The 56,793-nt window shown below is 60.7% G+C and carries 54 protein-coding genes; 20 read left to right on the top strand and 34 right to left on the bottom strand.

The annotated features are described in order from the left end of the window. Positions 1-238: 238 nt before the first annotated feature. Positions 239-1,030 carry an aldo/keto reductase gene (locus MU846_RS13350; RefSeq protein ID WP_246953549.1) on the bottom strand — a complete coding sequence of 264 codons (792 nt, stop codon included), beginning with the start codon at positions 1,028-1,030 and terminating at the stop codon, positions 239-241. Next, positions 1,023-2,237: an FAD-dependent oxidoreductase gene (locus MU846_RS13345; protein WP_246953548.1), complete on the bottom strand. Its 1,215-nt coding sequence runs from the start codon at positions 2,235-2,237 to the stop codon at positions 1,023-1,025. The genes MU846_RS13350 and MU846_RS13345 overlap by 8 nt, the downstream gene beginning before the upstream one ends. Positions 2,238-2,351: 114 nt before the next feature. Here MU846_RS13345 and waaA point away from each other — a divergent pair, with 114 nt between their 5' ends. Further along, on the top strand, positions 2,352-3,635 hold the full coding sequence (waaA, locus tag MU846_RS13340; protein ID WP_246953546.1) for a lipid IV(A) 3-deoxy-D-manno-octulosonic acid transferase: 1,284 nt from the start codon (positions 2,352-2,354) through the stop codon (positions 3,633-3,635). 164 nt (positions 3,636-3,799) lie between these two features. On the opposite strand, the gene MU846_RS13335 is transcribed toward waaA, so the two are convergent. After that, positions 3,800-5,185 (bottom strand): TolC family outer membrane protein, encoded by a 1,386-nt coding sequence (locus MU846_RS13335; RefSeq protein WP_246953544.1) that lies wholly within the window; start codon positions 5,183-5,185, stop codon positions 3,800-3,802. 332 nt (positions 5,186-5,517) lie between these two features. Between MU846_RS13335 and thiC the strand changes: the two genes are divergently transcribed. The 7 genes from thiC to parC all read left to right on the top strand — a co-directional run bounded on the left by thiC (position 5,518) and on the right by parC (position 14,504). After that, the gene (gene thiC, locus MU846_RS13330) at positions 5,518-7,407 is read left to right on the top strand and encodes a phosphomethylpyrimidine synthase ThiC (protein WP_371739004.1); all 1,890 of its coding nucleotides are present in this window, start codon (positions 5,518-5,520) and stop codon (positions 7,405-7,407) included. Continuing rightward, positions 7,404-8,045 (top strand): NUDIX domain-containing protein, encoded by a 642-nt coding sequence (locus MU846_RS13325; protein WP_246953542.1) that lies wholly within the window; start codon positions 7,404-7,406, stop codon positions 8,043-8,045. Before thiC ends, MU846_RS13325 begins: the two co-directional genes overlap by 4 nt. Before the next feature lie 6 nt (positions 8,046-8,051). After that, positions 8,052-8,579 carry a DUF1249 domain-containing protein gene (locus MU846_RS13320; RefSeq protein WP_442780657.1) on the top strand — a complete coding sequence of 176 codons (528 nt, stop codon included), beginning with the start codon at positions 8,052-8,054 and terminating at the stop codon, positions 8,577-8,579. 273 nt (positions 8,580-8,852) lie between these two features. Continuing rightward, positions 8,853-9,656 (top strand): 3',5'-cyclic-AMP phosphodiesterase, encoded by an 804-nt coding sequence (gene cpdA / locus MU846_RS13315; RefSeq protein ID WP_246953556.1) that lies wholly within the window; start codon positions 8,853-8,855, stop codon positions 9,654-9,656. Positions 9,657-9,719: 63 nt separating this feature from the next. After that, positions 9,720-10,307: a YqiA/YcfP family alpha/beta fold hydrolase gene (locus tag MU846_RS13310; RefSeq protein ID WP_246953540.1), complete on the top strand. Its 588-nt coding sequence runs from the start codon at positions 9,720-9,722 to the stop codon at positions 10,305-10,307. A gap of 9 nt (positions 10,308-10,316) precedes the next feature. Further along, complete coding sequence (gene parE, locus MU846_RS13305; protein ID WP_246953538.1) at positions 10,317-12,203, top strand: DNA topoisomerase IV subunit B; 1,887 nt, start codon at positions 10,317-10,319, stop codon at positions 12,201-12,203. Positions 12,204-12,269: 66 nt separating this feature from the next. Continuing rightward, positions 12,270-14,504, top strand: a complete 2,235-nt coding sequence (parC, locus tag MU846_RS13300; RefSeq protein ID WP_246953536.1) for a DNA topoisomerase IV subunit A — start codon at positions 12,270-12,272, stop codon at positions 14,502-14,504. Between the two features lie 167 nt (positions 14,505-14,671). Here the strand turns inward: parC and MU846_RS13295 are convergent, their stop codons facing one another. Next, entirely contained in the window at positions 14,672-15,949 is a 1,278-nt protein-coding gene (locus MU846_RS13295; protein ID WP_246953535.1) for an OmpP1/FadL family transporter, read from the bottom strand. A gap of 521 nt (positions 15,950-16,470) precedes the next feature. Continuing rightward, positions 16,471-17,166, bottom strand: a complete 696-nt coding sequence (locus MU846_RS13290) for a pseudouridine synthase (RefSeq protein WP_246953533.1) — start codon at positions 17,164-17,166, stop codon at positions 16,471-16,473. A gap of 154 nt (positions 17,167-17,320) precedes the next feature. Here MU846_RS13290 and MU846_RS13285 point away from each other — a divergent pair, with 154 nt between their 5' ends. Then, positions 17,321-18,262, top strand: coding sequence for an alpha/beta fold hydrolase (locus tag MU846_RS13285; RefSeq protein ID WP_246953531.1), 942 nt, complete (start codon positions 17,321-17,323; stop codon positions 18,260-18,262). A gap of 415 nt (positions 18,263-18,677) precedes the next feature. On the opposite strand, the gene MU846_RS13280 is transcribed toward MU846_RS13285, so the two are convergent. From MU846_RS13280 to MU846_RS13215, 14 genes are all read right to left on the bottom strand, one after another. Then, positions 18,678-19,199, bottom strand: coding sequence for a JAB domain-containing protein (locus tag MU846_RS13280; RefSeq protein ID WP_246953529.1), 522 nt, complete (start codon positions 19,197-19,199; stop codon positions 18,678-18,680). 206 nt (positions 19,200-19,405) lie between these two features. After that, complete coding sequence (locus MU846_RS13275) at positions 19,406-20,389, bottom strand: serine/threonine protein kinase (protein WP_246953527.1); 984 nt, start codon at positions 20,387-20,389, stop codon at positions 19,406-19,408. Positions 20,390-20,439: 50 nt separating this feature from the next. Beyond that, on the bottom strand, positions 20,440-21,183 hold the full coding sequence (locus MU846_RS13270; RefSeq protein WP_246953525.1) for a sulfite exporter TauE/SafE family protein: 744 nt from the start codon (positions 21,181-21,183) through the stop codon (positions 20,440-20,442). Further along, complete coding sequence (gene ccoS / locus MU846_RS13265; protein ID WP_246953524.1) at positions 21,180-21,368, bottom strand: cbb3-type cytochrome oxidase assembly protein CcoS; 189 nt, start codon at positions 21,366-21,368, stop codon at positions 21,180-21,182. The genes MU846_RS13270 and ccoS overlap by 4 nt, the downstream gene beginning before the upstream one ends. Continuing rightward, positions 21,347-23,731 (bottom strand): heavy metal translocating P-type ATPase, encoded by a 2,385-nt coding sequence (locus MU846_RS13260; protein WP_246953522.1) that lies wholly within the window; start codon positions 23,729-23,731, stop codon positions 21,347-21,349. The genes ccoS and MU846_RS13260 overlap by 22 nt, the downstream gene beginning before the upstream one ends. Then, positions 23,728-24,243 carry a FixH family protein gene (locus tag MU846_RS13255; RefSeq protein WP_246953520.1) on the bottom strand — a complete coding sequence of 172 codons (516 nt, stop codon included), beginning with the start codon at positions 24,241-24,243 and terminating at the stop codon, positions 23,728-23,730. The genes MU846_RS13260 and MU846_RS13255 overlap by 4 nt, the downstream gene beginning before the upstream one ends. Beyond that, positions 24,215-25,618 carry a cytochrome c oxidase accessory protein CcoG gene (gene ccoG / locus MU846_RS13250; protein WP_246953518.1) on the bottom strand — a complete coding sequence of 468 codons (1,404 nt, stop codon included), beginning with the start codon at positions 25,616-25,618 and terminating at the stop codon, positions 24,215-24,217. Before ccoG ends, MU846_RS13255 begins: the two co-directional genes overlap by 29 nt. A 4-nt stretch (positions 25,619-25,622) precedes the next feature. Continuing rightward, positions 25,623-26,531 carry a cytochrome-c oxidase, cbb3-type subunit III gene (ccoP, locus tag MU846_RS13245; protein WP_246953516.1) on the bottom strand — a complete coding sequence of 303 codons (909 nt, stop codon included), beginning with the start codon at positions 26,529-26,531 and terminating at the stop codon, positions 25,623-25,625. Next, the gene (locus MU846_RS13240) at positions 26,528-26,680 is read right to left on the bottom strand and encodes a cbb3-type cytochrome oxidase subunit 3 (protein WP_246953514.1); all 153 of its coding nucleotides are present in this window, start codon (positions 26,678-26,680) and stop codon (positions 26,528-26,530) included. Before MU846_RS13240 ends, ccoP begins: the two co-directional genes overlap by 4 nt. Further along, the gene (gene ccoO / locus MU846_RS13235) at positions 26,677-27,321 is read right to left on the bottom strand and encodes a cytochrome-c oxidase, cbb3-type subunit II (RefSeq protein WP_246953512.1); all 645 of its coding nucleotides are present in this window, start codon (positions 27,319-27,321) and stop codon (positions 26,677-26,679) included. The genes MU846_RS13240 and ccoO overlap by 4 nt, the downstream gene beginning before the upstream one ends. 4 nt (positions 27,322-27,325) lie before the next feature. After that, positions 27,326-28,756, bottom strand: a complete 1,431-nt coding sequence (gene ccoN / locus MU846_RS13230; RefSeq protein WP_246953510.1) for a cytochrome-c oxidase, cbb3-type subunit I — start codon at positions 28,754-28,756, stop codon at positions 27,326-27,328. Positions 28,757-28,790: 34 nt separating this feature from the next. Beyond that, positions 28,791-28,967 (bottom strand): hypothetical protein, encoded by a 177-nt coding sequence (locus tag MU846_RS13225; protein WP_246953508.1) that lies wholly within the window; start codon positions 28,965-28,967, stop codon positions 28,791-28,793. A gap of 18 nt (positions 28,968-28,985) precedes the next feature. Then, positions 28,986-29,327 carry a Rieske (2Fe-2S) protein gene (locus MU846_RS13220; RefSeq protein WP_246953507.1) on the bottom strand — a complete coding sequence of 114 codons (342 nt, stop codon included), beginning with the start codon at positions 29,325-29,327 and terminating at the stop codon, positions 28,986-28,988. Positions 29,328-29,339: 12 nt separating this feature from the next. Continuing rightward, on the bottom strand, positions 29,340-30,344 hold the full coding sequence (locus MU846_RS13215; RefSeq protein WP_246953505.1) for an adenosine kinase: 1,005 nt from the start codon (positions 30,342-30,344) through the stop codon (positions 29,340-29,342). Positions 30,345-30,436: 92 nt separating this feature from the next. On the opposite strand from MU846_RS13215, the gene mrcB reads away from it, so the two are divergent. The 3 genes from mrcB (at position 30,437) to MU846_RS13200 (ending at position 33,699) form a co-directional block, all read left to right on the top strand. Further along, on the top strand, positions 30,437-32,722 hold the full coding sequence (gene mrcB / locus MU846_RS13210) for a penicillin-binding protein 1B (protein ID WP_246953503.1): 2,286 nt from the start codon (positions 30,437-30,439) through the stop codon (positions 32,720-32,722). After that, on the top strand, positions 32,698-33,165 hold the full coding sequence (locus tag MU846_RS13205; RefSeq protein ID WP_246953500.1) for a hypothetical protein: 468 nt from the start codon (positions 32,698-32,700) through the stop codon (positions 33,163-33,165). Before mrcB ends, MU846_RS13205 begins: the two co-directional genes overlap by 25 nt. 180 nt (positions 33,166-33,345) lie before the next feature. Then, positions 33,346-33,699: a glutaredoxin family protein gene (locus tag MU846_RS13200; RefSeq protein WP_246953498.1), complete on the top strand. Its 354-nt coding sequence runs from the start codon at positions 33,346-33,348 to the stop codon at positions 33,697-33,699. 8 nt (positions 33,700-33,707) lie between these two features. On the opposite strand, the gene MU846_RS13195 is transcribed toward MU846_RS13200, so the two are convergent. Continuing rightward, positions 33,708-33,923, bottom strand: a complete 216-nt coding sequence (locus tag MU846_RS13195; RefSeq protein ID WP_246953496.1) for a hypothetical protein — start codon at positions 33,921-33,923, stop codon at positions 33,708-33,710. A 1-nt stretch (position 33,924) separates the two neighbouring features. Next, positions 33,925-34,053: a hypothetical protein gene (locus MU846_RS14670; RefSeq protein WP_306799413.1), complete on the bottom strand. Its 129-nt coding sequence runs from the start codon at positions 34,051-34,053 to the stop codon at positions 33,925-33,927. 220 nt (positions 34,054-34,273) lie between these two features. Here MU846_RS14670 and MU846_RS13190 point away from each other — a divergent pair, with 220 nt between their 5' ends. Continuing rightward, entirely contained in the window at positions 34,274-34,933 is a 660-nt protein-coding gene (locus tag MU846_RS13190) for a HEPN domain-containing protein (RefSeq protein ID WP_246953494.1), read from the top strand. 92 nt (positions 34,934-35,025) lie between these two features. On the opposite strand, the gene MU846_RS13185 is transcribed toward MU846_RS13190, so the two are convergent. Further along, entirely contained in the window at positions 35,026-38,685 is a 3,660-nt protein-coding gene (locus tag MU846_RS13185) for a PKD domain-containing protein (RefSeq protein ID WP_246953492.1), read from the bottom strand. 404 nt (positions 38,686-39,089) lie between these two features. Between MU846_RS13185 and MU846_RS13180 the strand changes: the two genes are divergently transcribed. Further along, positions 39,090-40,301, top strand: coding sequence for an ATP-binding protein (locus MU846_RS13180; RefSeq protein WP_246953490.1), 1,212 nt, complete (start codon positions 39,090-39,092; stop codon positions 40,299-40,301). A 27-nt stretch (positions 40,302-40,328) separates the two neighbouring features. Here MU846_RS13180 and MU846_RS14790 read toward each other — a convergent pair whose 3' ends face one another. From MU846_RS14790 to hemJ, 9 genes are all read right to left on the bottom strand, one after another. Beyond that, positions 40,329-40,595, bottom strand: a complete 267-nt coding sequence (locus MU846_RS14790) for a YkgJ family cysteine cluster protein (RefSeq protein WP_371738995.1) — start codon at positions 40,593-40,595, stop codon at positions 40,329-40,331. Beyond that, on the bottom strand, positions 40,592-41,659 hold the full coding sequence (locus MU846_RS13175) for a lecithin retinol acyltransferase family protein (protein ID WP_246953488.1): 1,068 nt from the start codon (positions 41,657-41,659) through the stop codon (positions 40,592-40,594). Before MU846_RS13175 ends, MU846_RS14790 begins: the two co-directional genes overlap by 4 nt. Positions 41,660-41,674: 15 nt before the next feature. Continuing rightward, complete coding sequence (locus MU846_RS13170; protein WP_246953486.1) at positions 41,675-43,003, bottom strand: hypothetical protein; 1,329 nt, start codon at positions 43,001-43,003, stop codon at positions 41,675-41,677. 1 nt (position 43,004) lies between these two features. Continuing rightward, entirely contained in the window at positions 43,005-43,388 is a 384-nt protein-coding gene (locus tag MU846_RS13165; RefSeq protein ID WP_246953484.1) for a hypothetical protein, read from the bottom strand. A 47-nt stretch (positions 43,389-43,435) separates the two neighbouring features. Then, the gene (locus MU846_RS13160) at positions 43,436-44,464 is read right to left on the bottom strand and encodes a helix-turn-helix transcriptional regulator (RefSeq protein ID WP_246953482.1); all 1,029 of its coding nucleotides are present in this window, start codon (positions 44,462-44,464) and stop codon (positions 43,436-43,438) included. A 565-nt stretch (positions 44,465-45,029) separates the two neighbouring features. Then, positions 45,030-46,316 (bottom strand): glutamate-1-semialdehyde 2,1-aminomutase, encoded by a 1,287-nt coding sequence (hemL, locus tag MU846_RS13155; RefSeq protein ID WP_246953480.1) that lies wholly within the window; start codon positions 46,314-46,316, stop codon positions 45,030-45,032. Between the two features lie 64 nt (positions 46,317-46,380). Next, on the bottom strand, positions 46,381-46,998 hold the full coding sequence (thiE, locus tag MU846_RS13150) for a thiamine phosphate synthase (protein WP_246953478.1): 618 nt from the start codon (positions 46,996-46,998) through the stop codon (positions 46,381-46,383). Next, the gene (thiD, locus tag MU846_RS13145) at positions 46,995-47,786 is read right to left on the bottom strand and encodes a bifunctional hydroxymethylpyrimidine kinase/phosphomethylpyrimidine kinase (RefSeq protein WP_246953476.1); all 792 of its coding nucleotides are present in this window, start codon (positions 47,784-47,786) and stop codon (positions 46,995-46,997) included. Before thiD ends, thiE begins: the two co-directional genes overlap by 4 nt. 244 nt (positions 47,787-48,030) lie before the next feature. Beyond that, positions 48,031-48,450 carry a protoporphyrinogen oxidase HemJ gene (hemJ, locus tag MU846_RS13140; protein ID WP_246953554.1) on the bottom strand — a complete coding sequence of 140 codons (420 nt, stop codon included), beginning with the start codon at positions 48,448-48,450 and terminating at the stop codon, positions 48,031-48,033. 160 nt (positions 48,451-48,610) lie between these two features. On the opposite strand from hemJ, the gene argC reads away from it, so the two are divergent. The 5 genes from argC to MU846_RS13115 all read left to right on the top strand — a co-directional run bounded on the left by argC (position 48,611) and on the right by MU846_RS13115 (position 52,314). After that, on the top strand, positions 48,611-49,669 hold the full coding sequence (gene argC / locus MU846_RS13135; RefSeq protein ID WP_246953474.1) for an N-acetyl-gamma-glutamyl-phosphate reductase: 1,059 nt from the start codon (positions 48,611-48,613) through the stop codon (positions 49,667-49,669). Next, positions 49,669-50,424 (top strand): DUF6776 family protein, encoded by a 756-nt coding sequence (locus MU846_RS13130; RefSeq protein WP_246953472.1) that lies wholly within the window; start codon positions 49,669-49,671, stop codon positions 50,422-50,424. Before argC ends, MU846_RS13130 begins: the two co-directional genes overlap by 1 nt. After that, complete coding sequence (locus MU846_RS13125; protein WP_246953470.1) at positions 50,408-50,842, top strand: bactofilin family protein; 435 nt, start codon at positions 50,408-50,410, stop codon at positions 50,840-50,842. The genes MU846_RS13130 and MU846_RS13125 overlap by 17 nt, the downstream gene beginning before the upstream one ends. 57 nt (positions 50,843-50,899) lie before the next feature. After that, a complete protein-coding gene (gene erpA, locus MU846_RS13120; protein ID WP_246953468.1) occupies positions 50,900-51,238 on the top strand; it encodes an iron-sulfur cluster insertion protein ErpA in 339 nt (112 codons plus the stop codon). Positions 51,239-51,342: 104 nt separating this feature from the next. Beyond that, positions 51,343-52,314, top strand: coding sequence for an NADPH:quinone oxidoreductase family protein (locus MU846_RS13115; RefSeq protein ID WP_246953466.1), 972 nt, complete (start codon positions 51,343-51,345; stop codon positions 52,312-52,314). A gap of 54 nt (positions 52,315-52,368) precedes the next feature. Here MU846_RS13115 and MU846_RS13110 read toward each other — a convergent pair whose 3' ends face one another. From MU846_RS13110 to MU846_RS13100, 3 genes are read right to left on the bottom strand one after another with little or no spacing between them, the layout of a single operon-like run. Then, complete coding sequence (locus MU846_RS13110; protein WP_246953464.1) at positions 52,369-52,599, bottom strand: DUF3820 family protein; 231 nt, start codon at positions 52,597-52,599, stop codon at positions 52,369-52,371. Positions 52,600-52,630: 31 nt separating this feature from the next. Continuing rightward, positions 52,631-53,731 carry an anhydro-N-acetylmuramic acid kinase gene (locus tag MU846_RS13105; protein ID WP_306799411.1) on the bottom strand — a complete coding sequence of 367 codons (1,101 nt, stop codon included), beginning with the start codon at positions 53,729-53,731 and terminating at the stop codon, positions 52,631-52,633. Further along, entirely contained in the window at positions 53,712-55,040 is a 1,329-nt protein-coding gene (locus MU846_RS13100; protein ID WP_246953462.1) for a peptidoglycan DD-metalloendopeptidase family protein, read from the bottom strand. Before MU846_RS13100 ends, MU846_RS13105 begins: the two co-directional genes overlap by 20 nt. 325 nt (positions 55,041-55,365) lie before the next feature. Between MU846_RS13100 and tyrS the strand changes: the two genes are divergently transcribed. Next, positions 55,366-56,586: a tyrosine--tRNA ligase gene (gene tyrS / locus MU846_RS13095; protein WP_246953460.1), complete on the top strand. Its 1,221-nt coding sequence runs from the start codon at positions 55,366-55,368 to the stop codon at positions 56,584-56,586. Positions 56,587-56,793 lie beyond the last annotated feature (207 nt).

Raw genomic sequence — 56,793 nt, 5'->3', positions numbered from 1 at the left:
TGCAACATGTAGCTGGTATCGTGGCAGCTGCATGTTCGTCGCCCCCTCTCCCCCAACCCCTCTCCCACAAGGGGAGAGGGGAGTAAAAAACTGATTCGCTTACCCTTCGGGCCAGCCTGCGGCTGTTCTGCGCTTCGCTTGTCCCACGAGGGGAGAGGGTAGCAAGAAAAGCTTGGTGTTTTGAACAACCCATTGGTGCTTTCACGGCCATCGGAAGTGACCCACTGACTTCGTTGCCTCAGCGCCCGCCAAGGGCGTGCCTGGCCTTGCTGGCGTTTTCGCGCAGGTGAACGGGGTTGATGGTGCCGGCGATCACGCTGGTGACGCCAGGCGTGCCGAAGATGTGATTCAGGCTCGCCTGTATCGGGTCTTCAAGGGTCGGGTCGAGATGGCCGCTGGCGAAGGCTTTCTTCACCAGAATGCCCTTGTTATGAGCGGCGGCATATTCAATCACTGGCAACTCGTCGTCGTAGCCCAGCTGGTAGGTCACCATGGCCACATCGGCGCGCTCAAGGGTCGCCAGCCCACCCTCCACTGTTTTGGTCGACATGCCAATGGCGCGAATCAGCCCTTTGCGTTTCAGCTCGGCCAGCGCCTCAAGCGTGCCGGCCTGTTCGATGATGGCCATATCGTTGCCATCGGAATGCACCAGCACTATGTCCAGATAATCGGTGCGTAATCGGGCCAGGCTGCGCTCGATACTGAAGCGCACATGCTCCGGCGAGAAATCGAAATGGCTTTGCCCGTTCTCGAATTCCTCTCCTACCTTGGTGACGATAACCCAATCCTGCCGCTGCGTGAGCAGGCGGCCAAGGCGCTCCTCGCTGACGCCGTAGGCGGGCGCGGTGTCGATCAGATTGATGCGCAGATCGCGGGCTTCATCGAGCAGCCGGCGTGCGGCATGGTCGTCGGGAATAGTGAATCCCTGGGGATATTTCACTCCCTGATCGCGGCCAAGCTTCACGGTGCCCAGGCCAATGGCGCTGACGGTGAGGCCGGTATCGCCCAGTGGGCGAAGAAAATTAGGCATGGTGTGTCTCGAATATCGGGTGCCAGGCAGAGCGGCCCGGCTGGGCGCGTGGCAATGTTTCCGGCAGCGTGGGCTGCGGATGCCGTGGTTGCACTTGATCCAGTAGAGCCAGCACGCGATCACCGAGATCGGGTGTCAGCGTCAATTTGGTGGGCCAGGTGACGAGCAGCCGCTGGCGCATCGCTGCGTAAGCGTTATCGGGTTTGAGCAGTCCGGACTGGCGGGGCTCGGCGCGGTCGACACGCAGCGTGGCAAAATCGGCGGTGCTGAAGTCCAGCCAGGGGAACAGGTCTCTCAATTCTTCGCGAGTGCTGGCGATCAGCTCTGGCTCGGATTGCGCCACACCGCGTTCGGCCAGATCACCGCCGAGATACCACACCAGCGAGCCGTCGCCGAGATCGTGAGTGGTGACGGTCAGACGGGGTTTGTTGCTGGCGCCGATGCAGTGGGCGTAGAGCCGGTGCGGCATACGGTGCCGCACCATCGGCATATGCAACGGGCGGTTCTGCGCTTCGATATCGGTGGCCAGATGTTGCGCGTGCGCTTCGTTCAACAACGCCGCGTTGCCATTGCCCGCTGCCAGAATGGTATAGCGGGGCGCCAGCGATACTTCGGGCAGGTCGATGCGCTCAAGGCCCGTGGGGCTCCAGTGCAGGCGGGTCTGTGCAAGGTCTGCATGCAGGCAGCAGGTCTGAATTGGCGTGGCAAGCGTCTCCACCAGGCTCTCGGTGTCGACGACCAGATCATCCAGCCGATAAACGCTGCCGCGAAACGCTTTGTCGTGGAGTGCTGACGGGTAGGCATCGAATTTCAGTTTCTCGATGCGCCCGCGCAGCATCCGGCTGGCAAAAAAAGTGGTGAAGCGCGATGCCAGTGAGCCGGCCGACCATAGATGTTGTGTCGGGGACAGCACGCGCACGCCGGTCAGATCCAGATCGCCCTTTCCGGCCAGCGAGGCACGCCAGCGATCCGGCATGCCGGCAATGGCTTCCGACTCGCTGGAGAGCGTGCCGCCAAGTGCATATTTCAGGCCGCCGTGAAGAATGCCCTGGCTGAGCAGGGTTTGCCCGCCGCCCAGCGTGCCGGCCTCCAGCACGACGCAGGAAAAGCCGCGCTGGCGTAACAGATTTGCCAGCCAGAGGCCCGCAATGCCACCGCCGAAGATGGCTATGTCCAGCGGAATAATGGCCTCGGAGGCGTCGGTCATAGGGGGCAATCCTTCTTACCAGCGGTGGAGGACGCCGGCCGTGGGGCAGGCGGTATGTCGCGGGCGCTATGTTAGCATAGCGTGCTTTTCGAGACGCCGGAGGCGAGGCACAGGATGCGAATACTTTATAGCGGGTTATGGTATGCGCTGATGCCGGCGTTGTTCCTGCGTTTGTGGTGGCGCGGACGTCGCGCCCCTGCCTATCGTGCGCGCTGGCGGGAGCGGCTGGCATTGGGCCTGCCGCGCCAGCCCGGCCATACCGTCTGGGTGCACGCAGTGTCGGTTGGCGAGACGCTGGCGGCGGCACCGATGATCCGCGAGTTGCTGGCGCGCCATCCTGCTACGCCGCTGGTGGTGACCACCACCACCCCCACCGGCTCGGAGCAGGTGCAAAAGCTGTTTGGCGATCAGGTGCTGCATGTGTATTGCCCGTGGGATACGCCGGATGCTCTGGCGCGTTTTTTTCGCGCTTTCAATCCTGCCCTGGTACTGATTCTTGAAACCGAATTATGGCCGAATCTGGTGGCAGCGGCGGCGGCGCGTCATGTGCCGGTGTGGCTGGTCAATGGCCGCCTCTCCGAGCGCAGCTTCCGTGGTTACCACAGGTTTCGTGCGCTGGTGCGGCCAATGATGCAGCGTTTTGCCGGCCTGATGGTGCAGACCGAGGCAGAAGCCGAGCGGCTACAGCGGCTGGGAGCCCCGGCAGAGCGGATCGATGTGACCGGCAGCGTGAAATTCGATCTGCAACTGGATGACGATATACGAGCCGGCGCGCAGGCGCTGCGTAGCCAGTGGGGCGCCCGCCCGATCTGGATTGCCGCCAGCACCCACCCCGGTGAGGAGGCGCAGGTGTTGGCGGCCCATCGGCAAATCTGTGCCGAGCTGCCTGAAACCTTGCTGATTCTGGTGCCCCGCCATCCCGAGCGTTTTGACGAGATTGCCCGGCAAGTGACGCAGGCCGGCTTCACGTTGGCGCGCCGCAGCAGTGGGCAGCCGGTGGCGGCCGATGTGCAGGTTTATCTGGGCGATACCATGGGTGAGTTGCTGATGTTGTTCGGCACCTGCGATGTGGCATTTGTGGGCGGCTCGCTGGTCACGCTGGGCGGCCATAACCTGCTGGAGCCGGCAGCCTGGGGCAAGCCCGTGTTGAGCGGGCCGAACCGGTTCAATTTTGAGCGCATCGCGGAGCTGCTGGAAGGCAATAATGCGCTGATAACTGTCGATGATGCGAGTGCTCTGGCGGTGGCGGTGTCAGCGTTACTGGCGGATGCCGAGCGGTGCAGTCGCACGGGAGAGGCCGCGCAAGCGGTGGTGGCGGCACACAGTGGTGCGTTGGCGCGGGTGCTGGCAACGCTGGATCAGGTCTGGCCGCAACGGCCAGCCGGGCGGGAGAATTGATCAGAGCGCCCGCAACGCAGAGGCAAGGAAGAGGTAAGAAAGAAGCAGACGAGGTAGAAAACAGCGAGGCAAGGCGAGACAAGACAGCTTCAGGGTAGAGGCGAAGCATGCGCAAGGTGAGGCAACCGTGCTCACCTTGCGGCGCTGCTTGCTTGTTCGGCCTGTTAATCGTCCAGCGGATCACCGGCGCCGGCGACGGCATCCAGTTCCACCAGATCGGCCGGTGACAGCCAGGCGTTCACCTGCATCAGATCATCTTCTGCCAGCACCCCGGACAACGCCTTCAGGCCGAGGCTGTCGAGGATGTATTCGTAGCGGGCATTGGCGTAATCGCGCCGGGCCGCGAACAGGGTGCGCTGTGCGTTGAGCACGTCGACAATATTCCGTGTGCCCACTTCATAACCGGCCTGCGTGGCCTCCAGCGCAGATTCTGCAGAGCGGATGGCCTGAGCACGAGCGCTGATGCGCAGCGCGTTGGCACTGACCAGACGATAGGTGCCCAGCGTCTGCTGGCCCACATCGCGCCAGGCTTGCTGGTATCTGTCCTGGCTGGCTTCATGTTGCAGCGCCGCCTGTTTGCGACGGCTGTTGATGCCGCCACCCTGGAACAACGGCAGGTTCACTTCGATGCCGTAGGCGTTGGTGCGGGTATCAGGCTGGTTCAGCGTGCCGATCGGCCCGCTGGCGTCATTTTTGTAACGCTGATGCTGGGCTACCAGATCCACCGTCGGGCCATGATCCCAGGCACGCTGGCTGGCAAAATGGCGCGCCGTCTCTGCCTGGTACAGCGCGGCCAGCACGGTCGGGTTCTGCTGGCGTGCCATCTCTACCCACTGCTGCGGCTCGGCCGGCTGTGGGCCATCCAGCGGCAGATCTTCCTGCAAGGCCGCCAGGCTTTCCCAGGAGCGGCCTGTCAAAGCCTCCAGGCGGTCGCGGGCGATATCGAAATCCGCTTCGGCAAGGATGCGCTCAACGCGGGTCAGATCGTACACCGCCTCGGCTTCGTGCACGTCCGTCACAGCCACCAGACCGACATCGAAACGTTCACGCGTTTGCTCCAGCTGGCGGCCGATGGCGCGCTCTTCGGCACGGATCGACACCAGATTCTCCCAGCTTTGCAGCACACCGAAATACTGCTGCGCCACACGCAACAGGAAATCCTGGCGGGCCTGCTGGAAATTGGCGGCTGCCAGTGAAGTCGCGGCATCAGCCTGTTTGTAGGCATACCAGGCGCCGGGGCGGAATAGCGGCTGCACTAGCGATACCGTCAATGTTTCCGTCTCGAAATCGGTTTCCCCGCCGGGGCTGGAGGTGAGCTTGATGTCGTTGTCGAGCCAGGCATAACTGGCGTGTACGCTGGGCAACAAGCCGGAGCGGCCCTGCACGAGGGTTTCCTGCTCGGCTTCCCAGGTACGCAGGGCGCCGCTCCATTGCGAATCTGCCTGCCAGGCGGATTCCAGTACATCAGCCAGCGTGGCGGAGTGGGCCGTGCCGGTAACCGCAAGCGCCAGCGCGGCGGCTGCGGCAATGGATAAACCAGTGGTGCGCATGGTAAAGGTTCCCGTTATTCGCGGAGGCGGAAGGCCCAATGGTACCGGCAATCCGTCACCTTTTGTAATACTTCCCGTGCTCAGGTGTCACGGTTTGACAGGCTGTCAGTGCAGGGGTTCTGTCGCCCGGAGCGGGCTGTCGCGAGAGCAGGGTATCAGTTAATACGCCCGCTGTGGTTGGTTGAGGGGCTTTGGCGCGCTGGCGTATAGTGAGCGTTCGATGTTTCGCATTGGTGGGTGAGCCGCCCGCGCACTATCCACCCCGATTCCCCGTATTCGAACCTGCGGCCTGACTCTGCACCAGGCTGCGCCACTCTTGCTGGAGATTTACTGTGCCTTACGATCAGGTCAACGACGCCCCCGCCGATGCCATTCAGGAGGCGTGCCAGCCGATTTCCGGTTCGCGCAAGATCTATGTGACAGGCAGCCGCCCCGATGTGCGTGTGCCCATGCGTGAAATCAGCCAGCACCCCACGCTGCTGGCCGACGGCAGCCAGGAGCCGAACCCGCCGCTGGCGGTGTACGACACCTCTGGCCCCTACACTGATCCGGCGGCAAAAATCGATATTCGCGCAGGTTTGCCGGCCGTGCGTGCGGGCTGGATCAGCGAGCGCGAGGACACCGAGCAACTGCCCGCGCTGAGTTCCGAATACGGCCGTCGCCGCGAGCGTGATGTGGCAACGGCGGGGCTGCGTTTTCCCGGTGCTCGCACACCTTTGAAGGCCCGCGCCGGGCACAATGTGTCGCAAATGCATTATGCGCGCCGCGGCATTATCACGCCGGAGATGGAATTCATTGCCCTGCGCGAAAATCAGAAGCTGGCTGCTGCCCGTGCCGCCGGGTTACCGGTGGAGCAGCATCCGGGGCAGCCCTTTGGTGCCGCCATCCCCGCCGAGATCACGCCAGAGTTTGTGCGTGACGAAGTAGCCCGTGGCCGGGCGGTGATACCGGCCAACATCAACCACCCGGAAATCGAGCCGATGATCATCGGGCGGAATTTCCTCACCAAGATCAACGCCAATATCGGCAACTCGGCCGTTACCTCTTCTATCGAAGAAGAAGTGGCCAAGATGACCTGGGCCACGCGTTGGGGCGGCGATACGGTGATGGATCTCTCCACCGGCGCCAATATTCATGAAACCCGCGAGTGGATTTTGCGCAACTCGCCGGTGCCGATCGGCACGGTGCCGATTTACCAGGCGCTGGAGAAAGTCGGCGGCGTGGCCGAAGACCTGACGTGGGAAATCTTCCGCGACACCCTGATCGAGCAGGCCGAACAAGGTGTGGATTACTTCACCATCCACGCGGGCGTGCTGCTGCGCTATGTGCCGATGACGGCAAAACGGGTGACAGGCATCGTCTCTCGTGGCGGCTCGATCATGGCGAAATGGTGCCTGGCGCATCATCAGGAAAGCTTCCTCTACACCCATTTCGAAGACATCTGCGACATCATGAAGGCATACGACGTGACCTTCAGCCTGGGCGACGGCTTGCGCCCTGGCTGCGTCGCAGATGCCAACGACGAGGCACAATTTGCCGAGCTGCGCACCCTCGGCGAGCTGACCGAGATCGCCTGGAGGCACGATGTGCAGGTGATGATCGAAGGCCCCGGCCATGTGCCGATGCACATGATCAAGGCGAACATGGAAGAGCAATTGAAGTGGTGCCACGAAGCACCGTTCTACACGCTCGGGCCGCTGGTGACGGATATTTCACCGGGGTATGACCACCTCTCGAGTGCCATTGGCGCAGCCATGATCGGCTGGTATGGCACCGCCATGTTGTGCTACGTGACACCCAAAGAACATCTGGGCCTGCCCAATCGCGAGGACGTGAAAGAGGGCATCATCGCCTACAAGATCGCAGCGCATGCCGCCGACTTGGCCAAGGGGCATCCTGGCGCCCAGTTGCGTGACAACGCACTGTCGAAAGCACGTTTTGAATTTCGCTGGGAAGATCAGTTCAACCTCTCGCTGGACCCGGATCGCGCTCGCGCCTACCACGACGAAACAATGCCCAGGCAAGCGCATAAACAGGCGCATTTCTGCTCCATGTGCGGGCCGAAATTCTGCTCCATGAAGATCACCCAGGAAGTGCGCGATTACGCCGCTGCGCAGGAACAGGAGCAAGCGGCAGCCGCGGAAAGCGAAGCGGGCATGCAGCAGAAGGCAGCGGAGTTCCGGGCCACCGGCGCACGGCTTTATCACGAGGTGAAAGCGTGACGACGCAGCCGGGCTTTTCCCGCAAGGATGTGGAAATCATCGAGCGGGAAAGCCCGTACCGGGGCTTTTTTCGCCTGGATCGCCTGCGCCTTCGGCACCGGCTGTTCAACGGCGGCTGGAGCCGTGAGCTGACGCGAGAGCTGTTCGTGCGCACCGAAGCCGTAGCGGTATTGCCGTGGGACCCGGTGCGGGACGAAATCCTGCTGGTGGAGCAGTTTCGCGTCGGGGCGCTGGATTTTCGGCCCTCGCCATGGTGCCTGGAGCTGATTGCAGGCATTCGCGATGTGGCAGGCGAATCGCTGGAGCAACTGGTGCGGCGTGAAGCGCAGGAAGAGGCCGGCATCGCGCTGGGCGAGCTGGTACCACTGCCCAGCTATATGGCCAGCCCCGGCGGCAGCAACGAGCGCCTTCACCTCTTCTTTGCCGAAGCAGACCTCGGCAATGCCGGCGGCGTCCACGGGCACCCGGAGGAGGGCGAGGATATCCGCGTGCAGACGGTGCCGGTGGCACAAGTGCCGGCGCTGATCGAAAGCGGGCAGCTGGATAACGCGCCCTGCCTGATCGCACTGCACTGGCTGATGCTGCATCATCAGCGCTTGCTGCAACGCCACGAGCGCCAGATAGAGCACGGGGGATAGCCAGTTTTGAACGCGAATAAATCTGCAGGACAGCGCCCGCCAGGCGCGGATCGGGGCGATCGGGACGATCTTGCACGGCGCCAGCGCTACCGCGTCGATTTGCGGGAAATGATGGCGCACTGTGAGGCCAATTATGGCCGGTTGATGCGCCTGCTGCGCTGGCTGGGCGAGCGTGACGAAGCGCGGCTGTTGCTGCCTCAGGGTGACGCCGCGCCCGGCAGCCTGACGCTGCGTGTGCTGGAGCGCTGCCGCTACACCACCATGCTGGAGCTGGAGCAGCACAGCCCGCACAGCCTGCTGCCTGGCCCGGCGCTGACTGTACGGATGTACCATGATGCCCGCAGCGCCGAGGTGAGCGGAGCACGGCCCTATCGTCGAACCGTGCCGGCACGGCACGACTACCCCAACGCGGCCATGCACCAGCGCGATGAAAAGGTGCAGTGGAACCGTTTTCTGGCCGAATGGCTGCGCCATCTGCAAGAACATGGCGCGGCGGCGGGCACCCCATGGCGACCGCTGATCTCGGATGCCTGATAAGCATGTCTCACCCTGTGCGTGCGCTGCTAGAAATGTCAGTGGCCTTTGGTTTATAAGGAGGGCCTGACTTCAGAGAGCGCAGTGATGCCGGGAAAGTGCGGCAGTGCGGTTTCCGTCAGCGCGTACACTGGTGTAGCTGTGTGGTTTCGGGGGGAGGCGCACGGCAACGGTGGTTCGGAGGCACAGTCTGCGGGGTGATGTGCACCGCCTGCGGCCGGCCCGCCACGCCAGGTTTGTAGATATCGGGAGGGAGCGGGGATATTGAGCCAGGTGCCGGAAGAAAAGCCCCTGCGAGTGGTGCAGTTGTCGGATTGCCACCTGTTCGAGGATGAAAAGGGGCGCCTGCTCGGGCTGGAAACCCAGTTCAGCCTGGACAAGGTGCTGGAGCTGATCCAGCAAGAACAGCCCCGCATTGATCTGATACTGGCGACGGGCGACTTGTCTCAGGATGCGTCGCAAACCTCGTATGAGCGTTTGCGAGAGTCGCTATCGGTATTGCGCGCCCCGACCTACTGGCTGGAAGGCAATCACGACAAACCCGCGCCCATGCTTGCCGCACTTCAGGCAAAGCGGGAGCATGTCAGCCCCTGCGTAACAGAGTTCGGCGCCTGGACGTTCGTGCTGCTCGATTCCACCATCCCCGGCGAAGTGCCCGGCGAATTGTACGAGGCGGATCTGGCGTTCCTCGACCGCGCCCTGGGCAATGCTCGCACGGAACACGTCATGGTCTGTCTGCATCACCATCCGGTGCCCATGGGGTGTGCCTGGCTGGATGAGCAGGTGGTGGCCAGCGCTGATCGCTTCTTCGCTATCCTGGATCGCCACCCGAAAGTGCGTGCCGTCATCTGGGGGCACGTTCATCAGGAGTACAGCGGCGAGCGGCGCGGGGTGAAGCTGTATGCCGCGCCCTCGACCTGCGTGCAGTTCAAACCTGGCAGCGAGCATTTTGCCGTGGACAGCGCAGCACCCGGTTACCGCTGGTTCAATCTGTACGCGGACGGCACCATCGAAACCGCCGTCTCCCGGGTCGAAGAAGTGGAGTTCGAGGTGGATTTCAGCGTCAAGGGTTATTGAGTGCCCGCTACGGCCTGCCGGATGTCGTGATACCATCGGGCATCTCTGTGAGGGCCAGATATTATGATATCCGATCAGATTTCACTGGTTTATATCCACGGCTTCAACAGTTCGCCGCAATCCCACAAGGCGCAGCAGATGGTGCGCTGGTTTGCCGAGCGGGGAGCGGCGCACCGGCTGTTTGTGCCGGAGCTGCCACCGGAGCCGCGCCGTGCCATGGCAATTCTTGAAGGCACCTTGGCAGGTGCCGGGCCGGTTGCTTTTGTCGGGTCGTCGCTGGGTGGTTTCTACGCCACCTGGCTGGCCGCGCATCATGACGCCCGCGCCGTGCTGATCAATCCGGCGGTGCGCCCCTGGGATCTGCTGCAAGCCCATATCGGCGAGGTGGCCCATTACCATACCGGTGAGCGCTACCAGCTTCAGCCGGAGTGGGTGGAGCAGCTGCGGCATTATGGTGTTGACGATATCGCACGCCCCGAACAGATGCTGGTGTTGCTGCAAACTGGCGACGACACGCTGGACTGGCGCGACGCCTGGGAGTTGTATGCCGACTGCCACCTCTACCGGGGGCTGGGCGGCAGCCACAGCTTTGATGACTTCGATGCCTTCATTCCGTTAGTGTTGCGGTTTTGTGGTATTGAGCTGGACTGAAGGACAGCAATGAGCACCCATTACACAGCTGAGAATATTGAGGTCCTCAGTGGCCTCGACCCGGTGCGCAAGCGCCCGGGCATGTACACCGACACCACCCGCCCCAACCACCTTGCCCAGGAAGTGATCGACAACAGTGTCGATGAAGCACTGGCCGGTTTTGCCCGCAAGGTGCATGTGGTGCTGTACAAGGATGGTTCAGTATCGGTGGAAGATGACGGCCGCGGGATGCCCGTGGACATACATCCGCAGATGCAAATACCGGGTATCGAGGTGATCCTCTCGACGCTGCATTCCGGGGGCAAGTTCTCCAGCAAGAACTATCAGTTCTCCGGTGGCTTGCACGGTGTCGGGGTGTCGGTAGTGAACGCGCTCTCCAGCCAGCTTGAAGTGCGCGTGCGCCGTGACGGCCAGGTTTATCGCATGACATTTGCCGGCGGGCACAAGACCTCCGACCTGGAGGTCATCGATACCTGCGGCAAGCGCAACACAGGTACCCGGATCCGCTTCTGGCCCGACGAAAAGTATTTTGATTCAGCAAAGATTTCCGTGCCGCGCCTGCGTCATCTATTGCGCGCCAAGGCCGTGCTGTGCCCCGGCCTGGAAGTGGTGCTGGAAGATCAGAACAGTGGCGAGACAGAAACCTGGCAATACGCGGATGGCCTGGTGGAGTATCTCGACGACGCTACGCGTGGCTGGGAAAAACTGCCCGAGGCGCCCTTCACCGGAAGCATGAAGGGCGATATCGAAGCCGTCGATTGGGCGGTGCTGTGGATGCCGGAAGGCGGCGAGCTGGTGACCGAGCCGTACGTCAACCTGATCCCCACCCCGCAGGGCGGCACCCACGTCAACGGATTGCGCGCCGGCCTGCTGGATGCCATGCGTGAATACTGCGAATTTCGCAATCTGCTGCCGCGTGGTGTGAAGCTGGCGCCGGAAGATATCTGGGATCGCGCCAGCTACGTCCTCAGCGTCAAGATGCAAGACCCGCAATTTGCCGGGCAAACCAAGGAGCGCCTGAGCTCGCGTGCCACGGCCGCGTTTGTTTCGGGTGTGGTGAAAGATGCTTTCAGCCTCTGGCTGAACCAGCACACGGATGAAGCCGGCCAGCTCGCAGAGCTGTGTATCGGCAATGCCCAGAAGCGGCTGCGCGCCGCAAAAAAAGTGGCTCGCAAGAAGATTACCAGTGGCCCCGCGCTGCCCGGCAAGCTGGCAGATTGTGCGAGCGATGATCCTGCGCAAACGGAAATCTTTCTGGTGGAAGGGGATTCCGCCGGTGGCTCCGCCAAGCAGGCACGCAACCGCGAATTCCAGGCCATCATGCCGCTGCGCGGTAAAATCCTGAATGCCTGGGAAGTGGATTCCGGCGAAGTACTCGCTTCGCAGGAGATTCATGACATTGCCGTGGCGCTGGGCATCGAGCCGGGCGTGGATGATCTCGCCGGCCTGCGTTACGGGAAGGTCTGTATTCTCGCTGATGCCGATTCCGACGGGCTGCACATTGCCACGCTGCTGTGCGCGTTGTTCCTCCGTCATTTCCCCGAGTTGGTGCGGCAAGGGCATGTGTTTGTGGCCATGCCGCCCTTGTTCCGGGTTGATGTAGGCAAGGAGGTTTTTTATGCGCTGGATGATGACGAGCGTCAGGGTATTCTCGACCGCATCAGCGCGGAAAAGAAAAAGGCCAGGCCGCAGGTTACCCGCTTCAAGGGGTTGGGTGAAATGAATCCGCTACAGCTGCGCGAAACTACCATGGCGCCCGAGACACGCCGGCTGGTACAGCTCTCCATCGAGGATGCCGAAGATACTCATCAGCTGATGGACATGCTGCTTTCCAAAAAGCGCGCATCCGATCGCAAGGAATGGCTGGAAACGAAAGGCAATCTGGCCGAGGTTTAAGCGTACAGGTGTCTGGGCCGGCACTGGCCGGACAGATGCCGTGAAAAGCATTCAAGAGTAAAGAGAATGGCTGACGATTTTGAAAAAACGTCGCTGCGCGACTATACCGAGAAGGCATATCTGGATTATTCCATGTATGTGATTCTTGATCGCGCGCTGCCGCATATCGGTGATGGGCTGAAGCCCGTGCAGCGCCGCATTGTGTATGCAATGAGCGAGCTTGGCCTCAAGAACACTGCCAAGTACAAGAAATCAGCGCGTACCGTAGGGGATGTGCTGGGCAAGTATCACCCGCACGGTGATTCAGCTTGCTATGAGGCGATGGTGCTGATGGCACAGCCTTTCAGTTACCGGTATCCGCTGGTGGATGGCCAGGGTAACTGGGGCTCGCCGGATGATCCGAAATCCTTTGCCGCGATGCGCTATACCGAATCGCGGCTGGCGCCTTACGCTGAGGTGCTGTTGTCGGAGCTGGGGCAAGGTACGGTGGAATGGGTGCCCAACTTTGATGGCACCATGGATGAGCCCAAGCTGCTTCCGGCGCGTCTGCCGAACGTGTTGCTCAATGGCACCACCGGCATTGCCGTGGGCATGAGCACCGACATCCCGCCGCACAATCTACGTGAAGTCACCAATGCCTGCATTCATCTTCTGAAAGATCCCGGCGCATCGCTGGATGATCTGATGGAGTTTATCCAGGGGCCGGATTTTCCGACCGAAGCGGAAATCATCACGCCGCGAAATGATCTTATCCGGATGTATTCCGAAGGCCGGGGCAGTGTGCGCCAACGAGCGGTCTGGGAGCGGGAGGAGAGCGATATTGTCATCACTGCTCTGCCGCACCAGGTGTCGGGCGCGAAGGTGCTGGAGCAGATTGCGGATCAGATGCAGAAGAAAAAACTGCCGATGGTCACCGATCTGCGTGATGAATCGGATCATGAAAACCCGACCCGGCTGATTATCACACCACGCTCCGGTCGGGTGGATGTGGAACAGCTGATGGGCCACCTGTTCGCCACCACGGATCTGGAAAAAAACTACCGCATCAACCTGAACATGATCGGCCTGGATGGCCGGCCTCGGGTCAAGTCGCTGGATACCATTCTCAATGAATGGTTGCAGTACCGCATGATTACCGTGCGCCGACGGCTCCAGCATCGGCTCGACAAAGTGGAAGACCGGCTGCATATCCTGGATGGCCTGCTGGTTGCGTTTCTCAATATTGACGAAGTAATCCGCATCATCCGTTTCGAGGATGAACCCAAGCCGGTGCTGATGGAACGGTTCGGTATCAGCGACCGGCAGGCCGAGGCGATTCTGGAGCTGAAGCTGCGCCATCTCGCCAAGCTTGAGGAAATGAAAATCCGCGGCGAGCAGGATGAGCTGTCACAAGAGCGTGAATGGCTCACGGAAACGCTGGGCTCGATGGCCAAGATGAAAAGCCTGGTGGCGAAAGAACTGAAGGAAGATGCCGAGAAATACGGCGACGACCGCCGCTCGCCGCTGGTCAAGCGTGATGACGCAAAGGCACTGGATGAAACCGAGCTGATGACCGCGGATGCGATCACGGTAGTGTTGTCGGAAAAAGGCTGGGTGCGTGCAGCCAGAGGCCACGATGTGGATGCAAGCGGCCTGAGTTACAAAACGGGCGACAGCTTCCTTTCCGCCGCACAAGGGAAAACAAACCAGCAGGTTTGCTTTCTGGATAGCACCGGGCGTAGCTATTCGCTGCCTGCCCACACGCTGCCATCGGCCCGTGGCCAGGGAGAGCCGTTGTCGGGGCGCCTGGCGCCACCCAGCGGTGCCAGCTTTATCGCGGCATTGATGGGGCAGGACAAGGAAACCTGGTTACTGTCCACGGATGCCGGTTACGGCTTTATTGCCCGGCTGGGCGATTTGCAGGGGAACAAGAAGGCAGGCAAGGCAGTGCTCACGGTGCCGAATGGAGCGCAGGTGTTGGCGCCGCAGCGGATAAAAGATCCGGCAACGGCACTGATAGCGGTGCTCTCCAACGAAGGGCGCCTGCTGATATTTCCCGCCACGGAGTTGCCGGAAATGGCGCGCGGCAAAGGCAACAAGATGATGTCGATCCCTGCGGCGCGGGTGCAGGATCGGGTGGAGTTCGTGCAGGCAGTGCAGGTATTCGAGCGAGATGACACGCTGGTGGTTTATTCCGGCCGCCGGCATCTCAATCTCAAACCGAGCGATGTGGAGCATTATCTGGGCGAGCGCGGCCGACGTGGTGCCAAGCTGCCCCGTGGCTTCCAGAACGTGGACAGCATGGCGGTTGAGGAAAAGTAGAAACGGTTTTTTCTGCTTTTCCCGAGATTCGCCCCCTCTCCCGGCTTGCCCCGGAATATCTGCTCGCTCGCGAAGGGCGCCAGTGGGTTGGATGGGCGGCCGTGCCGCAAGAATGAATGAGGATTGGCGGGAAACGAGGCGCGAGCCATTGGCCCGCGCCGGTATCGTCAGTATTTATAGGTGAATTGCGCAGACAGGCCGTGGGCGTCGGTGTCGTAGGTGGCGGCGTAACCCGGCCGCAGTGGTTCGGCGGGCTGGTTGATGCTCGCTTTGCTCTCCCACAGGTAGGCGTAGGCGAGATCCACGGTCAGGTTCGCTGTCGGTGACCAGCCAGCGCCCAGCGATACCACCTTGCGGTTACCATAGGGGGTGCGCACGCTGCGAAAATCATTAGTGGCCGGGGATTCATCCAGCGCCGCGCCGGCTCGCAGCACCCAGCTGGGGTTGAGCTGATAGGAGGCGCCCAGTGCAAAGGCCCAGGTGTTGCGCCATTGCACTTCTTCTTCGAGCGTTTGCAACGAGCCTTGCGCGTTGTTGTCGATGACAATGCGCGACAGGCGATCCCAGCGTGTCCACATGGCGCCGCCATGCAATGTCCAGCGATCATCCAGCCGGTGCGTGACGGAGATTTCCGCCGCTTCCGGTGAAGTGAAATCGAGCTTGCCGCGATAATCGCCGTCAATCAGCCCGAGTGCTGCGCCCGTTGCTGGAAAATTCCGCGCCTTGGTTTCCCCGCGCAAGTTGTATTCCACCTTCGAGCGATAGGTCAGGCCGAGTGTGGTGGCATCGGTGAGATCGGCAATGAAGCCGATGTTGTAGCCGACGCCATAATCATGCCCGGTGCTCTTCACGCGGCCATCGCCGGCACCACCCAGCGCAGTGGTATCAAGGTTGAAGGCCAGGGTGCCGTCGATGCGACTGACCATCGCACCCACGCCCACCGACATGCGCTCGTTGAGCTTGTAGCTCAGCGTGGGTTGTACGGTGACGACCTGGATGGTGGTCTGGGTGCCTTTATAGCGGCCCTGGAAGTTGCGCTCGTAATCCGCATCGCCTCCGAAGGGCGCATAGAGGCCGATCCCGAAATGCCAGTCGTCGTTGATCGGATTGACGTAGTAGCCAAACGGGATCACAGAGAAGGGCACCATGTCGCCTCGGTTGGAGCCGGGGGCGTCGCCGCTGGCGCTGCGGATATCAATGTGCGCGTCAATCACGGCAAAACCGCCGCTGGCTTGCGCACCGAGACGCGACATGCCGGCGGGGTTGCCGAACACGGTACTGGCATCCAGCGCAGAGGAGGCACGGCCGGCGTAAGCTGTGCCCATGCCACTGGCACTTTGCTCATTGAGTGTCAGCCCACCAGCTGTTGCAGAGGTGCCGATCAGCATGGCCGAGACGGCAGTGGCCAGGGCAGTGAGGGCGGGTAGCGAAATCATTTTTTTCATCGGTTTTATCCTGATAGCTCCGAGTGCGGGCAATCCCGCGATGCATGGTTGGCCAACACCAAAAGGGTGCCGGCGAGCTGTTCCCTGACGAACCGGTCGCGCTGTCCTGCGTGCCATTGCCGGTATCAAAGCGGGCATGGCCGGGCCGAATGTCGTGTGCGCAAAACCCAGCGAGGTGTCCGATCAGCTCTGGCCGTTCGGCGGCATATATTTGCCGGCCTTTTTGGCAGTGCTGAACTCGCTGTTCTGGCGTTGTGCAGTAATTTGCACGACGAGCCTGAACGTGCCAGCAGATTGCAGGCACCTTTAGTTTTACAGGGCAGGGTGAGCCGGGCACAGGGTGAGGGGCAGGTTGAAGCCGTTTTTTTACTATCTTATAAGAAATGATGCGTGTGGTTGTTTCCTCCTGTGATGTCCGTTCAGAAAAGTTCGGCCAGCACCTTGCAGTTATGCCTGATGCGGCCATTTTTTTGGCGCGAGGAGTATATCAGAGGTGGGTCAAAACACTGGAAACTGAGCGGTCATACTGTGCTCAGGGAAATAATTTCCTGCGCATCCAGTTGGCGGAATTCGCCTGCCGCCAAGGCGGGATCAAGTGACACGGTGCCGATGGCTTCCCGGTGCAGGGCCAGCACGCGGTTGCCGGTTGCCGCGACCATGCGTTTCACCTGATGGTAACGGCCTTCGGTAATGGTCAGCGACAGCACGTTGGGAGCGAGCCGCTCGGCCAGTGCCGGCCGGGTGGGTGTCGGGTCGTCACGCAGTAGCACGCCTTCGCGCAATTGTTGCAAGGCGGTATCATCAAGTGGTTCGGCGAGGGTGGCGCGATAACGTTTCGGGCAGTGGCTGCGTGGTGAGGTGATGCGATGCAGCCACGGCCCGTCGGTGGTCAGCAACAGCAGCCCGGTGGTGTCGATGTCGAGGCGGCCGACGATGCGCAAGCTGTGCTGTTCGGCACGCGGCAAGAGTGCAAGTACCGATCTGTGACGAGGGTCAGCGGTGGAACAGACCACCCCGGGTGGTTTGTGCAACATCAGATAGCGTTCGCCGGGCAGTTGCAGGATTTCTCCATCAAGGCGCACGGTGTGCCCGGCGATAATATCGCCGGCTTTGGGGCGTGTCAGGCCATCGACGGTCACTGCGCCGCGGCTGATGAGTTGCTTTGCCTGTTTGCGGGTCAGGCCGGCGCTGTGAGCAAGAAAGTAATCGAGACGCATGGCGCTATTGTAGCGTGCTTTGTCGAGATGCGGCGCGGCAAAACAGCGGCACTGAACAGGCCGGAGCAGCGGCGGCCCGCCGTTCGGGCCAATCGCTTTCGAGCGCCGGGGGAGCTCTTGCCCGGTAGGGCACATTTGCCTACTGTTGCCTCCCATGACAACTGCACAGAACAATGTGGCGGCTGCCGCCACACCCTTGCGCAGCGGGCGCATCAAGACGCCGCAAGGGATCGAACTTTTTTATGACGAGCGCGGGCCGGAAGACGGCATACCGCTGCTTTTTATCATGGGCTTGTCGGCGCAGATGGTATTCTGGCCGGCGCCATTGCTGGATGCATTGGCCGCACGCGGTTTTCGTGTCATTCGCTTCGATAATCGTGATGTAGGCCTCTCGACGCTGCTGCGTGAACCGTTGCGGCATTCCGCGATCGCAGCAATTGTGCGGGCCACGCTGGGCTTGAAAGTGCATGCGCCTTATACGTTGCACGACATGGTCGGTGATGCGTGCGCGCTGCTGGATGCCCTGGGCATTGAGCGAGCACACCTGATCGGTGTGTCCATGGGCGGCATGATCAGCCAGTTGATGGCGGCTACGCGGCCGGAGCGGGTGTCGAGCCTGACCTCGATCATGTCCAGCACCAACAGCCGCTGGTTGCCACCACCGAAACCCGCCGCGCTGAAAGCGCTGGTCGGGCCGCGAGTGCGCATCACCAACGAAGAACAGTACATCGCTTTCGGGCGCCAGATGATGCGCACTATTGGCGGCCGTTTGCCGCCCGGCGAAGCGCTGCTTGAGCAAATGTTCGGCGAAAGCTGGGCGCGTGGGCTGCATCCGCGTGGGGTGCGGCAGCAGTTCATGGCTATTCTCGCCACTGGTGATCTGACGCCTTATGTAAAGAAGATTCGCTGCCCTGCGACGGTGATTCACGGCAGCGCCGATCCACTGGTGCGGCCAGCGGGTGGCCGCGCCTCGGCAAGGCATATTCCCGGAGCGGCGCTGCACATCATTGACGGGATGGGCCATGATCTGCCGGAGCAGGTGCTGCCACAAGTCGCCCGGCTGATCGAGCAGACTGTGAATAAAGCTGTCGGCTGACGCCCTGTATCGAAGTGCCGGGCGCTGAGCACGGCGCCCGCTTCGTTATTCTTCTTTGTAGCGCGCGTGGCTTCCGAGAGTGCCTTTTGTGCGTGGCCTTCATGAGTGACTTCATGAGCGGCTTTTGCGCATGGCTTTCTTGGGCGGTTTTCGTGCGAGGCTTTTTTGCACGGCGTGCACGATCTGCGTGACAGAGACGGGCGCGTGAGAGCCGGCAATCACTCAGGCAAGGCGCGGGGGTCTCGCCTGAGAGCGGACGGTCCCTGTCGGGCCTGATCTGACCGCCGGCTTCCTGCTTGTATCCTTTCTTCCCGGCTGCGAAATCCTGATCACGATAACGGTGTGCGGAGGTCGGCAGTCATGTTTGCTCAAGCTCCGCGTTGGGCGCCCCGGCTGGCGGGCCAGATGTGTGCGCTCAACGGGGCACGCTGTGCAGCTCGTCCATGCGCCAGTCCCGCTCGGAGAGGCTGATAAAGCTGTCGCGGCAGACCACCAGGTGATCAAGAACGCGAATCTCCACCAGCCGCAAGGCATCGCTGATGCGGCGAGTGATCTCGAAATCCTGCTTGCTGGGCTCTGGATCGCCGGAGGGGTGGTTGTGCGCAAGGATAATATTGACGGCGTTGACTTCCAGTGCGCGCCTGACCACCTCACGGGGGTAAACAATAGCGGCATTGATGGTGCCCATGAACATCACTTCGAATTTCAGCATCCGATGCTTGTGATCCAGGAAAATCACCGAGAACACTTCTCGCTTCTCATGGCCGAGCCGCAACCGCAGGAACTCGGCAACATCCGTGGAGCTTTTCAGCCCGGGGCGTTTACGCAAATCGGCTTCAAGCAACTCGCTTGCGTAGAGAAATAGCTCTTCTTCAGTGATCGGGCGCGTGGTCTGATAGCGGCCATCGCTCGTCTTGATGAACATGGGCTGCTGCATGTGTAAGCTCCAGAGAAATTGGGTGCTGGCGACAGGCTTCCCTGAATATCGTCACCGGGGAGGCGCCGGCCATTCGGCAGGCGCGAGCGGATAACGATCCTGTGCCGCAGGGCCTATTTTGCGCATTAGGCAAAATAACTCAATTACATTTTGGGGCTTATTCGCCATGAATGGGGCTTTTGGGGGCGATAGAGGGCAAAAAACGCCTAGTAACGGACCAACGGTACTTCATTCAGCTCCGCCATCTGCATGCGCAGGGCGAGAATTTGCTCGCCCCAGTAGCGAGGGCTGTCGAACCAGGGGAAGGCGCGGGGGAAGGCGGGGTCATCCCAGCGCCGTGCTATCCAGGCGGAAAAATGCAGCATCCGCAGGGTGCGCAGGGCGTCGATCAGGCGCAGCTCGGCATTGTGGAAATCGCGGAACTCGGTGTAGCCCTCCAGGATCTCTGCCAGCAGTCGAGCTTGCTGATTGCGTTCGCCGGAAAGCAGCATCCAGATATCCTGCACGGCCGGTGCCATGCGGGCGTCGTCGAGATCGACAAAATGCGGAGCATCATCGCGCCAGAGCAGGTTGCCCACATGGCAATCGCCGTGCACGCGCAGATAAGTGACCGCGCCAGCGCTGGCAATGGCGTCATCCACGGCCTGTAGCAGATCCCGGGCGAGCGAATCGTAGGCGGGCTTGAGATCGGCGGGCACGAAATGCTCGCTGACGTAAGCAGCAGCCTCATGACCAAACTGTTGGCTGGTGAGGGTCGGCCGGTGCTGGAACGGCCGGATAGCGCCAATGTTGTGCATACGCCCGAGCAGCCGCCCCAGCACCAGCAAGTGATCCGGGTTGGACAGCTCCGGTGCGTGCCCGCCTTTGCGTGGGTAGAGCGCAAAGCGAAAGTTGCCGTACTGGAACAGGCTTTGGCCTGCCTCGTTGCGCAGGGGGGCGACTACTGGCAGCTCGTGCTCCGCCAGCTCGAAGCAGAAGTCGTGCTCTTCCTGAATCTGAGCATCACTCCAGCGCGCGGGGCGATAGAACTTGGCAATGATCGGTGCTTGATCTTCAAGTCCTACCTGATAGACGCGATTCTCGTAGCTATTCAGCGCCAACATGCGCCCATCGCTGAGAAAGCCGCAGCTTTCCACGGCATCCAGCAGCAGGTCGGGAGTCAGATCATCAAACGGGTGGCGGCTGTTCATCGACTATCCTGGCGGCGGGCAACGAGTGCGCCGATGATACCCGATACTGCTCAGTGATGATGGTGGTGATGCTCAAGCTCCAGCCCCGGCACGTCGGGGATGGCCGGGTGCGGCGCCGCCAGCGCCTGCCATATGAACAGCATTGCCACGCCCAGGCTCAAAGTGGCGGCAGTGCGGCGCAGCGTCGGGCGTTGCAGTCGGCCGATCTGCCCGGCAAATACGCCGGTGCTGGCCACCGGCACAATGGTGATGAGCCCGAAGATGAACATGGTCACTGCGCCGCTGGCGGGGTGGCCGGTGGCCGCTGCCAGCAGCAATGCGGAATAGAGCAGGCCGCACGGCAGCAGCCCCCACAAGGTGCCCAGCCCGAAGGCTTTCAGCGGGCGATCCAGCGGTAGCAGCTTTCCGGTAAGAGGCGAGAGCCGGCGCCACAGGGCGATGCCCAGCCGCTCCAGCGTTCGCAGTGGCGTGCCAAAGCCGTAGAGTTGCGCGGCCAGCAGCAGCATCAGAACCGCCGACAGCAGCGCTGGTAGCATCAGGTGCGTGCCATTGAGCCGTGCCAGCAGGGTATTGCCCAGCAGCCCGGCGAGCGCGCCGAGTGCGCTATAGGTGGTGATCCGGCCCAGGCCCAGCAGGCCCTGCCACAGCCATAACCGGTTCCCCTGGCGCGCCTGTTCCGGCACGGCAAAGGTCAGGCTGGCGGCAATCCCGCCGCACATGGCGGCGCAATGCAGGCTGCCCGCTGCGGCCAGCAGTGCCGCGGCGGCAAGTGGGGCGAACAGGCTGGTGATCACGGCTTCTCCTCCGGCTCGCTGTCTTGTTGCACAGAGGGTGGTGGATCGCGGTCGTCGAACAGCACCTGCCAGCCGGGGCGATCCAGATCATCGAACTGGCCGGTGCGGAGCGCGGCGAACAGCACCCAGACGGTGACGCCGAGCAAGATCAGGCTGAGCGGGATCAGCAGGAAGAGGCTTTCCATCGGTTCATCCGGTTGGCATTGAGGGTGACCACCAGCGACGAGGCCGCCATGCCCAGAGCCGCAGCCCAGGGGGTGACGAAGCCGGCCATGGCAAGCGGCACGGCAATGACATTGTACAGCACCGCCCAAAACAGATTCTGGTGGATCAGCTGTCGGCTGCGAGCGGCCAGATCAGGCAGCGCCGGCAAGCGGCGCAGGTTATCGTCCAGCAGATAAAGCCCGGCTGCCCGGCGCGCCAGGCTGGTGGCGCTGGCCGGGGCGACGGAAACGGCGGCCTTGAGCAGCGCGGGGGCATCGTTGATGCCGTCGCCCACCATCATTTGCGGGCCTTCTGCCTGCGCCAGTTGTGCCAGCCAGGCGGCTTTATCGGTGGGGGTCATCTGGCCCCGCGCTTCTACCAGCGGTAGCTGTCGTGCCAGCGATTCCACGGCCGAGCGGGCATCGCCGCTGGCCAGCCGCAGTGTCAGGCCGCGGCGGCGCAGGCGCTCCAGCACGGCGGTGGTTTCCGGGCGCAGTTGATCGGTCAGCCAGAAGCGTACGCTGGGCTCGCCGTTGCGACTCAACAGCAGGCAGGTGCTGTCCGGGCGCGCATAGGCGGGATCGCCGCTGATGCGCCAGTGCACGCCCTGGCGTTTGCCTTCGGCGCCTTCGCGGCTGATGCGCACGTCGGTCAGCGCTTGATCGGCGGCCATGCCGTCGAAGGCGCGCGCCAGCGGGTGTGGGTGGTCGCTTTCCAGTGCGGCGGCGATGGCCAAGCGCTGGGTGAGGCTTTCCGGGTGGGCCGGCGAGGCGGCATCCAGAAATTCGGTCAGCTGGAAATCCCCCAGCGTGAGCGTGCCGGTCTTGTCGAACAGCACGCCGCGAACCTGATTCAGCGCCAACAACTGTTTCGGTGAGGCAACCAGAATGCCTTCGCGCAGTGCGGTGGAGAGCGTCGCCGACACGCCCAGCGGCACCGCCAGAGCCAGCGCGCACGGGCAGGTAATCACCAGTAGCGCCAGCATGTGTTCAAAAGCAAGGGCGGGGCTGTCTTCCCAGTGAATCGCCAGCGTGACCACGGCCAGCAGCAGCGAGGCACCGATAAACAGCGGTGCGACGCGCTGCCAGTCACGCACCACGGTGACACGCTCTTCCGCTGCGCGGCTGACCTGCTCGGCAATTTGCGCTACCAGGCTGCTGTCCACGGTGCCGGTGGCGCGCAATTGCACACGGCCCTCCAGCACCTTGCCGCCGGCGGGCAAGGTATCGCCCACCACGCGCCGTGCCGGCAATGGTTCGCCGGTGATGGCGGCTTCGGAAATATCGCCTTCGCCTTCATGCACAATGCCATCCACCGGCACTGTATCGCCTTGCGCGAGCAACAGAATATCGCCGGGCTGGATTTCCTGCACGCTGATCCATTCCGGCTCGGCGTGCCGCAACCGTTGCACCACTTGCGGCAGGGCATCCTGAAGGCGTTGCCAGGCGCGGCGCACGCGATGCTGTTGCCGCTGCTCCAGGGCACGGCTGATCAGCAGGAAAAACACGAACATGGCGGCCGAATCGAAATACACATGGCTGCCGCCCAGCGCCATATTCACCAGTGAGCCGCCCCAGGCCAGCAGCAGCGCAATGGCGATGGGCAGATCCATGGTCAGCTGACGTTGCTTCAGCCCGTGCCAGGCACCGCTGAAAAAGGGCCAGCCGGCGTAGAACACGACCGGGGTGGCGATCAGCAGGCTGGTCAGCCGTAGCATGGATTCATAAATTGCTTCGCTGGGGTCGAATACGTTCAGATAGAGCACGAAGGAATACATCATCGCCTGCATCGCGCCGAGGCCCGCGAGCATGACGCGGCCGAGCAGGCGTCGCTTCTCTTTCTGCAAGTCGCGCTCGTAGCGCGGATCACCGGGTAGTGTCACGCTGTAGCCCAGCCGCAACAGGCGCTCGGCGATCTGCCGCGGCAGCGCAAGATCGCCTTGGTCGATCTCAAGCGAGAGCTGCATGGTGGCGAGGTTGACCCGCGCTTCATGAACACCGGGCAGGTCGGTCAGCATCTGCTCGATCAGCCAGCAGCAGGCGGCGCAGCGCAGGCTGCCCAATTGCAGGCGCAGGGCGTCGTGGCCGTTGGCCTGCGGCCGCCGGTGTGGCGCCACGAGCGCGGGCATGTCGAACAGCGCAAGGGTGCGGTCGTTTTCGTCCAGTGCCGCGAGAGGCGCGTTTTCGGTGCGCAGCTGGTAGTAATCGGAAAGGCCCATGCGGTGGATCATTTCCACCGCCGCAGCACAGCCTGCGCAACAGGCGTTGCGCAGGCCGTCCGGGGTGCGTGCGGTAAAGGGCGTGCTGCCGGTATCTTCACCGCAATGCCAGCAGGCCGTGCTCACTGAGCCCTCCCTGCATCCATCACGGTATGCAGGTCATCCAGCCGGGCGCGCTGTTGCAGGCGCCAGTAGCCATTTTCAGGAGCAAGTGTAACGATCATCTCGGCATCAGGCTGAATCTGCTGATCGCCGAGATAGCGGCCCTCGCCCTGGTGCACGAGGCTCAATTGATGATCGCGTGCGGCGATTGTCGGGTGGCGCAGTTTCAGTGTCAGCCGCTCGGGCCAGGGCACCGGAATGCGGCTCTCCAGCTGCACGCTCGGCAATGCCTGAAAATCCAGCGTGGCGCGCACGCCGAAGCGGCGCGCCTGTTCTTCATCGGCCATGGTGCGGTTGATGGTGCGGCCTTCGCGATACCAGTCGTCCACCACCGTATCGTCGGCGTTGCGAATGGCAATGGTAAGCAGGATCAGCCCACCGATCACGCTGCTGGCCGGCAGCAGAATGACCAGCCAGACCAGCGGGTGGCGATACCAGGGTTTGGTATCAGTCCGGGTGGATGAATCGCGACTCATGGCGGTTCTCCTGTCGTGGGTCGTCAAGGGACTGCACACGGAACCAGATGCGGCTGTCGGCCGGCGGCTCTTCGTACGGGTCGTAACGCACCGTTACGGGCACCGAACGATGTTCGCCGCTCGCCAGCGGAAAGATTTGCGGGCCGGCGACCAGTGTCAGCACATCCGGGCCTTCCAGAGTCAGGCGGTAATGCTGGGTGCGTTGGCTTTTGTTCAGCAGTTCGAGCCGGTAGCTGTTTTCGATAAACCCGTCGCTGGTTTGCCGATACAGTTCATGGCGGTCGCGCAGCGCATCCAGTTGCAACGGTACGCGCTGGTAGAGCTGCCAGGTGAACAGTAGTGTCAGCGCGCCGAGCACTGCACCGTAGGCGATCAAGCGTGGCCGCAGCAGTTTCTGAAGGCGACCGGCCAGCGCGTTTTCGGTGGTGTAGCGGATCAGCCCTTTGGGGCGATCAATGCGCGTCATCACCTCATCGCAGGCATCAATGCAGGCAGCACAAGTGATGCAGCCGACTTGCAGGCCCTCACGAATATCGATCCCGGTAGGGCACACCTGCACGCACAGATTGCAATCGATGCAATCGCCGAACGCTTCGCCCGGATCGGCCGTTTTGCGTAGCCCGCGCCGGCGTGGCTCTCCGCGCTCTTCATCGTAGGAAACGATCAGCGTATTGGCATCGAACATTACGCTCTGGAAGCGTGCATAGGGGCACATGTACAGGCACACCTGCTCGCGCATGAAGCCGGCGTTGCCGTAGGTGGCGAGAGTGAAGAACCCGATCCAGAACCAGGCCCAACCGCCGATCTGGCCGGTAAAGAAATCCGGTATCAGCTCGCGAATGGGAGTGAAGTAGCCGACAAAAGTCAGGCCAGTGGCCAGAGACACAATCAGCCAACCACTGTGTTTGACCGTTCGCCGGAAAAGCTTGTTCAGGCTCCAGGGCGCTGCGGCCAGATTCTGCCGCTGTAGCCGATCGCCCTCACACCAGCGTTCAATGGTAAAGAACAGCCGTGTCCAGTTGGTTTGCGGGCAGAGATAACCACAATAGACACGTCCGGCAAACACCGTGAGAGCAAACAATGCCAGCGCAGACAGGATCAGCGCCCAGGCCAGGAACATGAAATCCTGCGGCCAGAACGAAAACATGAAAATGTCGAAGCGGCGCTGGGGCAGATCGAACAACATGGCTTGTCGCCCGTTGTACTGAACCCAGGGCAGGATCATGTAGACGAAAATGCTGATGCCCATGCCGGCATCGCGCAGCTTTTGATAAATGCCGCGCACGTGCCGGACCTGAATGGGCTCGCGGCGCGCGTACAAGGTCGTGGCGGGTGCCGGCTCTTGTTGTACGGGGATGCGCTGCCGCTGAGTCATTTGATCACTCCTGGGGTTGTGAAAGCTGATAGACATACCCTGTCAGGACATGGATCTGCTCTTCCGTGAGAACTCCTTCGTGAGGTGGCATAAGACTGCTGATGCCATTGCGTATTATAGCCTCTATATCGGCCAGGCGCGGGCTGTGCAGCCAGATACGGTCAGTCAGATTGGGGCCACCGATGACCTGGTTGCCGGTGCCGTCCGCGCCATGGCACGCCGCGCACATGGTGAACTTCGGCTCGGCGCGCGCGATGGAGTCTGCATAGCCGGGGTTGTTGCGCATGTTTTCATTGCTCAGGCTTTGCACATAAATCGCCATGTCGCGCACGTCACGTTCGGTGTTACCGATAAGCGCCTTCATCGGCATCATGGTGCCTTGGCGGCCCTTGGCGATGCTGGTACGGATGTCCTCCGGCGTGCCACCATACAGCCAATCCTGATCGGTCAGGTTCGGGTAGCCCCGCGCGCCGCGCGCGTCCGAGCCATGGCAGATGGCGCAATGGTTGGCAAACAGTCGCCCGCCAACGGCCAGCGCTTCCGGATGGTTGCGCATCTCTTCGATGGGAATCCTGGCATACTCACGAAACAGCGGTGCGCTCTGCTCCGCCGCACGCTCGACTTCCTCCTGCCATTGCCCGGCACTGGTCCAGCCCAGCAGGCCGGGAAAGTTGCCAAGGCCAGGATAAAGCGCCAGATAAACCGCAGAGAACAGCAGGGTGCCGATGAACAGGAACAGCCACCAGCGAGGCATGGGCTGGTTGCGCTCCTCGATGCCGTCGAACACATGGCCAGTGGTGTCTCGGGAGGCCTCTTCCGGGGTGAGGCGTGAATTACCGAGCAAAAGCAGGCCGTAAAAGATCAGGTTGCCGACCACCAGGACGATAACCCACCCGCTCCAGAATCCACTCATCGTTCAGTCTCCTGGTGATCCAGTTCGTCCTCGATTGCCGTCATGGCCAGCGATTGGTAATGCTGCTTGCGGCCCGGGCGAAATACCCAGGCGGCCATGGCAATAAAAGTGATGAAAAACACCACTGTCACTACAGCGTGATAACTCACTTGGCCTCCTCGCGCTGCTCGGCACGTGCGTGCCCCAGCGACATCAAGTAGGCGATGACGGCGTCTTCTTCTGTGGCATCAGCCCACTCGCCCTCGATCTTCGCCAGCTGTTCGGCAATGTCCTCGTCGGTGTAAGGCACGCCGAAGATGTTTTTGAACACATGCAGCGTGCGCGGCATGGTGCTCCAGTTCACTGTGTTGTGCTGTAGCCAGGGGTAGCCCGGCATGTTCGATTCCGGCACAACGTGGCGCGGGTCGCGCAGGTGCTCACGGTGCCATTGTTCGGTGATCGGACGCAGCCCGACACGGGCCAGATCCGGGCCGGTACGCTTTGAGCCCCACAGGAACGGGTGTTCCCAGACATCTTCGCTGGCCACGCTGTATGGCCCGTAGCGCTCGGTTTCCGCACGCAATGGCCGCACCATCTGCGTATGACACACATGGCAGCCTTCGCGGATGTAGATGTCCCGGCCCGCCATCTCCAGCGCATTGTAGGGACGCAGAGTGGAGAGTGGTTGGGTGGTCGATTTGTGCCAGAACAACGGCACGATCTCGACCAGCCCGCCAAAGCTGATGATGACCAGGATCAGGGCGATCATCAGGCCGATATTCTTCTCAATGACTGCGTGTTTGCTCGACATGGCCTTATTCCCCCGTTGCCAGGTTGTCAGCACCGCTAGCCGTGCGGGTTTCGCGCAGCGTGCGGTAGACGTTGATTGCCATCAGCACCATGCCGGCGAAGAACAGGATGCCGCCTAGCAGACGCACCAGGTAGTAGGGCTGTCGCTCGGCCATTTCCTGAATGAAATTGTAGGTGAGCGTGCCGTCGGCGTTCACCGCGCGCCACATCAGGCCCTGCATGATTCCCGACACCCACATAGCGGCGATATAAAGCACCGTGCCGACAGTGGAAAGCCAGAAGTGCAGGTTGATCCATCCGATGGAAAACATCTGCTTGCGGCCGTACAGACGCGGGATCATCACATACAGTGCGCCCATGGTGATCATCGCCACCCAGCCGAGTGCGCCGGCGTGTACGTGGCCGATGGTCCAGTCAGTGTTGTGGCTGAGCGCGTTGACCGTCTTGATCGACATCATCGGCCCTTCAAAGGTGCTCATGCCGTAGAACGACAACGCCACAACCAGGAAGCGGATGATCGGATCGGTGCGCAGCTTGTCCCAAGCGCCCGACAGAGTCATCACCCCGTTGATCATGCCTCCCCAGCTGGGTGCCAGCAGAACGATCGAGAAGGCCATGCCGACCGACTGCACCCAGTCCGGCAGCGATGAGTAATGCAGGTGGTGCGGGCCAGCCCACATATATACGCCGATCAGCGCCCAGAAGTGTACGATCGACAAACGATAGGAATATACCGGGCGCTGTGCCTGCACCGGCACATAGTAATACATCATCCCGAGGAAGCCGGCAGTCAGGAAAAAGCCTACCGCGTTATGGCCGTACCACCACTGCACCATGGCGTCGATGGTGCCTGAATACAGCGAATAGGATTTTGTCAGCGACACCGGGATCGCGAGGTTGTTGACGATATGCAGCACGGCAATGGTGATGATGAATGCACCATAGAACCAGTTGGCCACGTAGATATGGCTTGTCTTGCGCTTGGCTATGGTGGCAAAGAACACGATCGCATACGAGACCCAGACCACCGCCAACAAGATATCGATTGGCCATTCCAGTTCCGCGTATTCCTTGGTGCTGGTGAGCCCCATGGGCAGTGTGATCACGGCCAGCACAAGCACTGCCTGATAACCCCAGAAAACAAAACCCGCCAGCCGTGGGAAGGCCAGCGTGGTATGGCAGGTGCGCTGCACCACATAGAGAGACGTACCGATCAGGGCACAGCCACCAAAAGCGAAAATCACGCCGTTGGTATGCAATGGGCGCAGGCGCCCGAAACTCAGCCAGGGGATATCGAAGTTCAGTGCAGGCCAGGCGAGCTGGGCGGCAATCCAGACACCGACAAACATGCCGACGATGCCCCAGAACACCGTCATCACAGTGAACTGGCGGACAACTCGATAATTGTAGACGGGTGGCGCAGTGGAAGCTTGCATGTGGAAAATCCTTGGAGAACGGGGCGCAGGCACTTTAGCGCGTAAAAATGAGAGTCTGTTGATATGGATCAATGTAGCCGCCGGGAAGGCGGGTTTTGTCAAAAGGAAGGTGCTCGCCCTGGCTTGAAATCTGCCAGATGCAGGTGTCTGAGGCGCGTATCTGCCCGGCCGCTGTGTCAAGCGGCAGATGATAAGCAACAGGAACCTGCATGCGGTCTTCCTGCTGGGGCTACGTGGGTGGCTCCACGAGCGTTACCCAGATATCCCCTTCCCGGATCTGGTGCGGCACGGGCAGCAATGCCTCTCCCTGGCAAGGGCCGGAGACGCATTCGCCTGTCTCGATCTCGAACAGCGCGCCATGGTTGGCACACATCAGGAACTGCCGTTCCTGATCGAGGAACTCATCCGGGAAAAAATTCAACCCGATGCCCAGGTGTGGGCACCAGTTGACATAAGTGTAGAGGTTGCCATCCCGGGCCACCGCTATCACTGATCTGTGCCCGAATTCGAAGCCGCGGGCCTGGCCTTCTTCAATTTCCGCCAATGCACAAAGGCGGTGTGCTTCGCTCATGAAACAGTACCTTTAATGCCCCAGTATCTGCCGGCGTACCTCGGCGTGAGCAGCAGCGCTCAGGCGGGGGCCAAAATCGCTCACCACGCGCGCGGCCGCTGCGCAGGCCAGCCGGCCGGCAGTCGGGAAATCCAGTGCCTGAGTCAGGCCATACAAAAATGCGCCAGCGAACATGTCGCCCGCGCCGTTGGTATCCACCGCCTTCACAGGCACGCCATCAATCCAGTGGCTGGTGTCACCATCAAACGCGACAGCCCCTCGCGGGCCTCGCGTCATAACGACTTGCCGTGCATATTGCTTCAGGCTCTCCAGCGCCGCCTCGGCGGTGCGAGTGCCGGTGAACTCCATGCCTTCGTCTTCGTTGCAGAACAGCAGATCAATGCCGTCGCCGATGATTTCCAGCAAGCCGTCGCGAAAAAAACGCACCATCGACGGATCGGAAAATGTCAGCGCCACCTGGGTGCCGTTTTCCCTGGCCAGCTCCCGCAGGCGGATGCTGGCAGCCCGAGCGCTGGGCGAGGTGACGAGATAGCCTTCAATATAGGCATACCGTGAAGCACGCAGCGCGGCCAGATCCAGATCGGCTTCGCTGACAGACTCCGAAATGCCCAGAAAGGTGTTCATGGTGCGCTCTGCATCGGGCGTCACCATCACCAGGCAAGTGCCACTGGTACCGGCTGGCCGCTGGGTAGCCATATTGGTATCTACCCCGGCGGCTTGCAGCTCGCGCACAAACAGCGCGCCGGTGTCGTCATCTGCCACCTTGCAGCTGTAAAAGCAGCGGCTGCCAAAATAACGGGCGGCGATGATGGTATTGGCGGCGGAGCCTCCGCAGGTCTGGTGGTGTGGTTCGGCCTCACCCTGCAAGGCGTCGATCAGCGCCAGCTGCCGCTCGCGATCCACCAGTGACATTATACCCTTGCCAATACCCATGCGGTCGAGAAAGGCGTCACTGACCTCGATCTCGGTATCCACCAGCGCATTGCCAATGGCATAAATATCGTACTGCCGCGTCATTTCCACCGGCTCCTGCCTGAAAAAGCGAACCATTATGGGGTTGGTGAGGTCTGTTGCCAAATCGCCGACGGAATTCCTCTATACTGCCCGCCATGTCAAAAAACGCCCGCCGACCATTGATTTCCAGACGCCTGCTATGGCAGCTCGCCCTGATCCTGCTGGTGCTGGTAATGCTGGGCGTGGCCTGGCTGGATGCCAGAGTCCGGCAGCGATTTGATAGCCACCAGTGGCAATTGCCGGCGCGAGTGTATGCGCGGCCGGTCGAGCTGTACAGTGGCCGCGTGCTGGCCGAGCGTCATATAACGCAGTTGCTGGCGCTTTTACGCTATCGCGAGCAGGCCGGCGCGCCGACGCCGGGCTCGTTTTCCCGGCAGGGCAACAGCTATCTGATCCACACTCGCGCCTTCCACGATAGCGATGGCGGCGAGCCGGCTCGCCAAATCCGGTTGCAGCTGGCCGGCAACCAGATCAGCAGCCTCAGTGGCGCGGATGGCGCACGGCTGCCGGTGGCGCGCCTGGAGCCGATGCAGATCGGCAGCATTCACCCCGGCCATAGCCAGGACCGTATCCTGGTGCGCCTGGCCGATACGCCGCCGATGCTGCACGACATGCTGCTGGCGGTGGAAGACCGGCAATTCTACCAGCATCACGGTCTGTCGTTGCGCGGTCTGGCGCGGGCCATGGTTGCCAATCTGCGTGCTGGCGGCCTCACTCAGGGCGGCAGCACACTGACCCAGCAGCTGGTAAAAAATTTCTGGCTGACCCGCGACCGCACGCTTTCCCGCAAGCTGCTGGAAATGCCCATGGCCGTGCTGCTGGAGCTGCATTACGAAAAACCGCAGATCATCGAAACCTATCTCAACGAGGTATATCTCGGCCAGGATGGCTCGCGAGCGATCCACGGCATGGGGCTGGGGGCGCAGTTTTATTTTGGCCGGCCGCTCAATGAGCTGGAGCCGCACCATTTTGCGCTGCTGGTCGGTATGCTCAAAGGCCCGAGCCTGTACGATCCGCGCCGGCGCCCGGAGCGCGCCCAGGCTCGCCGCGATGTGGTGCTCAATGTGGCGCACGAGCAGGGGCTGCTGTCTGACGACGCACTGGCGGCGGCACTGGCAAGGCCACTGGAAGTGGTGCCCCGTGGCGGGGGCGCGCTGTACGCCTTCCCCGCGTTCATTGATCTGGTGCGCCGCCAGCTGGCGCGGGATTACCCGCCGGCCGTGCTCTCGGGCGAAGGGCTGAACATCCACTCGACACTGGATGTGCTGGCGCAATTGGCCGCCGAGGACGCGCTGGCGCGCGTGCTGGCACAGCGCGACCCGCAAGGCGATAACCAGCTCAATGGCGCCGTCGTCGTCACCGCGCCGGATCAGGGAGATGTGCTGGCAATCGTGGCGGATCGGCAGCCCCGCAGCGCCGGCTTCAACCGGGCGCTGGATGCGGTGCGGCCAATCGGCTCGCTGGCCAAGCCAGCAGTGGTGCTGACAGCACTGGAGCGGCCGAAGCAATATTCATTGGCGACGCTGGTGGCCGACGAGCCGATCACCGTGCCGCTGGCGCACGGCGACACCTGGGCACCACAGAATTTCGACAAGGAATCACGCGGCGCCATTCCCATGGCCGAGGCGCTGGCGCAATCACGCAACCAGGCCATGGCCAGCCTGGGCATGGAGGTGGGGCTGGAGCCATTGATCCTCACCCTCAAGCGGCTCGGCGTACAAGGCCGCATCCCCGCCTATCCCAGTATTATTCTTGGCAGCCACGCCCTCACCCCTTTCGAGGTGGCAGTGATGTACCAGCCGCTGGCCACGGGCGGCTTTCGCACGCCACTGCGCAGCATTACCGATGTGCTGGATATTGCCGGGCAGCCGTTGGCCCGTTATCCAGTGTCCGCCGATCCGGTGATCGAACAAGGCCCGGCGTTTCTGACCCAATGGGCCATGATCCAGGTGATGCGCGCCGGTACCGGTCAGCGTGTGCTCGGCCAACTGCCTGCTGATCTGGTGGTGGCCGGCAAGACCGGCACCAGCGACGGCTATCGGGACGCCTGGTTTGCCGGTTTCAGCGGCAATCATCTGGCGGTAGTCTGGATCGGCCGCGACGACAATCAGCCGGCCGGCGTGGCGGGCAGCAGCGCCGCGTTGCCGGTGTGGGGTAATTTGATGGCGGCGCTGCCGCAACGCAGCTTGCGCGAGGATGCGCCCCCGGGGGTAGAGTGGGTGTGGATGGATGCCGATGGCCAGCGCCGTAGCGCCGAAGGGTGCCAGGGCGCTCGCCGTTACCCGATGCTGGTGGCCTCGATACCGGAGGCAGCCAGCGCTTGTGGGGAGGATATCTCACGAGGAGGAGTACGAGGATGGTTTCGCCGCTTGTTCGACTGATCGCCCTGGCCGGGCTGCTGGCGCTGGCCGGCTGTACCCTGACGCCACCCACGACTACCGCTCCTCGGGATGATATGCCTGTCGGCATCCAGGACAGCTCGCCCGCGCACAGCTTGCTGGCATCTGCCCGCAATGCGCGCAGCCGGGGCGATACCGGCGCGGCCGGCCGTTATCTGGAGCGGGCACTGAGCATGGCTGGCGCAGGCGAGGCCACCGTGTTGTATCGCGAACTGGCCGAGCTGCGGCTGGCAGAGGGCAAACCCCGCGATGCCGAGGGGCTGGCCCTGCGCGCTTTGCGAGAGGCGCCCGCCAACGCTGAATGGCGCGCCGGCCTGTGGGATATACTGGCCACTGCCCGGCAGCGGCAGGGCAACACCGATGGCAGCGAGGCTGCCCGCGCCGAAGCCGAAAAATTGCGCGGCAGCCAGATGGGCGCACGCTGAGGCGCCGCAATTGTTGCTGGCGGAGAATGAAACGTAGAGCGTAAAGCGTAGAAAGCCGAAGGCCGGGAGTTAGAAAAAGAGGCCGTTTCGGCCCGCGCTGCCACGGTAACCCGCCAAGGCGACAAGCTGCGCCAGCCGCGACAGCCTATTTGTCAGCCCTGAAAATGGGAGAGGAAGGGAATGCGATTCTTGATGCTGGCCATCGTCGCGCTGGCGGCATGGCAATACGGGCCGAGCCTCTACAACAGCGGCAAAGCACAATTGGTGAGCGCCGGCGTTGTGCAGGGCCCCGTGCCGCAGGAGCGCCCCACCGTAGTGATGTACGCCACCCGTGCGTGCGGCTACTGCGCGCGTGCCCGCCGCTTTTTTGCCGAACACAACATCCCCTATGTTGAGCTCAACGTCGAAGGCAACAGCCCGCACCGTGCCGAGTGGCAGCGGCTGGGCGCCCGCGGCGTGCCCACCTTTGTGCTGGGCGGCAACGAGGTTATCAAAGGCTGGAACGAGCAACGGTTGCGGCAGCGGCTGCTCTGAATTGCCCATCACATACCGGGCGGCCGACCGCCGAGATCACGCTTGAGCGTTGCTATCAACGCTTGTAGCCGCGAGGGCGTGCCACGCTGCAAGGCGGGGTTGCCGCAATTTCCGCAACGGTGGTGAATGTCGTTGGGGCCTAATGCATCCGACACCGGCGCCACCGTGGCACTCCAGCCGCACTCATCACAGCGATAGGTAAACGGGCGAGGGCGTATCGGCATCTCAAGCCTCCTGTTGCGAATCGTTATTGCGAGCGGCTGCCACCTTCAACGCCTGGTGCTCGCGGTAGTGTGCGTAGCCTTGACGGCAAACCATCCATAGCCCGATGGCAGCAAGAATATTTCTCAACATATTTTCGTCCTTGTCTGAAACGCGAGGTGGCGGGGGGTGCATTGGGGGAGGGGCATCCGTGCCAGGTGCATCCTTGCCCCCGCCAAAAACCATTCTCTCGCACCTGTGCGACATATCTCGTCGCAGTCGGGTTTGCGGCGTGCGAGCGGAGCCGGTAAAAGGTGCTCGCAAGGGAAGAAGAGCTCGCAAGAGAAAGAAGTGCTCGCAGGGGAGCCGTTGCATGTTTTCTTACACTGAACTGAAAGCGCGCCATCGTGAAGTGCGTGAACAAGAACATGAAAACCTGCGGCTGCGCGTGCACCGGGCCCTGAGCTGGCTGGGGCGAGCGGAGCAGGCCGAAGATGTGGATGCCCGCTTCATTTTTCTGTGGATTGCTTTCAATGCCGCTTACGCCTATGAAATTGATGAGCGTTATCGGCTTTCCGAACGTGCCACGTTTCGGCAGTTTCTGGAAAAGCTTTGCGCGCTGGATACTGAAAATCGCCTTGGCAAACTGGCCTGGGAAGAGTTCGCCGGGCCGATCCGCGCCTTGTTGGACACACCCTGGATATTGCCGGATTTCTGGCAGTACCAGCGCGGCGATATCGCAGAACGGCAGTGGCGTGACAAGCTGGCCGAGGGCAAACGCACCGCACGCAAGGCACTCAAGGGCGGCAACACCGCCGCACTGCTGGGCGTTCTGCTACAGCGGATCTATACCCTGCGCAATCAGATCATGCACGGCGGCGCAACCTGGAATGGCCGCGTGAATCGCCAGCAACTGGAAGACTGCGCCGCGCTATTGGGCAAGCTGATGCCGGTGATCATTTCGCTGATGATGGAGAACCCCGGCACGGTGTGGGGTGATCCGTGCTATCCGGTGGTAAAGGAAAACCCTTGAGTCTGAAAGCCGGCAGCGCAGATCAAACCCGGCGCCGCCGGCCGGCAGAATAAAATCCATCTGGCCCGGTCGCATTGCCGGGCCAGATGCGTTTAATGCAGTGTCAGCGTCTGGTTAACCTCGAAACGTGCGCCCGTTTCGACGACTTCAAACGAGAATTGCAGAATGGCCTGGAAGACGTTGATGCGCTGCACCTCCAGGGTGAATTCAACAGAGGAACCCTCTGCAATCACCTGGCCGTTATGAAGCCCGTTGATCTGCGGGGCCAGCCCAAGGCCCGTCGATCCGACCACCACGGCCGCGACATCTGTGAGCGAGTAATCCTGCCCCACCGCAGTGATGCGATAGGTGTCCAGCGTGAACATGGTCGGACAGTTGTTGCCCACGCAGCGATAACTGTGGCTGGAGTTCCCGTTTAAACGGTAGGGCATACTCCGCTCGCGCCATGTGTCTGGCCCGGTGAAGCTGCTTTGATAAAACTCCAGCTTCAGATGGGGCGGATCTTCGGCACTGATTTTCACGGTTGCGGCGTCGCTATTCAGCTCACCATCATTCACCACCAGTTGAATAACGTAATCCCCGGCCTTGTCGGGCACCAGCGCGGCGGTAACCTCGCCGGCATCGGTGAGCACGGCGCTGCTGCCCTCGGGGCGGGAGCGCATTGTCCAGTGATAGCTGAGTGCATCGCCGTTGGGATCGCTGCTGAGGCTGCCGTCGAGATAAACCTGATCCCCCACAGTGACCGCTTGATTCTGGCCGGCATGTGCCACCGGCTGGTGATTGGCCACGTGCGCAGTAAACGTCACGCGAGCGGGCGCGCTGTCCAGCTGGCCGTCGTTGACCACCAGTTCGAGCACATAAGCGCCTTCCACATCAGCAACAAAATAAGGCGAGGCGGTGACTGCATCGCTCAACTCGGCAGCACTGCCCTGCGGGGCGGAGACAAAGCGCCACAGGAACGTCAGCGTATCACCATCCGCATCGCTGCTTGCTGACCCATCAAGCAGCACCGTATCGCCCGTGGCCACAGCTGTATCAGCGCCGGCATGTGCCACCGGGGCGGCGTTGGCACGCGAAGCCTCGATGGTTACACGATCACCAATGCTCTCCAGCTCGCCATCACTGACCACCAGCTCGATGACATAAGTGCCTTCCGCGTCGGCGATAAAAGAGGGCGCCGCCGCATTGTCGCTGGAAAACACGGCGCTGCTTTCCGCGGGGCGGGAGACGAATTTCCAGTGATAGGAAATCAGATCACCATCCGGGTCGCGGCTGGCGCTGCCATCCAGCTGCACCGTGTCGCCTGCAACCACATTCTGATCCGCCCCGGCGCTGGCCGTTGGCCGGCTATTGGCTGTCTCGGCGGTGACCGTGACCGTGACAGGCGAGCTGTCCAGCATTCCGTCGCTGACTATCAGGCGCAGCCTGTACAACCCTTCCACATCGGCGGTAAAAGAAGGCCGTACCACTGCCGCATCGCTCAGCGTTGCAGCACTGCCGGGTGGCAGCTCGATCAACGACCATTGATAGGAAAGCCGGTCGCCATCTGCTTCATGGCTGCCGCTGGCATCCAGCGACACCACATCGCCCGTCTTCACGAACTGATCGCTACCGGCATGGGCAACAGGCGGGCTATTGAGGCGCTCGGCATTGATGGTCACCAGCGCCGGCTCACTATCGGCCTGGCCATCGCTGACAATCAGCTCGATCACATAATTGCCGACCGCATCGGCGATGAAAGCCGGCCGCGCCGTATCGGCTTTGTTAAGCGTGGGCCAACTGCTGGTGGGCGCCGCCACCAGCTGCCAGTGATAACTCAGCGTATCGCCATCGGCATCAAAACTGCCGCTGCCATCCAGCGTTACGGTGTCACCCGCTTTCACAAACTGATCCGCGCCTGCATGGGCCACGGGCGCACTGTTGGGGCGCTCGGCAGTAATCGTCACGGTAGCCGGTGCACTGTGTTCCTCGCCATCATTGACCACCAGTTCGACCACATAATCACCCGCCGCGTCAGCCGTAAAGCCGGGCCGGGCGGTGTCGGCAGCGTGCAAGATCGCGGTGCTGTCGTCGGGCATGAAAACGAAACGCCATTGATAGGCCAGCGCATCGTCATCCTCATCATGGCTTGCGCGGCCATCCAGCGTGACCGTATCACCCACCATCACCTGCTGCGCCGGGCCGGCATCCGCCGCCGGCCTGCGATTGGCTGCTTCTGCCGTCACTGTTACGTGCGCCGGTGCGCTGTCGAGCTCACCGTCATTGACCACCAGCTCAAGCACATAAGTGCCCGCCAGGTCAGCAACAAAATAGGGCGAGGCAGTGGCCGCATCAATCAGCTCCGCAGCGCTGTCGTTCGGCGCAGAAACAAAGTGCCAGAGGAACGTCAGAGCATCGCCATCTGCATCGCTGCTTGCCGAGCCATCGAGCCTCACCATCTCGCCAGTAACGACAACCACATCCGGGCCGGCATGCGCCACAGGCGCGGCATTGGCACGCGAAGCCTCGATGGTTACACGATCACCAATGCTCTCCAGCTCGCCATCACTGACCACCAGCTCGATCACATAGGTGCCGGCCATATCCGCAACAAAAGCAGGCGCCGCAAAATTATCCTGGGAAAAAGTGGCCGTGCTACCCGTGGGGAGAGAAACGAAATGCCAGCGGTAGGACAGCAGATCGCCGTCCGGGTCATGGCTGGCGCTGCCATCCAGCTGCACCGTGTCGCCCTCGACAACATTCTGATCTGCTCCGGCGTTGGCGGTGGGGCGGGTATTCACCGCCTCGGCTGTCACCACCACGGTGACAGGGGCGCTCTCCAGCACACCATCGCTGACGATCAATTGCAGCGTGTAAACGCCCTCCGCATCAGCCGTAAAAGAGGGCCGAACCGCCACAGCATCAGTCAGCGTCGCCGCGCTTCCCTGCGGCGCTTCGAGCAGCAGCCACTGATAAGACAGGCGATCTCCATCCGCATCGCGGCTGTGGCTGCCGTCCAGCGACACCGTATCACCCACCTTCACGAACTGATCACTGCCCGCATCCGCCACCGGCGGGCTGTTGGCCCGCTCGACATTGACAGTGACTCGCGCCGGCTCGCTGCTGGCCTGGCCATCACTGACAATCAGCTCGATCACATAATCGCCCACGGCGTCGGCAGCTGTGGTGAATGTGGGGCGCGCACTGTCGGCCTTCTCAAGCACTGGCAAACTGCTGGTGGGCGCCTGCACCACACGCCATTGATAACTCAGCGTATCGCCATCGGCATCAAAGCTGCCGCTGCCATCCAGCGTCACGGCATCGCCCGGCTTCACAAACTGATCCAAGCCAGCGTCCGCCACCGGTGGGCTGTTGGGGAGCGCAGCCGTAATCGTCACCGTAGCTGGCGCACTGTCCGCCCGGCCATCACTGACAATCAGCTCGATCACATAATCACCGACAGCATCAGCCGTAAAGCTGGGCTGAGCAGTGCTGCCATGGCGCAACGTCGTGCTGCTTGCATCAGGCATGGCAATAAAACGCCAGTGATAAGCCAGCGCATCGCCATCGGCATCAAAGCTGCCGCTGCCATCCAGCATCACCGTGGCGCCGGCCACGACCTGCTGCGCTGCGCCGGCATCAGCAATGGGCGCCGTGTTCTCAGTTTGTCCGCCGCCGCGGTTGCTACTGCTACTGCCGCCACAGGCGATCAGCAGCGTAGAAAAGAGCAGCAAAAGCGCTGCTTTACAGGCAATAAAATTATCAGCTTTCATGCTTTCCCCATGAGACTATAAATAAATGAGAGGCGAGGTAAGCAACGTTATTCACGCCTCCTGATGCTCAGGGCGCCTGGCTATACGCGGCGGGTTGGTGCTGGTGCCTGGTTGATGGCTGGTGCCGGCGTATAGCGATCCCTTGGGGGGAGTATTGGGGGGAGGGGCGCCATATGGTGTCGCAGAAGAGCTGACAAGAGCGCGGCGAGCCTTAGGCGGGAAGTCTGCGCCGTAGCCTGCCGGCGCGGCTAAACGCTCGTCAGAGGTAGTACTTTTGAAGTGCGACCGGGGCGCTGAGAGGCTAAAACGACTATTGATGAGGTGTAAAATCCACCACCAACATGGTGGAATATCCTCCATTAGCATGGTGTAATATCCGCCACCAAGTGGAGGATTTTACACCTATGTACCCACGAAATATGAGCCCCTTGGTGCTGGAAGCGCTTGGCGATTCGCCAGTGGTGCTGCTAAACGGGGCGCGCCAGGTAGGCAAAAGCACTCTGGTGCGTGGCATCAGGCCGGACGTGCGTTACCTCACCCTTGACGACCCGGCTGTATTGGCCGCCGCCCATGCCGACCCGTTCGGCTTTGTCGCCGGGCTTGACGGCCCCGTCTGCCTCGACGAGGTGCAGCGCGCGCCCGGCCTGTTTCTGGCCATCAAGGCAGAGGTAGACAAACAGCGCACGCCGGGGCGTTTTCTGTTGACCGGCTCGGCCAACGTCCTGCTCTTGCCTCAAATGGCGGAGTCACTTGCCGGGCGTATGGAAATACTGGAACTGTGGCCGTTGGCACAATGCGAAATATCCCGGCAGCCGTTCAGCTTGATCGATCTCCTGTTCGCGGGAGATTTTGCCGAGCATTATCCTTTTGAGCGCGGCGACTTTATCAAACGCCTGCGCGCGGGCGGCTACCCCGAAGCCGTAGAGCGCCGCAGCGAACGCCGGCGAGAAGCCTGGCTGGAGAGCTACCTGGCCACCATCCTGCAACGCGACGTGCGAGATCTGGCGCAAATCGAAGGGCTGACCGATCTGCCCCGGCTGATGCAGCTGCTCGCCGCACGCAGCGGCGGCTTGCTCAATAATGCCGAGCTATCACGCAGCTCAGGCATCACCCAGACTACGCTCAGGCGTTACCTTACCTTGCTGGAGACGTTGTTCCTCATACGCCAAGTGCCGGCCTGGTCATCCAACCTGGGCAAGCGCCTGCAAAAATCGCCCAAGCTTTTTCTCTCCGATTACGGCTTGATGGCCCACTTGCAGGGCCGGAGCGAAGCCAGCGTAACCGAGGGCCATGGCCTCCCCGGCGCACTGATGGAAAGCTTCGTTCATGCCGAGTTGGCCAAGCACCAAGGCTGGGCTGCAACGCGCACACGCTTGATGCACTACCGAACCACGACCGGCGTGGAAGTGGATTTTGTATTGGAAAATCGCCGTAGCGAATTGGTAGGCATTGAAGTGAAAGCGGCCGCCACCATCAAGGCCAAAGACTTCAACGGCCTGCGCCACCTGCGTGACACCGCGCCTGAACAATTCAGGCGCGGTGTGCTGTTCTACACGGGGGAGGAAGTGGTGCGCTTTGACGAGCAGTTGGTGGCGGTGCCGGTGGGGGTGTTTTGAGAAAAAGTGGTAGTTGTTAAGGCTACTTTAAAGATGTCGATTTTTAATTATTTCACAGGCTTGAAGGTTGATGCTAACAAATTCACTCCATGAGTAATTATTCTTGTAGTTCTTAAAATACTGGGTTTTTACGCAACATATGTCAGGTCTCGTCTCGTAAATAAGACATAAGTCAGTGTTCTCATCGAGGTGGCGACAAGTGCCGTCACCCCGATCTAAGAATCGAGTTTCATCGACGCTGTCAACTTGTCTACAGCAGCCCCCGCATTGAGAGCAAGGAAAGGAGTTGCTCAAAATACAATCTCGTTTTTGCTACGAATAGCAGTTTCGAACTCATGAAACGAGGCATAAGGTGCACGCTGCCCAACTTGATAAGCAACGTTTGAGAGAGCCGAGGAAAACTTATCAACATCCCAAGTTGCTAGAGAACGGTGCAATTGATCCATGGCCATAGATATCTCATGAGACCCTTCTTGAAAATACTTGTTAAGAGAAAACTCAAGCTCTTCTCGGCTTCGGTCAATTTTTTCTATAAGGCTATTGCAAATGGCCTCGATTTTCTCCCTGCGTTTCCTTGCAACGTGCACGATATCCGCTTCTCCGAGTGAGATCATTCCTGATTGGTTAAGTAAATTCCCTAGGAAGTAACCAACTGTTGCTCCAGCAAGGGCTCCAACGAGAGGTATAGGGATGGCGATTTGGCCAAATGTAGTGTAGTACGCAGCGGAAGAAACATTGATTGCTGATCTGCTTACTTCCGTAAGAAGCTGGTAGTGGTCAATTTTTCCAGAAAGGTACCCTTTGATTGCACCAACAGAACTTGTGAGAGACGCCGCTATCCGAGTATTTGGTAATGCTGCAAGAGCAGCGGTGGTAGCAGATGTAACTTGATGGCTTATATGAATGTCGTAAATGCACCAGTTAACGAAATGTTCGCAGTTATTAAATACAAGATTGTACTTGTCCTCGCCGAGTCGCCTATGCGCTCGTTGCACGACTTCAGCCCTAGGAAACTTTGCACGCCTATGAGGCTGGACCGAGTAACTGCCGTTGTTACCGTGAAATTCTAATAAAGTTACTTTTTCCACCGGAGCGGAGCTAAAGCCATCAGCGAATCCGGCGTAGTGAATAACCATCCCGTCTCCAACGTAAATACCGTGATGGGTATAGCCAGGTCTTGGTTTAACAAGGTGGTCGCCAAGCTTTGGGTTTTCTGCTTCAGCAAGAAGCTTTTTACCATCTATAATTTCATCATGGATAGAGTTATTAAACAAAATGTCCAAAAATTTGTGTGTCTCATGCTCAATAACCAAAGAGGTATGTTTTTGTAGGTTGTTGGGTGTGGCTATTTGGGACATGGTTTAATCCAGCTTTTATTTAGTAAGGGCTGTGAGCTCGGAGCGTGCCTGATCCACAATGCTTCTCGATTTAGAGGAAAGTATGCCATCTTCGTTGATTATGGGAGTGGCGCAGATATCTTTTATGACTTTTGCAATCGATAGTGCCATAAAAACACCTTTCTTATCTGCATCGGACATTAAGTCATAAACTATCTTGTCTTCTGATATGCGTGCAGAAACTGATTCCAGTTCGTTTTTATAGCTGAAGAATAAGCTTTTGGCTGCCTTTTCCGAGAGCTTCTTGGTAGGCTCCCGGATACTAATTTCTTCGTCTGAAAGTTCATTCGCGCATCGAGAAAAAACAGTTTTAGATTGCGCCAAAAAGCGCGCTTCATAAGGGTTGCTCAGGAAGAAGTAACGTACTTTATTCCAGAAGCCCTTCCTGGAGTTCAGGTAAAAATCAAGAGTAGTTTCTTGCTTCGCGAGATCGATTAGAATCGAGCTTACTTTGCTCTGTCTTTGCTTCGCCTGACGAGGGCCCTCTTTTTCCACAAGAGTAGTCAGGCCGGCGAGCAGCGGCTGGAACGCGTCGTTTAACTCGTTAAGGACATCACGGATTTGCTCTGTACGCTTTCTTATGCCATCGGAAGTGGTTCGCGCAAGGTTCATCTCGGAAATGGCTAGCTGGGCTTTTTTATGGTTAGCGCGGGCATTTTCAGCTGCTTCGGCTGCTTTTGCCGCTGCCATCATGCCCCCCACAGCAAGCACCGGACCTGCTACGATACCGCCAAGAATCGCCGTGCCTCCGGCCACGCCTAAGCCACCACTGGCGATGGACCCAAATCCAAACCAAGCCAAGGTGGCGTTAGTTGCTGCAACGCCGCTGAGTCCGCTGATAGCTGCACCGGTCGATGCAGACCCTAGGAAACCCACGCCCCCGTAAGCAGCTAAGCCAACGAGTCCGCCGCTGCCCAAGGCGGCAATTCCGCCCTTAATTACATCTTGAGCTTCAAGAGTAAATATCTCTAATTGGCTGTACTCTCCTGCACTGACTATTTCTAAATTCGGGGCATAGTTCGCCAGCTCATCATGCTGTATGGCTTTTATCTTGTTAAAGTTATGAATAAAAGGGGTCAGGGAGTTCTCGTACACTGATAACTTCAGGGAACCAAGATCTTCGAATGCCTGAACGGCTTGATTGCGTGATCTTTTTAAGGCATTTTCCGCACCTTTTAGTGATGTTGTAGTGTCAGACTTGATACGATTAGCTTCGTTGTAGTCGGATGTGGCATCAAATGCTTTTTTCGCGCCGTAGCCGCCAGCGACGACGGCTGCGCCTACGAGAATTAAGGGTAGTGGCATTTTATTGCTCCATGAAGGTAGTGGCTTCTTCGATAAGAATAAATTGTTTGCGTACCCAGGTTTCTATATCGTCTAAGAGTTGGTCTTCTAATAAAAGATCATCGGCGACGTTCTCGATAATATGGCTTTCCTCTTCATGGTAGGTTTCGTCAGCGAGCGCCATACCCATGAGTTCAATAATGAGCGACACCTTGGAGCGGCGGTCTGGGAATACTTGGGCTAATGACGGAGGCTCTGAAGGTTTTGCGCCCTCAATGCATTGTGATTCAAGGCGATCATATAACGCCTTTTCTTTGAGGGATACTTCTCCATTTGCCAACATGACTTTTTTCGCCAAATACAGCAGAGCGTTTTGCTGCTGCGGGTCTAAATTCTGTAAGAACATTTTAATTTCCTCATTTGTGAATTTTAAGTTTCAATTGGCATGGAGCGTCAAGGTGCGCTGTAACGGCTTAAAAGGTTATCTGCCTCCCGCTTGATGTCCTCCACCCACTCCCCCGGCGCCCGCACCCTGATCTGACTGTTCAACCCAAATATCCACCACAACGTTTCCTGATCCATAGGCACCGTCGCATACAGCCGCTTCCAGTCCGTATCAGGCTGCGGTTCGATGCGCTGGTCAGTGGAAAGGGGCGTTTCATTCAGCAGCCAAGCCACTTGGGGGCTGATATCCGCCACCAGCTCCGTTGTTTCGCCGTTGCCTTGATGCCAGCCGAATGCGCCCGAGGCGATGTATTCGTCGATATCGAATTCGGTGGGCTGCTGCCCTGTTTGCACTACGGGCCCGAGCACGTTGCAGTGTTGAATCCGGTGCAGTGCAAAGCGGCGTGGATCGGTATAACCATCCACCGTCGCGACCAGATAAGTGATGCTATGGCGGCTGACGAGGCCGAGCGGGTTCAAGGTAAGCAGCTTGTGTTCTGCCTTGCTGCGGCTGAGGTAGTTCACGGCCAGCTGCTTTTGCTCCATCAAGGCGATGGAGACGTTTTCCCACACACCCGGCACGAGGGCGGCGGGGATCAGGGCTTTTCCTGGCGGCAGTGCGCGCACGCGCTTGGCCCAATGGGCAACGCTGTTGGCTTCCAGGGAGCTGAGGTAGTTCTGAGCGGTGCGGAAGCGGCTGGCCAGATGGTCCAGCACGCTTTGCGGCAAGATGCCGGTGAGATACTGCTCGATCAGGTGCAGGGCGAGTGCGCCCGGTGGGCTCTCGCTGATGAGCGGATCGTCCATGGTGTCAGCAACCCGATACCAGCGGTAGGGCGGTTTTTCGTCGTCGCAACCAATCGGGAAATACGGTGCCAACTTGTTGGCGAGATCTCTTTGCAGTGTGCGCGGGCTGATGTTGAAGCCGCGTTCGCGCAATTTTTCGTGCAACGTGGATGTGGCTGCGCGGTTTGGGTGACGCGGGATCAACGAGTAAAGCACTAACAGCCGGGCAAGCGGGTCCTTGGGATCTGACATGAATTGTCTTTCCATAGATTTCTTTTAGGAGTGTCCCGCCTCCCCCCGATTTGGGACGTGGGTCACGATTTTATTCAGAAAGGTGCTCTGATATCTAGCGTGATGGTGACTTGATAGCGCGGTGATGCGACATATCATGTCGCGCTAAAAAAATATTTATTTTTTAGCGATAAATTTCACTCAGGAAGAGAAAAAAACAGTTTTCAGAAGAGATAAATATTTTTGTCTCCGCCACATCGGTCATTTGACGAAAACATGCTTTTACTTTTATTGCGCATCAGAAATGTACAGCTGAAAATTTGTGAGAGGTCGCCATTTTGCGAGGCGAATTCAAATTGATCGCGCTGCTTTTTATTTGCTGTGGTGTGGGAGCAATGAAGAGAGGTGGAGTTGCCTGCATGTAAGCATTGAGCCCGCTGCTGCGGCGCAAGCTGCGAGTAAGTGAAAGATCAAAGCTGCGAAATGGATGTGGCGGGCAATTGTGGATGGCGGCAAGTGTGAATTGTTGCCGGAGCAGAGCCGTGCGCGCAACAGGGGCGGTTGGCGCCCCTGTTGCGGTGTGCAGCTACAGCAGGGCGAGTACGGTGCGGGCTTGTTCCAGAGTGAAGTCAATATCTTCCTCGGTGTGCGCGCTGGAAACGAAGCCTGCTTCAAACGCAGAGGGCGCCAGGTAAACGCCGCGATCCAGCATGCCGTGGAAGAAACGCTTGAAGCGTTCCTGATCGCACTGCATGACGTTGTCGAAGCGGGTGATGCGTGTCTGATCGGTGAAGAAGAAGCCGAACATGGCGCCCACCTGATTTGTTGTCAGGCCGATACCCTGTTCGCGAGCCAGTGTGGCCAGGCCCTCCATCAGCCGTTCGGCGCGGGCGGCCAGGGTGGCGTGGAAATCCGGCTGGCTGACTTTTTGCAAAGTGGCCAGGCCAGCCGCCATGGCAACCGGGTTGCCGGAGAGGGTGCCTGCCTGATACACGGGGCCGGCGGGTGCCAGGTGCTGCATGATGTCGCGCCGGCCGCCGAAGGCGCCGACGGGCATGCCGCCGCCGATGATTTTGCCGAGCGTGGTGAGATCCGGCTTGATGTTGTAATGCGCCTGGGCGCCACCCAGCGCGACACGGAAGCCGGTCATTACTTCATCGAAAATCAGCAGGCTGCCGTGGTCGTCGCAGAATTTGCGCAGCCCTTCCAGAAAACCGTTCACGGGCGGCACGCAGTTCATGTTGCCGGCCACGGGCTCGACGATCACGCAGGCGATGCGCTCGCCGTGTTCCTGAAAGCAGGCTTCGACGCTGGCGAGATCGTTGTAGGTGAGCGTGAGGGTGTGCTCGGTGACGGCTTTCGGGATGCCGGGGGAGCTGGGCACGCCCAGTGTCAGGGCGCCGGAGCCGGCTTTGACCAGCAGGCTGTCCACGTGGCCGTGGTAGCAGCCTTCGAACTTGACGACCAGATCGCGGCCGGTGAAGCCACGGGCCAGGCGGATGGCACTCATGGTGGCTTCGGTGCCGGAGCTGACCATGCGCACCTGCTCGATGGAGGGCACGAGCTCGCAGACTTTTTTCGCCATGGCAACTTCGATGGCGGTTGGCGCACCAAAGCTCATGCCGGCGTCGATGGCGGCGTGCACGCTGGCGAGCACGTCAGCATCGCCGTGGCCGAGGATCATCGGGCCCCAGGAGCCGACGTAGTCGATGTAGCGGTTATCGTCTTCATCGAACAGGTAGGCACCCTCGGCGCGATGGAAGAATACCGGGGTGCCGCCCACGCCATTGAAGGCGCGGACGGGGGAGTTTACGCCGCCGGGAATATATTGGCGGGCATCACGGAACAGGGTTTCGGACTGTCTACGAACCATGGGAACCTCTTGCTGGGCAGGCCGGCATCGCGCGGGTCTGAAATATGCATGGATGATCGGGCGGTCAGAACAGCTCGGCGAGCTGGCGCGCTGCGGCGTGTATGTCTTGGGCGCCAAATAGCGCATGGACGACCGCCAACATGTCGGCGCCGGCATTTATCAGTGCTGGCGCATTATCCGCATTCACGCCGCCGATCGCTACCCGAGGCAGGGCAATGGCGCTGCGGGCTTGTTGAAGCAGCTCAACGGTGGCAGCGGGGGCGCCGGGCTTGGTGTACGAGTGAAAGAAACGGCCGAAGGCGACGTAATCGGCGCCTTCGGCCATGGCTTGCTCGGCAAGGGCCAGGCTGGCGTGGCAGGTGATGCCGATGATCGCCTCGGCGCCCAGCATCTCGCGGGCCTCGCTCAATGGCGTATCGCCCTGGCCAAGATGGACGCCATCAGCCTGGCAGGCGAGGGCCAGCGCCGGGTCGTCGTTGATCAGAAACAGGGCGTTGTGGGCGTGAGTGAGCTCCCGCAGCTGCCGGGCGCGGGCCAGCCGGAGGGCGGGGCTGGCCTGCTTGTCGCGGTATTGGAGAAGCCGGGCGCCGCCTGCCAGTGCTTGCGCGCAGGCGGTGAGCAACTCCTTGCCCGGCGTCAGCTCCGGTGCGGTGATGGCGTACAGGCCGCGCAGGCGTGTCATGGCTCGATGGCCTGCGGCCGGCGCTCCGGCGGCCGGCGCTCCGGGATCATTTGCCCTTTGCCCGCTTGCCAGGCGTTGAGCAGGCTCTGATGGACGTATTCCTGGGCGCTTTCCAGTGCTTCCGGGAGCGTCTGCCCTTGTGCCAGAAATGCGGCGCAGGCAGAGGCGAGGGTGCAGCCGGAGCCATGGAAAGTGCCGGGCAGGCGCGGCCAGGTCCAGCTTTGCTGCTCGGCAGCGGTGAACAGGTGGTTTTGCACGGCGGGGGTGTCATCGTGGGTGCCAGTGATCAGCACCGCAGGGCAGCCGCTGGCAAGCAGGCGGGCGCCGCACGCTTCGATATCTTCGGTGCCGACCAGGCGCTGCGCTTCCGGTAGATTGGGGGTGGCCAGCACCGCACGCGGCATCAGTTCGCGCAGCACGGCTTCGGGCACCGAATCGCCGGAGAGGCTGCCCCCCGCTTCGGCGGCCAATACGGGATCAAGCACCACCGGCACACCGGGCAGGCGATCAAGCAGGCTGGCAATAAAACGGATAACCGCCGGGCTGCCGGTCATGCCGATCTTCACGGCAGAAAAGCTCAGATCGTCAAGTAATGCCTCCGCCTGGCGCGCCAGCAGTGCCTCTGGCACCAGCTCGAAGCCTTGCACGTTCTGGCTGTTTTGCACTGTCAGGCCGGTGATCAGCGTGGCGGCAAAGCCGCCGAGGCTGTGGATCGCTTCGATATCCGCGTGGATGCCGGCGCCGCCAGAGGGGTCGTGCCCGGCGATCACTAGAATGTTAGGTTTCACGTCGTTCTCCGAGCGTCAGAGTGGGGCCGGGGCGGCATGGCCCCTCCATCATTCGTATGCAGTGCTGTTGCCTGCGCTGTTCTGCCGCGCGCTATTGGTCTGCCTGGCGCGGCAGCAGTAGCGGGCAGATGCCCTGCCAGCCCCGGCGAGCTGCCGCCAGCGCATATCAAGTGGGCTGGCGCCGCGTAGCCCACGAGAGGCCATGCAATATCGGCGGGCCTGTTTACGCTTCGATAAGCCGGCGTCAGAAAGGCTTCACCACCACCAGAATCACAATGGCCAGCAGAAACAGCACCGGCACTTCATTGAACCAGCGATAGAACACATGGCTGCGCGTGTTCGCATCGGCGGCAAACTTCTTCATGTAGGCCAGGCACATATGATGGTAGCCTACCAGTATCAGTACCAGCGTCAGCTTGGCGTGCATCCAGCCCATCTTCAGCCAGATCGGGTTGAGGTACAAAAGCCACACGCCCAGCGCCAGCGTGGCCAGCATGGAAGGGGTCATGATGCCGCGGTAGAGCTTGCGCTCCATGATCTTGAACCGTTCGCGGCTGGTGCTGTCTTCGGCCTGGGCATGGTAGACGAAAAGCCGGGGCAGGTAGAACAGCCCGGCGAACCAGGTGACAACGGCAATGATATGAAACGCCTTGACCCAGAGCAGCATGGTGAGGCTCCTGCGCGCAAATGCATGTCTATGAAGGTGGCGCGCATCATAGCAGTGCCGGGGCGGTGCGTCCCGAGTAGGCGTGCGGGTTGCTGGCGGAGCGGGGCCTTTCTATCATGCGGCCCCTTGCACGAAGGTTTGAGTGGAGTAGGCAATCATGAGTGGCGCAGCGAAGGCATTCCGGGCGGGTATCGTCGGTGGCACAGGCTACACCGGGGTCGAGCTGTTGCGACTGCTGGTGAATCATCCTGTGGTGGAGGTGGCGCGCATCACTTCCCGTAGCGAGGCCGGAACCGCCGTGGCGGATATGTTCCCGAGCCTGCGTGGGCATCTGGATCTGGAATTCACCGTGCCGGATGTGGCGCAGCTCTCGGAGTGCGACGTGGTGTTCTTCGCCACGCCGCATAATGTCGCCATGCGCATGATGCCGGAGCTGATGGCAGCCGGCGTACGGGTGGTGGATTTGTCAGCGGATTTCCGGCTGCGGGATGCCGATCTCTGGTCGCGGTGGTATGGCGAGCCGCACATCGCCCCGGAGCTGCTCGCGCAAGCCGTATATGGTTTGCCCGAGATCAACCGGGAGAAGATCAAGGATGCGCAGCTGGTGGCTTGCCCCGGTTGTTACCCGACTGCCGTGCAGCTTGGCTTTTTGCCGCTGCTGGAAGACAGCCTGATCGATCCGATGCAATTGATCGCCAATGCGGCTTCCGGCGCCAGCGGTGGCGGTCGGCAGGCGAAGATTCCGATGCTGCTGGCGGAAGCCGGCGATAACTTCAATGCCTACGGAGCCAGCGGGCACCGGCACTTGCCGGAAATCGAGCAGGGGCTGGCCGATATTGCCAATGATCCCGTTGCGGTGACATTCGTGCCGCATCTGTTGCCGATGATCCGGGGCATTCATGCAACGCTGTATGCGCCACTGCGGGATTCCACCCTGTCGCTGGCCGATATCCAGGCGTTGTTCGAGGAACGTTATGCCAATGAGCCGTTTGTGGATGTCATGCCGGCCGGCAGCCATCCGCAGACGCGCTACGTCAAGGGCGCCAACTATTGCCGTATCGCCTTGCACCGCCCGCTGGATCGGGATGTGATCGTGGTTTTGTCCGTGATTGATAACCTCGTCAAAGGCGCCTCGGGCCAGGCAGTGCAGAATATGAACATTATGCTCGGGTTGCCGGAGCGTGCCGGGCTGGAGGGCGCGGCGCTGCTGCCGTAATGATGAAGAAAAAACGTGGCCCCGTAAGTGAAATGACACTGGTGCCGGTGGATTTGCGCCGGCAACGTCAGCAGCGCCTGCAGCGCATCATGCTGGCGATCATCATTATTCCGCTGGTGTTTGCGGCCGGCTATTTCAGCGCGGGCAATGGCGGCTGGGGGGCAGGTATCGAGCAGCAGCGCCTGCGGATGAAAGTGAGCAGCCTGGAAACCAGCCTGCGCGAGGCGCGTGATGAGCTCGCGCTGCATCGCACCAGCAGCGAAGTGTCGTTTCAGGCGCAGGAGCAGGTGCGCCAGGAGCTGCGCGGGCTGCGCGATCAGATTGCAGAGCTTGAAGAGGCGGTCGCCTTTTACAAGAACGTGATGGCGCCGGGTGATGGTGAGCAGGGCTTGCGCATCGAACGCTTTGATCTCGCCCCGACAGAGGACGAGGGGGTGTATCACTATCGCCTGGTGTTGACACAAGTGGGTGATAACCGCGATTTCATCGCCGGCTCGATAACGTTGACACTGGAAGGACAGCGGGCAGGCGAGCGGGTCAGCATTCCCGCCGCCGAGCTTGTGCGCACGGATGCCAGCAACACCCGGTTCCGCTTCCGTTATTTGCAGGAGCTTTCCGGCAGTGTGGAAGTGCCGGCGGATATCCAGCCGGGGAATATAAAGGTAGAAGCCGCCGCCACCGGTAGGGGGGGGCAGCGGGTGGAACGACAATTCGGTTGGCAGCTACAGGAGAGAGACAGTGCTCGGGCGGGATAGAAAAGCAGCACGAGAAGATTACCGTAACCATACATTGGTGGCGCCGAGCGCCGAAATTCGGGGGGATATCATCTTTTCAGGCGGCCTGCATGTGCAGGGGCGCATCGAGGGCAACATCTCGGTGGGCACCGACGGAGGCCGGCTGGTGGTGGGCGACAGTGGTGCGGTGAAGGGCGAGATTCGTGTGCCGGATATCGTCATCAATGGCCGCGTCGAGGGCGATGTGCACGCCACCGGCAAGCTGGAGCTGGCTGAAAAGGCAGTGATCGAAGGCAACGTCTACTATAATCTGATCGAAATGGTGGTAGGCGCCCAGGTCAATGGCAAGCTGGTACGCCAGGGTGAGCCCAAGCATTTGCCCGCCCCTGGCAAGAAGGCGGAGCCGACTCCGGCCGCCGCCAGCGAGGCCAATACTTGACTATAATAGTCAGGTATCTGACCATTTGGGCATGATGATGCAGGTGTTGTTGCTCAAATGACTGATAGCTTGGTAATGAATTTCACCGATCGTGCGGCCGCCAAGGTGCGCGATCTGCGTGACGAAGAAGGCAACCCGGCACTGAAGCTGCGCGTGTATATCACTGGCGGTGGGTGTTCCGGGTTTTCCTATGGCTTCACTTTCGATGAGCAAGTGAAGGAGGATGACACCGTGGTCGAGAACGGGGATGTCTCGTTGCTGATCGACGCCATGAGCATCCAGTATCTGGCCGGATCGGAGATCGATTACGATCAGGGGCTGATGGGCGCACGTTTCGTGGTTCAAAACCCCAATGCCACCTCGACCTGTGGCTGCGGCTCTTCCTTTTCAATCTGACCTTCCTGCCCATGGCGGCTCGCGATTCAGACACGGCGTCATTGCGCGAGCCCGCCCGGCTGCTTACCCTGCATGCACCCTTCGTTCGATAACAAGAGGTGGCCATGCGTGCCCTGCAAGTGGAAGCTTTTTCTGACCCCTCGGCCTTGAAGGTCGCTGATATTCCCGAACGCTCCCCCGGCAAAGGGGAAGTCATGCTGGAGATGGCCGGCGTTGGTATTGGCTATTTCGACGGCTTGCTCGTCAAGGGTGAATATCAGATTCGCCCGCCGTTGCCGTTTGTGCCCGGCAGCTCCGTCGCCGGCGTGGTGCACGAGGTGGGAGAGGGCGTGACGGCTCTGGCACCGGGAGATCACGTGGTCGCTTTCGCGCTGCTGGGCGGGCTGGCGGAAAAAGTGACTCTGCCGGCGCAATCCTGCGTCAGACTGCCGAAAGATGTGCCACTGCTGGATGCCGCCAATTTCTTTATCGCCTATGCCACTGGCCTGTACGGCCTGCGTGAATGCGGCAATCTGAAAGCGGGCGAAACCCTGCTGGTGCTGGGTGCTTCCGGCACCACTGGCTCCACGGCTATCGAACTTGGAAAAGCCCTTGGTGCCAGGGTGATTGCCTGTGCTTCCACTGAAGAAAAACGCCAGCGTTGCCTTGAAGCGGGGGCGGATGCGGTGGTCGATTACACGCGCGAAGACTGGCGCAAGGAAGCAAAGGCTATTGCCGGCAGCGCCGGTGTGGATGTGGTGTATGACCCGGTCGGCGGCGACATGGCGGAACCGGCACTGCGGCTGCTGGCACCCGGCGGACGCTATCTGGTGGTCGGTTTTGTCACCGGCATTGCGCGCATACCGCTTAACCTGCCGTTGTTGAAGCGCTGTTCGATTATCGGCGTCAACTGGGGCGGTGAAGTCATGGCCAACCCGGCCGTGGTGCCCCCAGTGATCGGCCAGCTGGTGGAGTGGACGCTCGCCGGCAAACTCAAGACCGCACCGGATCATGTTTATGCCATGGCAGATGCAGGGGAGGCCTTCCGGGCGCTGTTTGAGCGGCGCTCAATCGGCAAGATTGTCGTCACTCCTTAATGGTTTTGCTGGCGCGGGGGCGTGCGCCCTCGCGTTGATCACTCGCGTTAACCATCAGGGGGTTTGCAGCAAAGGTGCCAGCATTTCCTCCAGCCCGTTGAGTTTGATCTCGTAGATCAGCGCCAGTTGCCGGCCCAGGCGGCCCTCCGGGAAGCCCTTGCTGTGATGCCAGACCAGGTAAGGCTCGGGCAGCTCCAGCAATTTGCGGCCCGCATACTTGCCATAAGGCATGATCTGATTGACGGCGCTGAGCAGCTCGTTGCGGGTATTTTCCGATTCGGTCATGGTGAGCTCATCTTGGTAGCGTGCGCCGGCTTCAGGCCGGGTAGCAGGCTCCGAGGATGGTGTCACGGCGGGCGCCCGTCACTTGCGGCGCGTTGCCGGCGACGCCATTAAGGTGCGCCCATGCCAGCCAAGCGAAGGCGCTGGCTTCGATTGTCATCGGATCCAGGCCCTGCTCGGCGGTGCTGTGGACGGCTGCCCCCGGCAGAGTGGTTGCCAGCGCTGCCATCAATTGTCGATTGAAGACGCCGCCGCCGCACACAAGCACTTTGTCCGGCGAAAAATGCGCCACCGCATCAGCGACGGTGTGTGCTGTAAAGGCTGCGAGTGTGGCTTGCACATCTTCTGGCCGCTCACTGCCATGCAGGCGTGCCGCAAGCCAGCCTGCGGAAAACAATTCGCGGCCAGTGCTTTTGGGGTGGGGGAGCCGAAAATAAGGCTCATCCAGCAAGCGTTGGAGCAGCGGCGCCAGCGGCTGGCCCTCGGCGCCCCATGCGCCGTCGCGATCAAAGCGCGCGCCGGTGTGCTGGCGGCACCACAGATCCAGCAGCACATTCCCCGGCCCAGTATCGAAACCTGCCACCAGTTTGCCGCCGTCGAGCAGTGTGACGTTGGCCATCCCGCCTATATTGACCACCGCCCGGCGCTCTCCCTGTTGTGCCAGCATGGCCTGATGATAACGGGGCACCAGCGGTGCGCCCTGGCCGCCCAGTGCAATATCGCGATTGCGGAAATCGGCAATGGTGGTGATGCCGGTACGGGCAGCAATGATATCCGCGCTACCGATTTGCAGGCTGAAACCGATGGCCGGGCGATGGCGTAACGTCTGGCCATGGCTGCCTATGGCAATGATATCGGAGGATGGCCGGCCGGCCTGTGCCAGCACAGCCTGAGCGGCCTCGGCAAAGCGCTCGCCGAGGTGCACATGCAGTGCACCCAGGCGCTCGATCTCATCCGGGCCGCTGCCATTCAGGGCAAGAATGGCATCGTGGGTGGCATCGTCCAGCGCGAGGCTGGTGTGCGCGAGCTGGTGGCAGCGGTTGGCGTCGATCTGCACCAGCACCGCGTCAATGGCGTCGGCGCTGGTGCCTGACATCAGACCAATGAAAAGGCCGTCAGTGGAAGTTCTGGGCAAGTGTAAATGCCTCGGCGTGCAGGGCCATCTGGTTGCGCAGACGGTTCGCATAAACCAGAAATTGCTGGCGCTCCTGATCTGATACGCCCTGCGCTTTGGGCAGTTGCACCGTGAGTGGGTCCCGGTGCACGCCGTTGACCAGAAACTCATAGTGAAGGTGGGGGCCGGTAGCAAGGCCAGTCATGCCCACGGTGCCAATGGTCTGGCCCTGGCGCACGCGCACGCCCGGCCGGATGCCGCTGGCAAAGCGGTGCATGTGGGCATAAAGGGTGCTGTACTGCTGGCCATGCCGGATCACCACCGTGTTGCCGTAGCCACCCTTTACACCGACGAACTCCACGCGGCCATCGCCGGATGCGCGAATCGGGGTGCCGGTGGGTGCGGCGTAATCCACGCCGCGATGCGCACGGATGGTATTGAGAACCGGGTGGCGGCGATTGGGATTGAAGCGTGAGCTGATGCGTGCAAATTCCACCGGGGTGCGAATAAAGGCGCGGCGTAACGAATTGCCATTGGTGTCGAGAAACTCGACATCCCCCGCACTGGTTTCATAGCGGTAAGCGGTCAGATTGCGGCTGCGGTTATTGAATTCCGCCAGGGCAATATTGCCGACGCCGACCTTCTCACCGTCCAGAAACAGCTCTTCATACAAGACCTTGAAGGAATCGCCGGCGCGTATATCAAGTACAAAGTCGATGTCCCAGGCGAAAATATTCACCAGCTGCATGATCATGTTGTCGGTCAGGCCGGCGCGTTGCGCGGAGAGAAACAGCGAGTCGGTGATGGTGGCTTCGGCGTAGCGCATCTGGCGCTCGAACTCGCGCACCTGCTCGGTAACCTGCCAGCCCTCTTCGGTCAGCTCGGCATGAAGCGATTCGATCAGGCTGACCTTGTGCTCCAGTGCGACCAGTTTGCCGTCTTCATCCAGCGCGACGCGTAACACATCGCCGGGGCGAATCCGTGTCAGTGTTTTCAGGCGATCATCTGCGGTGACCAGCCGGTGCACATCTCCCGGCGTGACTCCTTCCCCTTGCAGCAACCCGGAGAGTGTGTCGCCGGAGGCGACGGTCAGCTCCCGCCAATCCCATACCGGCGCCGCCGGAGCCTGAGCTGTGGAAGGTACCTCTGCTTGCAGGCGCGGTGTCGGGGCGGGTAACTCAAGAGGGCGGGGGGCGACGGTTGCCGTGTCGGAGCCGGCTTGCGTATCGGCAAGTGAAAAAAGCGCTGTGCCAAGGATGGCGACCAGAGCAAAACAGGCCAGCAGGTGGCCCCGAGGGAAACAGCGCACCAGCTGCACTAATCGGGTCATAACGAATCCCATATTAGGTGGTTTGTTAGCTTGTTTACGTAACCCCCGGAAAAGTCGAGGAACTGGGAATCTCCAGATCAGAAGATAACCGCCTTTCCCCAGGGCATTCAAGTGCTACAATACGCGGCCGTTTTACCAGATGTTGCAAGCTGACGAAGCTTGCAGGCGATATTTCTCAGGCGACAATCACGAGTGCCGGGCGCGTATCAGGGTGCCGGCCGCCGCGCAGCGTGGCGGCGTGTCCATATATAGGCGCATTTCCAGGCGCAGCAGGGCAGCTATGTTGGCCTGCAAAATCAAACCGGCTGTATATAAAGAGGTAGGCATGGCCGATCAGGATATTCTGGAGCAGACGCTGGCGGTCATTCGCCGAGGCACGGAAGAGATCATCCTAGAAGAGGATTTGCGGCGCAAGCTGAAATCAGGGCGCCCGTTACGCATCAAGGCAGGCTTCGATCCTACTGCGCCGGATCTGCACTTCGGGCACACGGTGCTGATCAACAAGTTGCGCCAGTTTCAGGATCTGGGCCATCAGGTGGTGTTCCTGATCGGTGATTTCACCGGCATGATCGGGGATCCCAGCGGCAAGAGCGCAACCCGCCCGCCGCTCACCCGCGAGCAGGTGCTGGCCAACGCCGAGACCTATAAAGAGCAGGTGTTCAAGATTCTCGACCCGGCCAGGACCGAGGTGCGCTTCAATTCCGAATGGATGGATCAGCTCGGCGTCTCCGGCATGATCCGGCTCGCTGGTCAGTACACCGTGGCACGCATGCTGGAGCGGGATGATTTCGACAAGCGCTACAAGTCAGGTCAGCCGATTGCCATTCACGAGTTCCTGTATCCGCTGATTCAGGGGTATGACTCAGTGGCCTTGAAGGCGGATGTGGAGTTTGGTGGCACCGACCAGAAGTTCAACCTGTTGATGGGGCGCACCCTGCAAAAGCATTACGGCCAGGAGCCCCAGGTATGTATTACCGTGCCGATCCTGGAGGGACTGGACGGGGTGCAGAAGATGTCCAAGTCGCTTGGCAACTATATAGGTGTGACCGACGCGCCTGGTGACATGTACCGCAAGCTGCTCTCGGTGCCGGATCAGCTGGTCTGGCGCTATTTCGAGTTGCTGAGCCTGCGCAGCCTGGACGAGGTGGCGGCCTTGAAGGCCGACGCCGACGCCGCCGGCAACCCGCAAGAGGCCAAGAAAGCACTGGCGGAAGAGCTGATTACCCGTTTTCACGACGCTGCAGCCGCTGCGGCGGCGCCTCGCTCGGCGGGCAACCAGATCGCGCTGGGGGAGATTCCCGAGAATCTGCCGGAGGTAGAGCTGAAGGCAGAAGAGGAAGGAATGCGGCTGCTCGACGCGTTGCGCCAGGCCGGGCTGGCGCAAAATGGCAAGGCGGCCAAGGATGTGCTGGCGCGTGGCGCGGTCTACGTGGATGGGGCCGCCGTGGATGGGGCCGCCGCCGATCCGGGGCTGGTGCTTCAGCGGGGGCAGGTTTATGTTATTCAGGCGGGCAAGAAGAAGATCGCCCGAGTCCGTATAGTCTGAATATTGGCCGAATTGGTCGGTATTTGGCCGTTTTGATGTATTCTGAAAGAAAGCTGAAGAAAGTGTTTGACAGGGGGCGGGCTATGAGTAGAATGGCCGCTCTCTCGACGAGGCCCAGCCTCGAAGCGAAGCGCTCTTTAACAATCAGGCAGACAAACGTGTGGGACCTGTTCTGTGTCGGGTGTAAGTTTATTCGGCTACAGAGCA

The sequence above is a fragment of the Alcanivorax quisquiliarum genome, assembly GCF_023051175.1.
Classification (GTDB): domain Bacteria; phylum Pseudomonadota; class Gammaproteobacteria; order Pseudomonadales; family Alcanivoracaceae; genus Isoalcanivorax; species Isoalcanivorax quisquiliarum.
Note: the sequence above shows the minus strand (reverse complement) of the source record. Positions and strands in the feature narration are given on the sequence as shown.

What these genes read in the sequence shown, in the direction of transcription:
- MU846_RS13310 (WP_246953540.1), top strand. Translation starts at nt 9,720, where the DNA reads ATGATATCCGATCAGATTTCACTGGTTTATATCCACGGCTTCAACAGT.
- MU846_RS13165 (WP_246953484.1), bottom strand. Translation starts at nt 43,388, where the DNA reads ATGTTCTTACAGAATTTAGACCCGCAGCAGCAAAACGCTCTGCTGTAT.
- MU846_RS14670 (WP_306799413.1), bottom strand. Translation starts at nt 34,053, where the DNA reads ATGTTGAGAAATATTCTTGCTGCCATCGGGCTATGGATGGTTTGCCGT.
- erpA (WP_246953468.1), top strand. Translation starts at nt 50,900, where the DNA reads ATGACTGATAGCTTGGTAATGAATTTCACCGATCGTGCGGCCGCCAAG.
- MU846_RS13160 (WP_246953482.1), bottom strand. Translation starts at nt 44,464, where the DNA reads ATGTCAGATCCCAAGGACCCGCTTGCCCGGCTGTTAGTGCTTTACTCG.
- MU846_RS13190 (WP_246953494.1), top strand. Translation starts at nt 34,274, where the DNA reads ATGTTTTCTTACACTGAACTGAAAGCGCGCCATCGTGAAGTGCGTGAA.
- thiE (WP_246953478.1), bottom strand. Translation starts at nt 46,998, where the DNA reads ATGACACGCCTGCGCGGCCTGTACGCCATCACCGCACCGGAGCTGACG.
- MU846_RS13295 (WP_246953535.1), bottom strand. Translation starts at nt 15,949, where the DNA reads ATGAAAAAAATGATTTCGCTACCCGCCCTCACTGCCCTGGCCACTGCC.
- MU846_RS13290 (WP_246953533.1), bottom strand. Translation starts at nt 17,166, where the DNA reads ATGCGTCTCGATTACTTTCTTGCTCACAGCGCCGGCCTGACCCGCAAA.
- tyrS (WP_246953460.1), top strand. Translation starts at nt 55,366, where the DNA reads ATGGCCGATCAGGATATTCTGGAGCAGACGCTGGCGGTCATTCGCCGA.
- MU846_RS13100 (WP_246953462.1), bottom strand. Translation starts at nt 55,040, where the DNA reads ATGACCCGATTAGTGCAGCTGGTGCGCTGTTTCCCTCGGGGCCACCTG.
- argC (WP_246953474.1), top strand. Translation starts at nt 48,611, where the DNA reads ATGAGTGGCGCAGCGAAGGCATTCCGGGCGGGTATCGTCGGTGGCACA.
- MU846_RS13215 (WP_246953505.1), bottom strand. Translation starts at nt 30,344, where the DNA reads ATGACGCGGCAGTACGATATTTATGCCATTGGCAATGCGCTGGTGGAT.
- MU846_RS13350 (WP_246953549.1), bottom strand. Translation starts at nt 1,030, where the DNA reads ATGCCTAATTTTCTTCGCCCACTGGGCGATACCGGCCTCACCGTCAGC.
- MU846_RS13205 (WP_246953500.1), top strand. Translation starts at nt 32,698, where the DNA reads ATGGTTTCGCCGCTTGTTCGACTGATCGCCCTGGCCGGGCTGCTGGCG.
- MU846_RS13180 (WP_246953490.1), top strand. Translation starts at nt 39,090, where the DNA reads ATGTACCCACGAAATATGAGCCCCTTGGTGCTGGAAGCGCTTGGCGAT.
- MU846_RS13185 (WP_246953492.1), bottom strand. Translation starts at nt 38,685, where the DNA reads ATGAAAGCTGATAATTTTATTGCCTGTAAAGCAGCGCTTTTGCTGCTC.
- MU846_RS13110 (WP_246953464.1), bottom strand. Translation starts at nt 52,599, where the DNA reads ATGACCGAATCGGAAAATACCCGCAACGAGCTGCTCAGCGCCGTCAAT.
- MU846_RS13280 (WP_246953529.1), bottom strand. Translation starts at nt 19,199, where the DNA reads ATGCAGCAGCCCATGTTCATCAAGACGAGCGATGGCCGCTATCAGACC.
- ccoG (WP_246953518.1), bottom strand. Translation starts at nt 25,618, where the DNA reads ATGACTCAGCGGCAGCGCATCCCCGTACAACAAGAGCCGGCACCCGCC.
- mrcB (WP_246953503.1), top strand. Translation starts at nt 30,437, where the DNA reads ATGTCAAAAAACGCCCGCCGACCATTGATTTCCAGACGCCTGCTATGG.
- MU846_RS13285 (WP_246953531.1), top strand. Translation starts at nt 17,321, where the DNA reads ATGACAACTGCACAGAACAATGTGGCGGCTGCCGCCACACCCTTGCGC.
- parE (WP_246953538.1), top strand. Translation starts at nt 10,317, where the DNA reads ATGAGCACCCATTACACAGCTGAGAATATTGAGGTCCTCAGTGGCCTC.
- MU846_RS13175 (WP_246953488.1), bottom strand. Translation starts at nt 41,659, where the DNA reads ATGTCCCAAATAGCCACACCCAACAACCTACAAAAACATACCTCTTTG.
- MU846_RS13200 (WP_246953498.1), top strand. Translation starts at nt 33,346, where the DNA reads ATGCGATTCTTGATGCTGGCCATCGTCGCGCTGGCGGCATGGCAATAC.
- MU846_RS13345 (WP_246953548.1), bottom strand. Translation starts at nt 2,237, where the DNA reads ATGACCGACGCCTCCGAGGCCATTATTCCGCTGGACATAGCCATCTTC.
- hemL (WP_246953480.1), bottom strand. Translation starts at nt 46,316, where the DNA reads ATGGTTCGTAGACAGTCCGAAACCCTGTTCCGTGATGCCCGCCAATAT.
- MU846_RS13130 (WP_246953472.1), top strand. Translation starts at nt 49,669, where the DNA reads ATGATGAAGAAAAAACGTGGCCCCGTAAGTGAAATGACACTGGTGCCG.
- MU846_RS13255 (WP_246953520.1), bottom strand. Translation starts at nt 24,243, where the DNA reads ATGAGTCGCGATTCATCCACCCGGACTGATACCAAACCCTGGTATCGC.
- ccoN (WP_246953510.1), bottom strand. Translation starts at nt 28,756, where the DNA reads ATGCAAGCTTCCACTGCGCCACCCGTCTACAATTATCGAGTTGTCCGC.
- ccoP (WP_246953516.1), bottom strand. Translation starts at nt 26,531, where the DNA reads ATGAGTGGATTCTGGAGCGGGTGGGTTATCGTCCTGGTGGTCGGCAAC.
- parC (WP_246953536.1), top strand. Translation starts at nt 12,270, where the DNA reads ATGGCTGACGATTTTGAAAAAACGTCGCTGCGCGACTATACCGAGAAG.
- waaA (WP_246953546.1), top strand. Translation starts at nt 2,352, where the DNA reads ATGCGAATACTTTATAGCGGGTTATGGTATGCGCTGATGCCGGCGTTG.
- MU846_RS13195 (WP_246953496.1), bottom strand. Translation starts at nt 33,923, where the DNA reads ATGCCGATACGCCCTCGCCCGTTTACCTATCGCTGTGATGAGTGCGGC.
- MU846_RS13335 (WP_246953544.1), bottom strand. Translation starts at nt 5,185, where the DNA reads ATGCGCACCACTGGTTTATCCATTGCCGCAGCCGCCGCGCTGGCGCTT.
- MU846_RS13225 (WP_246953508.1), bottom strand. Translation starts at nt 28,967, where the DNA reads ATGCAGGTTCCTGTTGCTTATCATCTGCCGCTTGACACAGCGGCCGGG.
- MU846_RS13275 (WP_246953527.1), bottom strand. Translation starts at nt 20,389, where the DNA reads ATGAACAGCCGCCACCCGTTTGATGATCTGACTCCCGACCTGCTGCTG.
- MU846_RS13220 (WP_246953507.1), bottom strand. Translation starts at nt 29,327, where the DNA reads ATGAGCGAAGCACACCGCCTTTGTGCATTGGCGGAAATTGAAGAAGGC.
- MU846_RS13115 (WP_246953466.1), top strand. Translation starts at nt 51,343, where the DNA reads ATGCGTGCCCTGCAAGTGGAAGCTTTTTCTGACCCCTCGGCCTTGAAG.
- ccoS (WP_246953524.1), bottom strand. Translation starts at nt 21,368, where the DNA reads ATGGAAAGCCTCTTCCTGCTGATCCCGCTCAGCCTGATCTTGCTCGGC.
- MU846_RS13170 (WP_246953486.1), bottom strand. Translation starts at nt 43,003, where the DNA reads ATGCCACTACCCTTAATTCTCGTAGGCGCAGCCGTCGTCGCTGGCGGC.
- ccoO (WP_246953512.1), bottom strand. Translation starts at nt 27,321, where the DNA reads ATGTCGAGCAAACACGCAGTCATTGAGAAGAATATCGGCCTGATGATC.